General features: G+C 36.5%; 59 protein-coding genes, 1 pseudogene and 3 other annotated features (2 of these 63 only partly in view). Of the genes and pseudogenes, 18 read left to right on the top strand and 42 right to left on the bottom strand.

Going from position 1 to position 57,671, the window contains the following annotated elements:
• From rph to gerE, 4 genes are all read right to left on the bottom strand, one after another.
• Positions 1-6, bottom strand: partial view of a ribonuclease PH gene (gene rph / locus ACIQ7L_RS17875; protein ID WP_097898136.1) — the 5' end (the start) only. The gene continues 732 nt to the left of window position 1, outside the view; 6 of the gene's 738 nt are visible here — the first part of the coding sequence; the start codon lies at positions 4-6; its stop codon lies beyond the left edge, outside the window.
• Between the two features lie 130 nt (positions 7-136).
• Entirely contained in the window at positions 137-1,183 is a 1,047-nt protein-coding gene (locus tag ACIQ7L_RS17880; protein WP_400570808.1) for a GerMN domain-containing protein, read from the bottom strand.
• A gap of 140 nt (positions 1,184-1,323) precedes the next feature.
• Positions 1,324-2,133, bottom strand: a complete 810-nt coding sequence (racE, locus tag ACIQ7L_RS17885; RefSeq protein WP_097898150.1) for a glutamate racemase — start codon at positions 2,131-2,133, stop codon at positions 1,324-1,326.
• A 199-nt stretch (positions 2,134-2,332) separates the two neighbouring features.
• Positions 2,333-2,557: a spore germination transcription factor GerE gene (gene gerE / locus ACIQ7L_RS17890; RefSeq protein ID WP_000659494.1), complete on the bottom strand. Its 225-nt coding sequence runs from the start codon at positions 2,555-2,557 to the stop codon at positions 2,333-2,335.
• A 651-nt stretch (positions 2,558-3,208) separates the two neighbouring features.
• On the opposite strand from gerE, the gene ACIQ7L_RS17895 reads away from it, so the two are divergent.
• From ACIQ7L_RS17895 to ACIQ7L_RS17905, 3 genes and pseudogenes are all read left to right on the top strand, one after another.
• On the top strand, positions 3,209-5,032 hold the full coding sequence (locus ACIQ7L_RS17895) for an APC family permease (RefSeq protein ID WP_400570809.1): 1,824 nt from the start codon (positions 3,209-3,211) through the stop codon (positions 5,030-5,032).
• A 268-nt stretch (positions 5,033-5,300) separates the two neighbouring features.
• Positions 5,301-5,486 (top strand): PspC domain-containing protein, encoded by a 186-nt coding sequence (locus ACIQ7L_RS17900; protein WP_097898139.1) that lies wholly within the window; start codon positions 5,301-5,303, stop codon positions 5,484-5,486.
• Positions 5,487-5,551: 65 nt separating this feature from the next.
• Positions 5,552-5,662: pseudogene (locus tag ACIQ7L_RS17905) on the top strand (multidrug resistance efflux transporter family protein); the annotation flags it as partial.
• Between the two features lie 43 nt (positions 5,663-5,705).
• Here the strand turns inward: ACIQ7L_RS17905 and ACIQ7L_RS17910 are convergent.
• From ACIQ7L_RS17910 to ACIQ7L_RS17920, 3 genes are all read right to left on the bottom strand, one after another.
• A complete protein-coding gene (locus ACIQ7L_RS17910; protein ID WP_141523117.1) occupies positions 5,706-6,137 on the bottom strand; it encodes an Rrf2 family transcriptional regulator in 432 nt (143 codons plus the stop codon).
• 117 nt (positions 6,138-6,254) lie between these two features.
• Positions 6,255-7,475 (bottom strand): ABC transporter permease, encoded by a 1,221-nt coding sequence (locus ACIQ7L_RS17915; RefSeq protein WP_400570810.1) that lies wholly within the window; start codon positions 7,473-7,475, stop codon positions 6,255-6,257.
• 2 nt (positions 7,476-7,477) lie between these two features.
• Positions 7,478-8,362: an ABC transporter ATP-binding protein gene (locus tag ACIQ7L_RS17920; protein WP_400570811.1), complete on the bottom strand. Its 885-nt coding sequence runs from the start codon at positions 8,360-8,362 to the stop codon at positions 7,478-7,480.
• A gap of 377 nt (positions 8,363-8,739) precedes the next feature.
• On the opposite strand from ACIQ7L_RS17920, the gene ACIQ7L_RS17925 reads away from it, so the two are divergent.
• Positions 8,740-9,567 carry a 5'-nucleotidase, lipoprotein e(P4) family gene (locus tag ACIQ7L_RS17925; RefSeq protein ID WP_400570812.1) on the top strand — a complete coding sequence of 276 codons (828 nt, stop codon included), beginning with the start codon at positions 8,740-8,742 and terminating at the stop codon, positions 9,565-9,567.
• Between the two features lie 28 nt (positions 9,568-9,595).
• Here the strand turns inward: ACIQ7L_RS17925 and motB are convergent, their stop codons facing one another.
• On the bottom strand, positions 9,596-10,381 hold the full coding sequence (gene motB / locus ACIQ7L_RS17930) for a flagellar motor protein MotB (protein WP_400570813.1): 786 nt from the start codon (positions 10,379-10,381) through the stop codon (positions 9,596-9,598).
• Complete coding sequence (motA, locus tag ACIQ7L_RS17935) at positions 10,371-11,165, bottom strand: flagellar motor stator protein MotA (RefSeq protein WP_097898145.1); 795 nt, start codon at positions 11,163-11,165, stop codon at positions 10,371-10,373. Before motA ends, motB begins: the two co-directional genes overlap by 11 nt.
• Before the next feature lie 303 nt (positions 11,166-11,468).
• Here motA and ACIQ7L_RS17940 point away from each other — a divergent pair, with 303 nt between their 5' ends.
• A complete protein-coding gene (locus tag ACIQ7L_RS17940) occupies positions 11,469-12,248 on the top strand; it encodes a M15 family metallopeptidase (protein ID WP_400570814.1) in 780 nt (259 codons plus the stop codon).
• Positions 12,249-12,282: 34 nt separating this feature from the next.
• Here ACIQ7L_RS17940 and ACIQ7L_RS17945 read toward each other — a convergent pair whose 3' ends face one another.
• The 4 genes from ACIQ7L_RS17945 to ACIQ7L_RS17960 all read right to left on the bottom strand — a co-directional run bounded on the left by ACIQ7L_RS17945 (position 12,283) and on the right by ACIQ7L_RS17960 (position 16,409).
• Positions 12,283-12,729, bottom strand: coding sequence for an acyl-CoA thioesterase (locus tag ACIQ7L_RS17945; protein WP_400570815.1), 447 nt, complete (start codon positions 12,727-12,729; stop codon positions 12,283-12,285).
• Between the two features lie 492 nt (positions 12,730-13,221).
• Positions 13,222-13,983, bottom strand: a complete 762-nt coding sequence (sdhB, locus tag ACIQ7L_RS17950; protein WP_097898327.1) for a succinate dehydrogenase iron-sulfur subunit — start codon at positions 13,981-13,983, stop codon at positions 13,222-13,224.
• On the bottom strand, positions 13,976-15,769 hold the full coding sequence (gene sdhA, locus ACIQ7L_RS17955; protein ID WP_400570816.1) for a succinate dehydrogenase flavoprotein subunit: 1,794 nt from the start codon (positions 15,767-15,769) through the stop codon (positions 13,976-13,978). The genes sdhB and sdhA overlap by 8 nt, the downstream gene beginning before the upstream one ends.
• A gap of 13 nt (positions 15,770-15,782) precedes the next feature.
• A complete protein-coding gene (locus ACIQ7L_RS17960; RefSeq protein ID WP_097898329.1) occupies positions 15,783-16,409 on the bottom strand; it encodes a succinate dehydrogenase cytochrome b558 subunit in 627 nt (208 codons plus the stop codon).
• 300 nt (positions 16,410-16,709) lie between these two features.
• On the opposite strand from ACIQ7L_RS17960, the gene ACIQ7L_RS17965 reads away from it, so the two are divergent.
• Complete coding sequence (locus ACIQ7L_RS17965; RefSeq protein WP_400570817.1) at positions 16,710-17,159, top strand: YslB family protein; 450 nt, start codon at positions 16,710-16,712, stop codon at positions 17,157-17,159.
• Between the two features lie 123 nt (positions 17,160-17,282).
• Here ACIQ7L_RS17965 and uvrC read toward each other — a convergent pair whose 3' ends face one another.
• A complete protein-coding gene (uvrC, locus tag ACIQ7L_RS17970; RefSeq protein WP_400570818.1) occupies positions 17,283-19,067 on the bottom strand; it encodes an excinuclease ABC subunit C in 1,785 nt (594 codons plus the stop codon).
• A gap of 272 nt (positions 19,068-19,339) precedes the next feature.
• Between uvrC and ACIQ7L_RS17975 the strand changes: the two genes are divergently transcribed.
• Positions 19,340-19,588 carry a cytoplasmic protein gene (locus tag ACIQ7L_RS17975; RefSeq protein WP_400570819.1) on the top strand — a complete coding sequence of 83 codons (249 nt, stop codon included), beginning with the start codon at positions 19,340-19,342 and terminating at the stop codon, positions 19,586-19,588.
• A 132-nt stretch (positions 19,589-19,720) separates the two neighbouring features.
• On the opposite strand, the gene trxA is transcribed toward ACIQ7L_RS17975, so the two are convergent.
• The 6 genes from trxA to ACIQ7L_RS18005 all read right to left on the bottom strand — a co-directional run bounded on the left by trxA (position 19,721) and on the right by ACIQ7L_RS18005 (position 25,283).
• On the bottom strand, positions 19,721-20,035 hold the full coding sequence (trxA, locus tag ACIQ7L_RS17980; protein ID WP_097898333.1) for a thioredoxin: 315 nt from the start codon (positions 20,033-20,035) through the stop codon (positions 19,721-19,723).
• A gap of 209 nt (positions 20,036-20,244) precedes the next feature.
• Positions 20,245-21,222 carry an electron transfer flavoprotein subunit alpha gene (gene etfA, locus ACIQ7L_RS17985; protein ID WP_400570820.1) on the bottom strand — a complete coding sequence of 326 codons (978 nt, stop codon included), beginning with the start codon at positions 21,220-21,222 and terminating at the stop codon, positions 20,245-20,247.
• 36 nt (positions 21,223-21,258) lie between these two features.
• Positions 21,259-22,032 (bottom strand): electron transfer flavoprotein subunit beta, encoded by a 774-nt coding sequence (etfB, locus tag ACIQ7L_RS17990; RefSeq protein ID WP_097898335.1) that lies wholly within the window; start codon positions 22,030-22,032, stop codon positions 21,259-21,261.
• A 78-nt stretch (positions 22,033-22,110) separates the two neighbouring features.
• The gene (locus ACIQ7L_RS17995; protein ID WP_400570821.1) at positions 22,111-22,887 is read right to left on the bottom strand and encodes an enoyl-CoA hydratase; all 777 of its coding nucleotides are present in this window, start codon (positions 22,885-22,887) and stop codon (positions 22,111-22,113) included.
• Between the two features lie 15 nt (positions 22,888-22,902).
• A complete protein-coding gene (locus tag ACIQ7L_RS18000) occupies positions 22,903-23,487 on the bottom strand; it encodes a TetR/AcrR family transcriptional regulator (RefSeq protein WP_483861809.1) in 585 nt (194 codons plus the stop codon).
• Between the two features lie 110 nt (positions 23,488-23,597).
• Entirely contained in the window at positions 23,598-25,283 is a 1,686-nt protein-coding gene (locus tag ACIQ7L_RS18005) for a long-chain-fatty-acid--CoA ligase (protein ID WP_400570823.1), read from the bottom strand.
• A gap of 226 nt (positions 25,284-25,509) precedes the next feature.
• Between ACIQ7L_RS18005 and ACIQ7L_RS18010 the strand changes: the two genes are divergently transcribed.
• Both ACIQ7L_RS18010 and ACIQ7L_RS18015 read left to right on the top strand, forming a co-directional pair.
• Positions 25,510-26,013 carry a DinB family protein gene (locus tag ACIQ7L_RS18010; protein ID WP_400570824.1) on the top strand — a complete coding sequence of 168 codons (504 nt, stop codon included), beginning with the start codon at positions 25,510-25,512 and terminating at the stop codon, positions 26,011-26,013.
• A gap of 128 nt (positions 26,014-26,141) precedes the next feature.
• Positions 26,142-26,474 (top strand): YfjL-like protein, encoded by a 333-nt coding sequence (locus ACIQ7L_RS18015; RefSeq protein ID WP_400570893.1) that lies wholly within the window; start codon positions 26,142-26,144, stop codon positions 26,472-26,474.
• 65 nt (positions 26,475-26,539) lie between these two features.
• Here ACIQ7L_RS18015 and ACIQ7L_RS18020 read toward each other — a convergent pair whose 3' ends face one another.
• From ACIQ7L_RS18020 to ACIQ7L_RS18055, 8 genes are all read right to left on the bottom strand, one after another.
• Positions 26,540-27,235, bottom strand: a complete 696-nt coding sequence (locus ACIQ7L_RS18020) for an ABC transporter permease (protein WP_400570826.1) — start codon at positions 27,233-27,235, stop codon at positions 26,540-26,542.
• Positions 27,236-27,549: 314 nt separating this feature from the next.
• The gene (locus ACIQ7L_RS18025) at positions 27,550-27,720 is read right to left on the bottom strand and encodes a hypothetical protein (RefSeq protein ID WP_400570827.1); all 171 of its coding nucleotides are present in this window, start codon (positions 27,718-27,720) and stop codon (positions 27,550-27,552) included.
• 268 nt (positions 27,721-27,988) lie between these two features.
• Positions 27,989-28,861 (bottom strand): DUF4097 family beta strand repeat-containing protein, encoded by an 873-nt coding sequence (locus ACIQ7L_RS18030; protein WP_400570828.1) that lies wholly within the window; start codon positions 28,859-28,861, stop codon positions 27,989-27,991.
• A 55-nt stretch (positions 28,862-28,916) separates the two neighbouring features.
• The gene (locus ACIQ7L_RS18035; protein ID WP_400570829.1) at positions 28,917-29,621 is read right to left on the bottom strand and encodes an ABC transporter permease; all 705 of its coding nucleotides are present in this window, start codon (positions 29,619-29,621) and stop codon (positions 28,917-28,919) included.
• A gap of 294 nt (positions 29,622-29,915) precedes the next feature.
• Positions 29,916-30,599, bottom strand: a complete 684-nt coding sequence (locus ACIQ7L_RS18040; RefSeq protein ID WP_400570830.1) for an ABC transporter permease — start codon at positions 30,597-30,599, stop codon at positions 29,916-29,918.
• Complete coding sequence (locus tag ACIQ7L_RS18045) at positions 30,592-31,515, bottom strand: ABC transporter ATP-binding protein (protein ID WP_400570832.1); 924 nt, start codon at positions 31,513-31,515, stop codon at positions 30,592-30,594. Before ACIQ7L_RS18045 ends, ACIQ7L_RS18040 begins: the two co-directional genes overlap by 8 nt.
• A gap of 126 nt (positions 31,516-31,641) precedes the next feature.
• Complete coding sequence (locus ACIQ7L_RS18050; RefSeq protein WP_400570833.1) at positions 31,642-32,577, bottom strand: sensor histidine kinase; 936 nt, start codon at positions 32,575-32,577, stop codon at positions 31,642-31,644.
• Position 32,578: 1 nt separating this feature from the next.
• Positions 32,579-33,271, bottom strand: coding sequence for a response regulator transcription factor (locus tag ACIQ7L_RS18055; protein WP_400570834.1), 693 nt, complete (start codon positions 33,269-33,271; stop codon positions 32,579-32,581).
• 170 nt (positions 33,272-33,441) lie between these two features.
• Here ACIQ7L_RS18055 and ACIQ7L_RS18060 point away from each other — a divergent pair, with 170 nt between their 5' ends.
• Positions 33,442-33,615 carry a hypothetical protein gene (locus tag ACIQ7L_RS18060; protein ID WP_400570835.1) on the top strand — a complete coding sequence of 58 codons (174 nt, stop codon included), beginning with the start codon at positions 33,442-33,444 and terminating at the stop codon, positions 33,613-33,615.
• Positions 33,616-33,810 (top strand): YwbE family protein, encoded by a 195-nt coding sequence (locus tag ACIQ7L_RS18065; protein WP_006096211.1) that lies wholly within the window; start codon positions 33,616-33,618, stop codon positions 33,808-33,810.
• 90 nt (positions 33,811-33,900) lie between these two features.
• On the opposite strand, the gene ACIQ7L_RS18070 is transcribed toward ACIQ7L_RS18065, so the two are convergent.
• The 7 genes from ACIQ7L_RS18070 to zapA form a co-directional block, all read right to left on the bottom strand.
• Complete coding sequence (locus tag ACIQ7L_RS18070; RefSeq protein ID WP_400570836.1) at positions 33,901-35,100, bottom strand: class I SAM-dependent rRNA methyltransferase; 1,200 nt, start codon at positions 35,098-35,100, stop codon at positions 33,901-33,903.
• Between the two features lie 149 nt (positions 35,101-35,249).
• Positions 35,250-36,575: a branched-chain amino acid transport system II carrier protein BrnQ6 gene (gene brnQ6, locus ACIQ7L_RS18075; protein ID WP_400570837.1), complete on the bottom strand. Its 1,326-nt coding sequence runs from the start codon at positions 36,573-36,575 to the stop codon at positions 35,250-35,252.
• Between the two features lie 117 nt (positions 36,576-36,692).
• Positions 36,693-36,944 (bottom strand) — a binding site (T-box leader).
• A gap of 117 nt (positions 36,945-37,061) precedes the next feature.
• Positions 37,062-37,751 carry a pseudouridine synthase gene (locus ACIQ7L_RS18080; RefSeq protein WP_400570838.1) on the bottom strand — a complete coding sequence of 230 codons (690 nt, stop codon included), beginning with the start codon at positions 37,749-37,751 and terminating at the stop codon, positions 37,062-37,064.
• A gap of 207 nt (positions 37,752-37,958) precedes the next feature.
• Positions 37,959-40,319, bottom strand: coding sequence for an endonuclease MutS2 (locus ACIQ7L_RS18085; protein WP_400570840.1), 2,361 nt, complete (start codon positions 40,317-40,319; stop codon positions 37,959-37,961).
• 22 nt (positions 40,320-40,341) lie between these two features.
• Entirely contained in the window at positions 40,342-42,060 is a 1,719-nt protein-coding gene (polX, locus tag ACIQ7L_RS18090; protein WP_400570841.1) for a DNA polymerase/3'-5' exonuclease PolX, read from the bottom strand.
• Between the two features lie 56 nt (positions 42,061-42,116).
• Complete coding sequence (locus ACIQ7L_RS18095) at positions 42,117-42,656, bottom strand: CvpA family protein (protein WP_400570842.1); 540 nt, start codon at positions 42,654-42,656, stop codon at positions 42,117-42,119.
• Between the two features lies 1 nt (position 42,657).
• Positions 42,658-42,927: a cell division protein ZapA gene (gene zapA, locus ACIQ7L_RS18100; RefSeq protein WP_400570843.1), complete on the bottom strand. Its 270-nt coding sequence runs from the start codon at positions 42,925-42,927 to the stop codon at positions 42,658-42,660.
• A 123-nt stretch (positions 42,928-43,050) separates the two neighbouring features.
• Between zapA and rnhC the strand changes: the two genes are divergently transcribed.
• Together rnhC and ACIQ7L_RS18110 are read left to right on the top strand one after the other, a co-directional pair.
• On the top strand, positions 43,051-43,989 hold the full coding sequence (gene rnhC, locus ACIQ7L_RS18105) for a ribonuclease HIII (RefSeq protein WP_400570844.1): 939 nt from the start codon (positions 43,051-43,053) through the stop codon (positions 43,987-43,989).
• Between the two features lie 386 nt (positions 43,990-44,375).
• The gene (locus ACIQ7L_RS18110; protein ID WP_400570845.1) at positions 44,376-44,627 is read left to right on the top strand and encodes a hypothetical protein; all 252 of its coding nucleotides are present in this window, start codon (positions 44,376-44,378) and stop codon (positions 44,625-44,627) included.
• A 37-nt stretch (positions 44,628-44,664) separates the two neighbouring features.
• Here ACIQ7L_RS18110 and ACIQ7L_RS18115 read toward each other — a convergent pair whose 3' ends face one another.
• The 6 genes from ACIQ7L_RS18115 to ACIQ7L_RS18140 form a co-directional block, all read right to left on the bottom strand.
• Positions 44,665-44,799: a YuzL family protein gene (locus ACIQ7L_RS18115; protein ID WP_400570846.1), complete on the bottom strand. Its 135-nt coding sequence runs from the start codon at positions 44,797-44,799 to the stop codon at positions 44,665-44,667.
• Between the two features lie 102 nt (positions 44,800-44,901).
• A complete protein-coding gene (asnS, locus tag ACIQ7L_RS18120; RefSeq protein WP_400570847.1) occupies positions 44,902-46,293 on the bottom strand; it encodes an asparagine--tRNA ligase in 1,392 nt (463 codons plus the stop codon).
• Positions 46,294-46,345: 52 nt separating this feature from the next.
• Positions 46,346-46,597, bottom strand: a binding site (T-box leader).
• Between the two features lie 63 nt (positions 46,598-46,660).
• A complete protein-coding gene (locus tag ACIQ7L_RS18125; protein WP_400570848.1) occupies positions 46,661-48,052 on the bottom strand; it encodes a YcdB/YcdC domain-containing protein in 1,392 nt (463 codons plus the stop codon).
• A 231-nt stretch (positions 48,053-48,283) separates the two neighbouring features.
• Entirely contained in the window at positions 48,284-50,704 is a 2,421-nt protein-coding gene (gene pheT, locus ACIQ7L_RS18130) for a phenylalanine--tRNA ligase subunit beta (protein ID WP_400570849.1), read from the bottom strand.
• An 18-nt stretch (positions 50,705-50,722) separates the two neighbouring features.
• Complete coding sequence (gene pheS / locus ACIQ7L_RS18135) at positions 50,723-51,757, bottom strand: phenylalanine--tRNA ligase subunit alpha (protein WP_400570850.1); 1,035 nt, start codon at positions 51,755-51,757, stop codon at positions 50,723-50,725.
• 44 nt (positions 51,758-51,801) lie between these two features.
• Positions 51,802-52,030 (bottom strand) — a binding site (T-box leader).
• A gap of 92 nt (positions 52,031-52,122) precedes the next feature.
• Positions 52,123-52,920 (bottom strand): TrmH family RNA methyltransferase, encoded by a 798-nt coding sequence (locus ACIQ7L_RS18140; protein ID WP_400570851.1) that lies wholly within the window; start codon positions 52,918-52,920, stop codon positions 52,123-52,125.
• 82 nt (positions 52,921-53,002) lie between these two features.
• Here ACIQ7L_RS18140 and sspI point away from each other — a divergent pair, with 82 nt between their 5' ends.
• The 5 genes from sspI (at position 53,003) to ACIQ7L_RS18165 (ending at position 56,275) form a co-directional block, all read left to right on the top strand.
• Positions 53,003-53,212, top strand: a complete 210-nt coding sequence (gene sspI / locus ACIQ7L_RS18145) for a small acid-soluble spore protein SspI (RefSeq protein ID WP_097898363.1) — start codon at positions 53,003-53,005, stop codon at positions 53,210-53,212.
• Between the two features lie 399 nt (positions 53,213-53,611).
• Positions 53,612-54,184 (top strand): HD domain-containing protein, encoded by a 573-nt coding sequence (locus ACIQ7L_RS18150; protein WP_400570852.1) that lies wholly within the window; start codon positions 53,612-53,614, stop codon positions 54,182-54,184.
• A 206-nt stretch (positions 54,185-54,390) separates the two neighbouring features.
• Positions 54,391-55,104, top strand: a complete 714-nt coding sequence (locus tag ACIQ7L_RS18155; RefSeq protein WP_400570853.1) for a CPBP family intramembrane glutamic endopeptidase — start codon at positions 54,391-54,393, stop codon at positions 55,102-55,104.
• A gap of 146 nt (positions 55,105-55,250) precedes the next feature.
• Positions 55,251-55,964, top strand: a complete 714-nt coding sequence (locus tag ACIQ7L_RS18160) for a CPBP family intramembrane glutamic endopeptidase (RefSeq protein WP_400570854.1) — start codon at positions 55,251-55,253, stop codon at positions 55,962-55,964.
• Between the two features lie 128 nt (positions 55,965-56,092).
• On the top strand, positions 56,093-56,275 hold the full coding sequence (locus tag ACIQ7L_RS18165; protein ID WP_400570855.1) for a hypothetical protein: 183 nt from the start codon (positions 56,093-56,095) through the stop codon (positions 56,273-56,275).
• 29 nt (positions 56,276-56,304) lie between these two features.
• Here ACIQ7L_RS18165 and ACIQ7L_RS18170 read toward each other — a convergent pair whose 3' ends face one another.
• On the bottom strand, positions 56,305-57,671 hold the 3' portion of the coding sequence (locus tag ACIQ7L_RS18170; RefSeq protein ID WP_400570856.1) for a DHA2 family efflux MFS transporter permease subunit. The gene runs 421 nt beyond the window's last position; only the last 1,367 of its 1,788 coding nucleotides appear in the window; the start codon falls outside the window, past its right edge — the gene reads right to left on this strand; the stop codon is at positions 56,305-56,307.

The raw sequence follows: 57,671 nt of genomic DNA on the forward strand, positions 1-57,671 counted from the left end.
TCGCATAAAATAACCCCCTCATAACTACTACTTGTTAGTATAGCCAACTTTAAATATATGATATGTATAACAATAGAAGAAGGGGAACTCAAAAGCAATTCCCCTTTCTTACATAAGTATATCAAATTATTTGCGATTAAAAACTACCTGTATTCACGTTTTGTGGACGATCAACAGGTTTTGTTAGTTTCTCACCCTTCTCATTAACAAGATTTGCTTTTCCATTTACTTCAACAGAAACATTTTTCATCCCTTGTTTTTCTGTTAAAGATAAGACGAGCGCTTGCAATACATAATTTGAAATCATATTTTTATCTTTGTTTGCATATATATTTTCATTAAAATTTAATGTAACCTTTCCATCTTGTACTTTCGGTGTACTGACAAGCTTCACGTCAGGGTTAAAATCATTAAGTAAAGAAGAATGAGACGGCCCTTTTACAAGCTCATTTACAACCGTTTCCACTTCATTTTCTTTTCCCTCTGCAACACGGCGCGTTACCGGTACATAGTACTGTTGTTTATTATTTTGTGCCATGAAATAAAGTGTAACAGGTTTCGTATTTGTTACATCTGCCACTTGTTCATCATCAAAGTTAATACCATCAGCACGGCTCACAGCCTCACCGAGCGGCGTACCTCCAACAGGCATTTTTGCCAATTTCTCACCATTTATTTGAAATTTGACTTGTTTAATATCTTTAAATTGTGTTAACGTCCAAGCGACCGATTCAACGATTTGACGCTCTTCTTCTTTTTTATAGCTTTTCATTTCCTTTGAAAAATCAACAACCGCTGTCCCATCTTTTTTCAAATCAACGGACATCGTTGTATTCGCTGGAAGAACCGCCTGAAATCCATTTGGCAACAAATCCGTTACCGGACCATCCTTCACAAGGTATTCTAATGTTTGTTTCACAACTTCATTCTCTTTTGGCACAGGCATCGCTATTGTTTGTGGTACAACGTAACCATTTTTATCAACAAGGTACAACTCTCTGTTTATCGTTTTTCCTTGTTTTTCCTTCTTTGCAGTGTCTTTCTTTTCACCTTCTGTATACGAAACTTTTTTCGGTGGATCAATTTGTTCTGTTTCTTTCTCCTTATTTAACAAACCGCATCCTGATAATAAAGCTGCGCTTACTGTAACACAAACAAGCCATTTAAAAGCGGATTTAGGCATACCAATTCCCCCTAAAATCTAAGTTTGTACTATATGTATACGAGCTTCTTATCGTTTTAGAACAAGCAATGACAACTTATATTACAATTTATAAAATAAAAACTCCTGAATTCTCAGGAGTTTCTTATACGAATCTACTATTATCTTGTTTCTAAATGAATGTGCTTTACATTTTCTATTGGCTGTCCGAACCATTTAGAAGCAATTTCTTTGAATAAATCTATTTTCCCTGTCGTTAGGAAAAGATGATCACTTTGTTCTTCTCTCTCATTTAACATCTTACTGTGATATAAAATCGTACTTACTTCACGAGCTGTTTCATCCCCCGAACTAATTAACTGCACTTTATCACCCATTACCCGTTTAATAACAGGTCCTAAAATTGGGTAATGTGTACACCCTAAAATCAGTGTATCGATTTCAGTATTTTTTAATGGTTGCAATGTTCCTCTAACAACCTCATATGCCATTTCACTCTCAAAGTTTCCACTCTCTACAAGTTCCACAAATGGTGGACACGCTAAACTCTCTACCATAACGCGGTTATTAATAGATTTTAACGCTTCTTCATACGCACCACTTTTCACTGTCCCGATTGTACCGATAACTCCAACATGGTACGTATTTGTTACTTTTAACGCTGTACGCGAACCAGGGTGAATGACTCCTACCACTGGAATTGGTAACTGTTTTTGCATCTCTTCTAATACAACCGCAGTTGCAGTATTACAAGCAATGACTAGCATTTTAATATTTAACGCTAATAAATGCTCCGTCATTTCCCATGTGAATTGACGCACTTCCTCCCGAGAACGCGGGCCATAAGGACAACGTGCTGTATCTCCTAAATATATAATACGCTCTTTTGGCAGCTGACGAATTAACTCCTTCGCTACTGTTAATCCCCCTACTCCTGAATCAATGACACCAATCGCTCTATTCAACATAATCACCCGTTTTCTCATTCATCATCTTTTTTACTATCAGTATATCTTACATACTTTAAAATGTAATAAATCTAAAGTATCCTGTTAATCATTTTTAAATATGTACCTGTATAGACCAGGACCTTTTTTATTTTGCTCCTTTTCTTCATAATTTGCAAGACAGAAAAATAGCCGACCCTTTATTAAAAGTCGGCTTCCTCTATTATAATTCGAGTTCTCCCATACGAAGAAGTTCAACAACCGCTTGCGAGCGTCCTTTAACCCCTAGCTTTTGCATTGCATTTGATATATGGTTGCGTACGGTCTTTTCACTAATAAAAAGTTCACTTGCAATTTCTTTCGTCGTTTTATCTTGAACCAGTAATTCAAATACTTCTCTCTCTCTCTTTGTGAGTAACGGTTTAGATTGATATGCTTTTTCCTTCAACTGGTATAACCCTCCTTGCTTAAGCCAGAGCTGTATATGTGTAAGTTAGGTGTTTATTTAGTCAAGATATTGTATGAATGAAATGTGCTGGTGGTGAATGAAAACAGGCTACATTTCGTGTGTTATTTCAGATTTACATATACTTTATACATTTCAACTCAAAATGTATGTATAAGATGATCATCGCATATAGAATGAACTATATAAATTCATTTTAATTTTTCGATATCTAAATCCTTGCTATGCAGAATACAAAGTAACCTACACTCGTTTGCTCTTTCTGTTTTCACTTCGCATGTGGCAGAAAAAGGCCCTGACCGTTTCTATGCATGAATAGATACTCTCTCCCACCTAAAAAGAGGGGTTTTATATCGTTTTTTTATTGATGTATAAAAGAACCCTATTTCGATACAGGATCATCTTTTTAGTCAAATAGTTTTATAATTTCTTATCTAAACAGTAACTTTACACCCTATACCTGCTCTAGCAATAGATTAAGGATTGCTCCTACAAACAAACCGTTCCCACATATATATGAAACACTCCATTTATTACCTCTTCATTTTCAGAAACATTTCCCATAAAGTCGTTCATACTACTAGATAGAACCAATTCGCTTTGTACGCAAAATTATATATTGGTGGTGTTATTATGTTTTCAGTCTTCAAACGATTTTTAATTGGTAGACCACTTAAATCAACAGCACTAGGAGAACAAAAATTAAATAAACTTAAAGCACTTGCAATTTTGTCTTCTGATGCTCTTTCTTCTGTTGCTTACGGGACTGAACAAATTTTAATTGTTCTCGCTGCATTTGGAGCGATTGCTTTTTGGTATTCCATTCCGATTGCAGTCGGTGTTTTAATCTTATTAACAGCACTTATTTTATCTTACAGACAAATCATCTATTCTTATCCGCACGGCGGCGGTGCTTACATTGTTTCCAAAAAAAACTTAGGTACGAACGCTGGACTGATTGCTGGGGGATCACTACTTGTAGATTATATTCTGACTGTAGCAGTAAGTGTTTCAGCTGGAACTGACGCCATTACATCAGCCTTTCCAACATTGCATCCTTACACCGTTCCGATTGCAGTTATACTTGTCATGTTTATTACGATTTTGAATTTAAGAGGCGTGACGGAATCGGCTTCCATTTTAGCCTATCCTGTCTATCTTTTTGCATTTGCACTTGTTATTTTAATTATTGTTGGGATTGTAAAAATTACTACCGGACAAGCTCCCGCCAATTTACATACACCAATTGGGACTGTCGTACCAGGCATTACACTATTTTTCTTATTAAAAGCATTTTCATCTGGCTGCTCTGCCTTAACAGGAGTGGAGGCTATTTCAAATGCAATTCCAAACTTCAAAGAACCAGCAGCAAAAAATGCAGCAAAAACATTAGTGATGATGGGAACAATTCTTGCTATTTTATTTACGGGTATCACATTTTTAGCATATTGGTATGGAATTGCTCCAAAACATAACGAAACTGTCGTGTCTCAAATTGCTTCAAGTATATTTGGAAGAAATTTCATATACTACTTTATCCAAGGAACTACGGCGCTTATTTTAGTATTAGCTGCCAACACAGGATTTTCAGCGTTTCCACTTTTAGCATTTAATTTAGCATCAGATAAATATATGCCGCGTATGTATTTAATGCGAGGGGATCGCTTAGGATATTCAAATGGAATTATTACGTTAGGAATCGGTTCTATCCTTTTAATCATAGCTTTTCACGGAAAAACCGAACAACTTATTCCACTGTATGCCGTAGGGGTATTCATTCCTTTTACATTGTCACAAACAGGTATGATTATAAAATGGTTACGAGAAAAACCACAAGGATGGATGCCTAAATTACTAACAAACTTATTAGGTGCTCTTATTTCATTAACTGTTCTTCTCATTTTCTTTATTACAAAATTTGCACAAGTATGGTCCATTTTTATCTTTCTACCTATCATTGTCTTCATTTTTCACCGCATCCACCATCACTATGATGCAGTAGGAGAACAATTACGGGTTAATTTTGATGAAATTACCGAAAAATCAAACGGTAATATCGTAATCGTTCCCATCGCCGGCATTACAAAAGTAGTTGAACAATCCATCAATTATGCGGAAACGATTAGTGATCAAGTTATCGCTGTATATGTAGCCTTTGATAAAGAAAGCGAACTACGTATGCAGAAAAAATGGAAAGAATGGAAACCGGATATTCGCCTTGTTACCTTTATCTCATCTTACCGAAGTTTAATGCGACCTATCGCAAAATTGATTACAATTATTCAGCATAAAGCACAAGAAAAAAACCGCTTTGTTACTGTTTTAATTCCGCAATTCATCACAAAGAAAAGCTGGCATAATATTTTACACAATCAATCAAGTGTATTGCTTCGCGTTTACCTTTTATATAAAAAAAATATCATCGTTACAACTGTACCGTATCGCTTTCGGAAATAAAGTGAAACTTTAATCAGTGGGGGTTTTCTTCATCCCCCACCTAACTTCTTTGCTTTTGCTGAATTTTGAGGTGAGGGTCTTACTACCCGTTAATGCGGGATAAATTCATATATACCTAAAAAACCATTACAAACATGTAATCTTCTTTCAGAAAACTGTAATATTATTCGATAGTTCCCTTGTGCTTTTCCTTATAAAATAAAAGTAGAAGATATCACCGATACATATAAAAATAACTGGTGGTATCCAAAAAGGAGAGGATTTTATAATGGAAAAAAAGTTACGTAGATCTGAGGCCGATAAAGTATTATTTGGTGTATGCGGTGGTTTAGGAGAATATTTCGACATAAGCGCTAGTATGATTCGAATTCTTTGGGTGATTGCAATTCTATGTTTCGGAACAGGCTTTTTAGCTTACCTTGTTTGTTTATTGCTTATGCCACGTTCTTACTAAAAGGCACCGGTACCTACTTGGTGCCTTTTTTGTATCTTTCATTTATCAACTTATTTTCTTATCTATTTCCTGCCGGACTCTCACTTATCGGTATGATTATCATAATGGCTGGAATGGTCGCAAATAGTATTTTACATCGTTCTGCTTCAGTTGCTACACAAAAGAAAACAGCATAGCAATATGTAAAAAAACGAGCCCTCTTATGTGAGACTCGCTTTTTTACTTTTTGATTTTCGATTGTAAATTTGTAACAAGCTGCTGAACTGTTACATTCGCAAGTACATTTTCCATCGCTTCTTGTGCTTGCATTAATATAATCTCTAATACGGATTGAATATTAGCTCCTACTGGACATTCAATGTTGGGATTCTCATGGAAAGAAAATAGATGCCCTTCTTCCACTACTTCCACTGCTTTATATACATCAAGTAATGTAATCTCATCTAAATCACGAGCAAGTGACGTACCGCCTTTTCCAGCTTGGACATCAACAAGACCCGCTCTCTTCAACATTCCTGTAATGCGACGAATCACAACTGGATTTGTATTCACACTACCGGCAATCCATTCAGAGGTACAGCGAGAGTTTCGATCTATTGCAAGTAACGTTAACATATGAACACCTACTGTAAAACGGCTACTAATTCCCATCTGCACACCTTCCTTTACGTTCATTCTATCAAAAGACGATACATATTATTATATACTATTTCTTATTTACACATAAAGAAAAAGCATGATTCCCTTAGAAAATCATGCTTTTTCTTCTTATTGACGTTTTATAAACTTCGCTAAATCTTTAAATTTCACTTTATCAGAGTAGTTCATGACACCGTTTACGTAAATGCGGCTTGTAACGAAATTTAAAATAGCGATTGTTACCAGTAAAATTGCTAAAGTAATACTAATTTCTAATGCACCTGCTTCTCCTGCTATAACACGGGAGAATGTGACCATTGGTGTAAAGAATGGAATATATGAACTAATTACAACAATTGTACTATTCGGATCACTTAGTGATTTAATGCTAATGAAAAGTGCACCCATGATTAACACCATAATCGGTATTGAAACGCCCTGTAAATCTTCTATTTTAGACACAACAGCTCCAGCTGCCGCATACATCACTGCATATAACAAATACCCTGTAATAAAGTATATTAAAAACAAACTTATAACTTTCGCATCTAATTTAGCAAGGTCAATCGGAAGACCAGCTAATGATGCATTATCTAAGCTGACCCACCCAAGTAAATAGGGGATAAAGAAACCACAAGCCGAAATTAATAATTGTAATAAGGCAGTTGAGACAACTGCTAAAATCTTCGCATACATCATCGTAAGTGGTTTTACTTTCGGAAGCATTACTTCCATTACACGCGATGATTTTTCAGATGCAATATTCATGGCAATCATATTTCCAAAAGTCGCAATAAAAATATACAACGCAAGCGTAAAGATGTACGCAATCCCAAAGGAAGACGCACGATCTTTTATCGCTTCTTCTTTCATCGGAATTTCCATTTGCAATTGTTTTGCTACTTCTGGAGACACATTATTTTTTTCAATCATTACCGCTGTATATTGCTCCTTCAAATAACTTGCTATGAGCGTAGATGTTGACTGACTTGGAAAGCCACTATACATATACGTAACTTCTGGAATGCCATTCTTTTCTGTAATACGGAATAGACCGTCTAACTCTCCTTCTTCCACTTGCTTACGTAACGCATTAAATTCTTCTTTTTGCGCCACAGTTACTTTCGCTGATGGGAGTAATTTATTTAAATCACTTTCCTGTACTTTATATGTGGTACTTTCTGTTACCACCGCGATTTTATCTTTCCCTTTATCTTTATCATCAGTAAAGTGGGTAAACGCCATAATCCCAAACACTATTAAAAATAAAATCGCACTTGTAATTAATGATTTTTTTGATAAAAACGATTCCCTAAAATAAAATGAAAATACATGAGGAAATTTACGCATTGTTATTTCGCCCTTTCTACGAATATTTCGTTTAACGTTGGCTCTAGCATTTTAAATTGCCGTAAACTGACATCTTTTTCTTGTAACTTTTGTAAAATCGTTAGGGCTTCTGCGTCATCTTGAACTTTCACATAAAGCAGTCCTTGTTGTTTTTCGTACGGAATATTTAGAGCTTGCAATGCCTGTTCATTTTCTAACGCATCTTCAATTGTTAAATTACGAAAACCGTATTCTTGTTTAATATCACTTAGCTGTCCTTCTACAACTGCTTCTCCTTTTTTCAAAATACATACATATTGGCAAAACGCCTCCACTTGTTCCATTCGATGACTCGATAAAATAATTGTTTTCCCGCTTTGTACTTGTTCTTCAATAATACTCGCTAACATACCAGCATTAACTGGATCTAGCCCGCTAAACGGCTCATCTAAAATAAGAAGCTCTGGATCATGAATAAGCGCCGCAATTAATTGGATTTTTTGCTGATTTCCCTTTGAAAGCTCTCCTGCCGTTTTAAATTTATATTCTGGGATTGCTAATTTCTCCAACCAACGATCAATTGCACGATCCACTTCCTTCTTCGTCATTCCTTCTAATCTGCCAAAATAGCGAAGTTGATCTACCACTCTACTTTTTGTATATAATCCTCTTTCTTCTGGAAGATATCCAATTGTTACACCGCTCTCAGAAATTGCTTTTCCGTCCCATGTAATCGATCCTTCATTAGGAGTTAATAAACCGAGGAGCATTTTAATCGTTGTCGTTTTTCCTGCACCATTTCGGCCAAGTAGTCCTAGTACTTCACCTTTTGGTAATGAAATTTGCAATTGATTGACTGCTTTTGATTCACCAAATATTTTCGTTAAGTTTTGAATTTGTAAACTCAAAGTATAAATCCTCCCCTTCTCTATCATCCTTGCTCTCTTCTAAAGCCTATGATTATGTAAAGCAAAATATCGTAACACATACGACTTTATTTCATCCCATACTTACTCTCCACTTATATACCACTCCCGCTTCCATCCACCATTTGTTTTATTTAGTTAAAATTGTAAATAATAAGTTGTTCTTTGTCAATTATAATTGTCACTTTGACAACTAAATTTGTCAAAGGTAGCAATGAATTTTTACTCATCATACTAATATAGGGCATACTACTATATATACAAAAGACAATATGCAAAAGTTCATAAAAAAAACTACAAAAAACATTACATTTTAATATATAATATTAAATGATTTAGTCACATCAAGGAGGGTACATATGAAGATGAAAAGAGGCATTACCACTTTATTATCTGTAGCAGTTCTTTCTATATCACTTGTAGCATGTTCAGGAACAGCTGAGAAAACAGTGGCAAAAGAAGAAAAAGTAAAGTTAACAGATCAGCAATTGATGGCCGATTTATGGTATCAAAAAGCTGGTGAAGCAAAAGCGTTGTACTATCAAGGATATAACATTGGTCAATTAAAACTTGATGCGGCTCTTGCTAAAGGAACAAACAAAAAACCTGCTATTGTACTTGATTTAGATGAAACTGTTTTAGATAACAGCCCTCATCAAGCAATGACTGTAAAAACAGGAAAAGGCTATCCTTATAAATGGGACGACTGGATTAATAAAGCAGAAGCAGAAGCTCTTCCTGGATCAATTGATTTCTTAAAATATACAGATTCTAAAGGTGTAGACATTTATTACATTTCAAACCGTAAAACAAATCAATTAGATGCAACAATTAAAAACCTTGAACGCGTTGGTGCTCCACAAGCAACGAAAGAACATATCTTGTTGCAAGATCCGAAAGAAAAAGGGAAAGAAAAACGTCGTGAACTTGTTTCACAGTCGCATGATATTGTCCTATTCTTCGGTGACAACTTATCTGACTTCACTGGCTTTGATGGAAAATCAGTAAAAGACCGCAATCAAACAGTTGAAGAAACAAAAGCACAATTCGGTGAGAAATTCATTATTTTCCCTAACCCAATGTACGGTGACTGGGAAGGTGCTTTATATGATTATGACTTCAAAAAATCTGATGCAGAAAAAGATAAAATTCGCCGAGACAATTTAAAATCATTTGATGTGAAATAATAAAGGATGGCTTTCGCCATCCTTTATTTTATTCCATATTTTTTGTTAGAGGTAAAATAAATACTTCTACACGTCTATTCTTCGCTTTTCCTTCTGATGTATCGTTCGGCGCAATCGGACGATATTCTCCGTATCCAATCGCACTAAATTTCCTTGGATCCAATTGATCGTTTTGAAGCAAGGCTTGCATAAAGTTTACAGCACGCTGCGTACTTAATTCCCAGTTTGACGCAAACTGAGCATTTGCAATTGGAACATTATCTGTATGACCAGATACTGTAATCTCACGCGGAGCTGCTGAAACTAATAAATTCGACATTTCTTTGGCAATGTTTAACGATTCTACTTTCACATCAGCTTTTCCTGAATCAAACAATATATTCTCTAATATCGTAATCATCAAGCCACGCTCTGTTAATTCCGTTTTAAAAGAAGATGACAATTGTTTTTCAGAGATATATTGATCAATACTTTTTTGTACCGCTTTTAATTCATTCATTTCTTGCTGTTTCACTTCAGCTTCAGCTTGTTTTTTCATTTTTTCAGATTCAAGACTACTTGCCGATAAATCTTTTTCACTCTTTGGTTTTTGATCACTTAAAAACTCTTTTTTTCCTGTACCACCGGACAATTCACTCTTGAAAGCGACTGCCATTTGTTTAAACTTGGCAGCATCAATACTACTCATCGCAAATAAAACGATAAAAAGTGCAAATAGCAATGTCAGCATATCAGAATATGGAATTAACCATGTTTCATCAATATGCTCTTCATGTTTTTTCTTTTTGCCTCTTCTACTCTTTCTACTCCGCATTTTTTTCCGCTCCCTGTTCTAGCTTTTTACGCTCAGTCGCAGAAAGTGCACCTAAAATACGATTTTTCATGATAAACGGATATGTACCTTCTTGCAGCATTAATAAACAATCAATAATTAGACGTTTCTTTTCTAGTTCTTCTGCAGACTTTTGCTTTAGTTTATTCGCAAATGGATGCCATAACACGTAACCTGAAAAAATACCAAAAATCGTTGCAATAAATGCTCCTGAAATAGCATGTCCTAACTTGTCAATATCAGTTAAATTCCCAAGTGCAGCAACAAGACCGATTACAGCACCTAAAACCCCTAACGTCGGTGCATACATCCCAGCTTGTGAAAAAATAGCTGCACCTTTTGCATGACGTTCTTCCATCGCTTCTAATTCAGCCTCTAAAATTTGCTCTAAATCTTCTGCAGATACACCATCAATAACAAATTTCATACCGCGCAGAAGAAACTCATCTTCGATTTTGTCTAATTGTTGTTCTAGAGACAAAATACCATATTTTCTACTTTCCGATGTCCAATGAACAAATAACTCCAATAATTGTTCATAACTTAAATTCTTTTTATTTGAACCAAAAAGAATTTTAAATAATTTTGGCACCTTTTTTAAGTGATTCATTGGAAACGCAATACATACTGCCGCGGTTGTTCCAACGAAAATAATCATTGCTGCGGCAGGATTTAGTAGTGCGGCTATATCAGCGCCCTTAAGAAACATCCCTACTATTACCGCAACTACACCTAAAATAATTCCAATAATTGTTGCAAAATCCATTCCCACTCACTCCTAGTCTATACAAGAGGTCATTCATTCTTATTAATCGTTACATCTTCTTATATATATATATTACATAAAAAATTACTTTCATGAAAGCTTAGAAATGTATTATTCCGAAAAAAAAATACACATTGACACATTTTTCTACACCAATTGACATTTTTCTACACCAATTGACATTTTCTTACACTTTCTTTGCAATTCTATTACGTTACGACTCTTATATTTCTTTTTCAAACCACTAGATTTATAATGAAACCATAAATAAATTATAAGAAAGGACTGAAATTACACAGCTTTATGAAAAAGATAGTTATTATTTCTGCCGCTACGATTGTAATCGGTATCACATCCTTGGCTTATTTCGGTTCGAAGTCTCTACTACACAATGAAGCGAAAGCTGTCGAAACACAAAAACATGTTGAACAACCAAAAGAAGAGATTCCTGCCTTTCCAAAAGCAGCACATACAGCCAAAAAAATAGATGAAAACTTTTCTCTTGTTACAAATCCAGATTCACCGCTTGTATTAGTAAATAAACATCGTAAATTGCCAGATGGCTATATACCAGAAAATTTAACTAAGCCAAACGTTCCATTTACATCTCCAAAAGATAAAGAAAAAACATTACTTCGTAAAGATGCTGCCACTGCTCTTGAAAAAATGTTCCAAGCTGCAAAAGAGCAAGGTCTAGAGCTTACAGCTGTATCAGGTTATCGTTCATATAAACGACAACAATCCTTACATAATACATACATTAAACGTCAAGGACAAGCTGAGGCTGATTCAGTTAGTGCAGTTCCTGGAACGAGCGAACATCAAACAGGGCTTGCAATGGATATTAGTTCTAAATCTGCAAAATATCAATTAGAACCTATCTTTGGAGAAACTGAAGAAGGAAAATGGGTAGCAGCACACGCACATGAATTTGGCTTCGTTATTCGTTATTTAGAGGACAAAACAGATACGACAGAATACGCATATGAACCATGGCATCTTCGCTACGTTGGCAATCCATATGCTACATACTTACATAAACATCACCTAACATTAGAAGAAGCAATGGGTGAAAAAAAATAAGAGAGCCATTTCGCTCTCTTATTTTTGCATTCTATTATTGTAACAGCTTTTGTTTCCATTCTTCGAGCCAAGGTGCTCCTTTTCCCGTTTTCTTCGATGCTTGCACCATTGCCCCGCGTCCGACTAAGCAAACTTCACCAGCTTCATTCTTCGCCATATAGTGTAAATCTAAAGAAGAGTTTCCAATTGATCCAGCTTTAACATATATCTTTAAGTGTTCATCAAAGAAGGTTTGTTTCAAAAAGTTACATTGAAGATCAGCAACTACAATCATCGTTTCTGACGCTTCATGAGTCCATTCTTGCATAAAACCGAGCTCCTTAAAAAATTCAATACGTGCTTCTTCAAAATATGTAAAAGCAACACCGTTATTCATATGCCCAAACATATCGGTTTCACCAAAACGAACCTTAACAGGAATATAAAATGAAAAATCACTTTCCCATTTCTCAAAGTCTTCAATATATGAAATCCTCTTCATAACTAACTCTCCTTTGTTTCGATCTTATAAAGTGAAACTTCCATCAGCGGAGGTTTTCTTCATCCTCCACTGATGGAAAGCCCTCACCAATCGGGCTTTTACGGGCTGTTTATCCCCCGCCTATCTTCCTCGCTTTTCTCTGAATCTTGAGGTGGGGTATTACTGCCCGTAAATAGTGGGATAAATCATTTCACTCTCAAATATATATTTCAGAATAAAACAAAAATTACAAAAACAAACTTCTTAAGAATATTGACCTATATATACATCAATTAAAAAACCGACATAAAACCCCTCTTTTTAAGTGGGAGAGAGCATCTGGTCATGCACAGAAGCGATCAGGGTCTTTTTCTGCCACATGCGGAGTAAAAACAGAAAGAGCAAACGAGTGTAGGTTACTTTTTATTCTGCATAGCAGGGATTTAAATGTCGAAAAATTAAAATGGATTTATATATAAATATTGCCTCTTCGAATCGAAGAGGCAATATTTATTAATAGTTATTGTCGCTACCAAAGAAGTCTTTGAACGATTGAATCGTTGTATCACGGTTTAATGCCGCAATTGATGTTGTTAACGGAATACCTTTTGGACATGATTGTACGCAGTTTTGTGAGTTACCACAGTTTGCAAGTCCACCATCACCCATAATTGCACGTAAGCGATCTGCTTTATGCATTTCACCAGTTGGATGTGAGTTAAATAAGCGTGCTTGTGAAAGCGGTGCTGGTCCAATGAAATCAGATTTACTATTTACGTTTGGACATGATTCTAAGCAAACACCACATGTCATACATTTTGAAAGTTCATACGCCCATTGACGCTTTTTCTCTGGCATTCTTGGTCCTGGTCCTAAATCATACGTACCATCAATTGGAATCCAAGCCTTCACACGTTTTAATGCATTGAACATGCGACTACGGTCAACTTGTAAATCACGTACAACCGGGAATGTCTTCATCGGCTTTAAGCGAACTGGTTGTTCTAACTTATCAATAAGCGCTGTACACGATTGACGTGGTTTACCGTTAATTACCATAGAACAAGCACCACATACTTCTTCTAAGCAGTTCATATCCCAAGCAACAGGAGTCGTATGAGTTCCTTTTGCATCAACAGGATTACGACGAATTTCCATAAGAGCCGAAATGATATTCATATTTGGACGATATGGAATTTCGAACTCTTGATCATATGGCTGTGCATCTGGTCCATCTTGTCTCGTAATGATAAGGCGGATTGTTTTCTCAGACATGTTGTTTATCCCCCTTCTCTTCACCCTTAGCAGCTACATCATGTTTTGAAGAATAGTCACGTTTACGTGGTTTAATTAATGAAGTATCAACATCTTCATAATGGAATGCTGGTGCATTTCCTTCTCCCTCAAATTTCGCCATAGTAGTTTTTAAGAAGTTCGCATCATCACGATTTGGGAATTCTGGTTTATAATGCGCACCGCGGCTTTCATTACGGTTATATGCACCAATTGTAATAACACGCGCCAATTGAAGCATGTTTGCAAGCTGACGTGTAAATGAAGCACCTTGGTTACTCCATTTTGCTGTATCGTTAATGTTAATACGTCTATAACGCTCCATTAACTCTTGAATTTTATCATCTGTTTCTAGTAATTTTTTATTTTCACGAACTACTGTTACGTTATCTGTCATCCATTCTCCAAGCTCTTTATGAAGAACATACGCATTTTCATTACCATCTAACGTTAAAATATTGTTAAATTTCTCTGTTTCGATTAATTCATTTTGCTCATATACAGCAGATGAAACAGCATCAGATGATTTTGAAAGTCCTTTCATGTATTCAATTGCATTTGGTCCCGCTACCATTCCGCCATAAATCGCTGAAAGTAATGAGTTAGCACCTAGTCTGTTACCGCCATGCATTGAATAATCACACTCACCAGCTGCAAACAATCCTGGAATACTTGTCATTTGCTTATAATCAACCCATAATCCACCCATTGAGTAATGAACAGCTGGGAAGATTTTCATTGGTAGTTTACGAGGATCATCACCTGTGAACTTTTCATAGATTTCAATAATTCCACCAAGTTTAATATCTAGTTCTTTCGGATCTTTATGAGAAAGGTCTAGATATACCATGTTTTCCCCGTTAATACCTAGTTTTTGCTCTACGCAAACATCAAAAATTTCACGTGTTGCGATATCACGAGGTACAAGGTTTCCGTATGCAGGATATTTCTCTTCTAAGAAGTACCATGGTTTACCGTCTTTATACGTCCAAACGCGTCCACCTTCACCACGTGCAGATTCACTCATCAGGCGTAACTTATCGTCCCCAGGAATTGCAGTCGGATGAATTTGAATGAACTCACCATTTGCATAATATGCACCTTGTTGATATACAGCAGATGCTGCTGTACCTGTATTGATAATAGAGTTTGTCGATTTTCCAAAGATGATACCAGGGCCCCCTGTTGCCATAATTACGGCATCCGCTTGGAAACTCTTAATCTCCATAGTTTGCAAGTCTTGCGCAACGATTCCGCGGCATACGCCTTCATCATCGATAACAGCACGTAAGAAATCCCAACCTTCATATTTCGTTACAAGTCCTGCTACTTCATGACGACGTACTTGCTCATCTAATGCGTACAATAATTGTTGACCAGTTGTCGCACCAGCAAATGCTGTACGGTGATGTTGTGTTCCTCCGAAGCGACGGAAGTCAAGAAGTCCTTCTTCTGTACGGTTAAACATCACACCCATACGGTCCATTAAATGAATAATACCAGGCGCTGCTTCACACATTGCTTTAACTGGTGGTTGATTCGCTAAGAAATCGCCACCATAAATTGTATCGTCAAAGTGGATCCATGGAGAATCCCCTTCACCTTTCGTATTTACGGCCCCGTTAATACCACCCTGCGCACAAACAGAATGTGAACGTTTCACTGGTACTAAAGAAAATAGTTCTACATTTACTCCTGCTTCTGCTGCCTTAATCGTTGCCATCAAGCCGGCTAAGCCACCGCCGACTACTATAAGTTTCCCTTTCATGCTCTCCCACTCCTTACTGATTTGCTAGCTGTGGATCGATGAACGCTAATAATGCACTCACACCTACATAAGATAAACCTAAGAAAATAGCCAATGTTACATAAGTAGAGATACGTTGTGAGCGTGGCGATACTGTAATTCCCCAGCTAATGCAGAATGTCCATAATCCATTAGCAAAGTGGAAAATTGTTGATACAACCCCAACTAAATAGAAGCCAAACATAGCTGGATTACTTAAAATACCTGCCATCATATCATAATTTACCTGCTGTCCCATTGCAGCTTGAATGCGTGTTTCCCAAATGTGCCAAGATAAGAAAATAAGCGTGATGACACCTGAAATTCGTTGGAATACGAACATCCAGTTACGGAAATAACTGTAAGATGCCGCATTATTCTTAGCTGTAAATGCAATATATAGTCCATATATAGCATGGTACAGTATTGGTAAAAAGATGATGAAAATTTCTAGCGCATACCGGAATGGAAGGAGCTCCATAAAATGTGCAGCTTTGTTAAAAGCCTCTGCTCCTCTTGTTGCAAAATTGTTTACTACTAAATGTTGCGTCAAAAAGACACCAACCGGAATGACCCCCATTAATGAGTGCCACTTGCGAAATGTATACTCGCGGCCTTTCATGTCCCCATTACCCCCCTTGAGTGTTTAACTGCTGCTTTCAGTATTAGTTTATAGCAATAATATTTTTCACTATTGCTATAAGAAAAACTGAAAAAATTATTCAAAATATTTCAGCATAATCTGATACCAAGTTCATTTTACTCCTATTTTTGTCGAAGCGTCAAGAAAACGTATACATAAATTGCATATAATTTGCTATTTCTTTTTTTCTTCCTATATATTCAGATTTCCCTAAAGAAAGTTCTGTTTTTATAAATGAGAAATGTTATATAATAATCCCTATAGAAAGAGGGGAATATTGTGAGCAAAAATACAGTTGATATAGAATCTTTACAAGATGTTTCATTGAACGCCTTCGCTTATGAATTGCTGCGTGAAGAATTATTACCTGACTTAATTGGTAAAGACTTAGATGACATCTTATACTGGGCTGGCAGAAACTTAGCACGAAAATACCAATTAGAATCAATTGAAGAAGTCATTCACTTTTTTGAAAAAGCAGGCTGGGGCACTTTAAACATTATCGAGCATAAACGCCGCGAAATGCACTTCCAGCTAACAAGCCCGCTTATTAAAGAGCGTCAAAGACAAAAGAGACATTCGTCTTATCAATTAGAAGCCGGCTTTATTGCAGAACAAATTCAAAAACAACGAAACGTTATTGCAGAGTCATACGAAGAACAAAAGAAACGCTCGGATTCTATTACATTTCTTGTCAAATGGGACGTAAAAGATCTCGTTGAAGCGTAGAATCTACAGTAACAGTCAACTATACATATAGGTTTAGTTGACTGTTACATTTATGTATATTCATTCACTTATAATGATTTTTAATCTTCTGAAATTATACTAAAAAACAGAAGACATTGTAAACTACAATGTCTTCTTATTCGTTAGATAGGAATAAATGGTCTCTGCCACATTTTGCGGCATTCCGGCTTCGACAAATTCCGTCACAGAAGCTTCTTTCATTTTTTTTAACGAGCCAAAATGTTTTAACAATACTTTTTTTCGCTTTTCTCCAACTCCAGGAATATCATCTAATGCGGATTGAATCACTGATTTTCCGTGAAGCTGACGATGAAATGTAATTGCAAATCGGTGCACTTCATCTTGAATACGCTGCAATAAGTAAAATTCTTGGCTATTCCTTTCCAGCATCACAGGTTCAGGCGGATCTCCAATGATTAAATGTGATGTCCGGTGTTTATCATCTTTAACAAGTCCGGCCATTGGAATACATAACCCGAGCTCATTTTCAAGGACGTCACTTGCGGCTGCAAGGTGCCCTTTCCCGCCATCAATCACAATTAGATCCGGCAATGGTAAACTTTCTTTTAACGCGCGTGTATAACGGCGCCTTACCACTTCTCGCATCGATTCATAATCATCTGGCCCTTGAACCGTTTTTATTTTATATTTCCGATATTCCTTTTTCGCTGGTTTTCCATCAATAAATACAATCATCGCTGAAACTGGATTCGTCCCTTGAATATTTGAGTTATCAAATGCCTCAATACGATATGGTGTTTCAATATTAAGCTGCTCGCCTAAATTTTCAACAGCCTTAATCGTCCGCTCTTCATCACGTTCAATTAAATAAAACTTCTCTTGTAAAGCAATTTTCGCGTTCTTATTCGCTAACTCAACAAGTTCTTTTTTCTTGCCACGTTTTGGCTGTGTTGCCTCTACTTCTAGAAAACGCTCTACTAATTCAGAATCGATACTTCCTGGTACGACAATTTCTTTCGGCTTAAAGTGACTACTTTTTTCATAAAATTGCCCGATAAAGGTTAAAAATCCTTCTTCAGGCTCATCGTAAATCGGAAACATAGAAACATCCCGTTCAATTAACTTTCCTTTTCGAACAAAGAAAACTTGTACACACATCCATCCTTTATCAACTGCATAACCAAATACATCACGATCAACTAAGTCGCTCATAATCATCTTCTGTTTTTCCATAATCGCATCGATATGAGCAATTTGATCTCGCAGTTCTTTTGCCCGTTCAAACTCTAATTTCTCTGATGCCTCATACATTTTCGTTTCTAATTCTGAGCGAACCTCTTTCTGCCCGCCATTTAAAAACTTGATGATTTCATCAACAATTTCTTTATTTTGATCCTCTGTTACTTCTTTTACACAAGGTGCTAAGCATTGACCCATATGATAATATAAACAAACCTTGTCTGGCATATTTGTACACTTGCGAAGCGGATACATGCGATCTAGCAGCTTTTTTGTTTCATAAGCTGACTGCGCATTTGGATACGGACCAAAATACTTTCCTTTATCCTTCTTTACATTTCTCGTAATAAGCAAGCGAGGCTGTGTCTCAGCTGTAATTTTAATAAATGGATATGTCTTATCATCTTTTAATTGAATATTATATTTTGGATCATATTTTTTTATTAAATTTAATTCTAAAATAAGCGCCTCTAGATTCGATGAGGTCACAATATATTCAAAATCAACAATTTCCCCAACAAGACGGAGTGTTTTTCCATCATGCGAACCGGTAAAATACGAGCGCACACGATTTTTTAACACCTTCGCCTTCCCGACATATATCACTGTCCCTTGCTTATCTTTCATTAAATAACAACCTGGTTGATCTGGTAAAATCGCTAATTTCTCTTTTAAATGCTCGTGCACTCATAACCCCCCGTTTCTACATGTTTATCATTGTTGCTTTCAAACAAAAACATACACTGTTCGAAATACCCAACATACGTTCTTTTATTGTAACGGAAAGCAGAAAAAAAGGAAAACATTATACGTATTTTCAACTTTCAAGTAGATTTTCGCTATCGATTTTCATGTTAAACTAACAAAATAGAATTTTTGATTTATCTTTTTAACCTTTGATCATGTATGTTATGCAAACTATTTGTACATGAAAGAAAAGCAGAAAAAGGAGGTTACCAATGGAGAAATATTTTGAGAACGCACATCGTTTCTGTTCTCGTAATAAAATTTATTTAGAAAAGGACATTATATGCGGTTGTTTTTATTGCTTGAAAATTTTTAATCCAAATACAATTACTGAATGGTGGGATGATAATGATACAGCAGTTTGTCCCTATTGTGGTATCGACTCTGTTATAGGAGAGGGGTCTGGATTTAAAATTACTGAAAACTTTTTAAAAGAAATGCGTCAAAGATGGTTTGATTAACTAAGCGTACTCTCTCCATCTAAACAAACCCATTCACCTTCTACTCATTATTAACCCTTACCAATACGGCTTTTACAGGCATCATTATCGTCTAACAAAGACAAAAAGCTGCCCCGTGGCAGCTTTTTTATTTTAGAAGTGTTTAGAAACTAATTCTACTAAAGCTTCTTTTGGTTTGTAACCTAACGCTTGATCAACCACTTTACCATCTTTTAATACGAAAAGAGATGGAATGCTCATTACTTCAAATTGACGAGCAGTTTCTTGGTTTTCATCAACGTCTACTTTTACTACTTTTACTTTCTCGCCTAATTCTGCATCGATTTCCTCTAATACAGGAGCGATCATTTTACAAGGTCCACACCATGGTGCCCAGAAATCTAATAATACAATACCTTCGCTTGTTTCAGCTGCGAAGTTTTGGTCAGTTGCGTTTACAATTGCCATTTTATTTCCTCCTTCAAGTATATTCTACCAAGAGTATATCATTATCTTATATACGTGGCGAATATTATGTATCGTTATGTATTGTAACAAAAAAATCTTCCTTTATACTATACAAAAATACAGATCACATGCTAAAAGGTGAGAGACAGGGGATCTCTCACCTTTTCTATATATAGGGGTACTTCACTTGGAACTCAAGGGTACTCAAATCATGAATGTACTTTTAACTTTTTAAACTCCTCTGTTAAAAGAGGCACAACTTCAAATAAATCACCGACAATACCATAATCAGCTACTTTGAAGATACTTGCTTCTGGGTCTTTGTTAATTGCAACGATTACTTTAGAGTTAGACATACCTGCTAAATGCTGAATCGCACCAGAAATACCACATGCAATATATAAATCTGGCGTAACAACTTTACCTGTTTGCCCAATTTGTAATGAGTAATCGCAGTATTCTGCGTCACAAGCACCACGGGATGCTCCAATAGCACCGCCTAGCACATCTGCTAGTTCTTGTAACGGTTTAAATCCGTCTTCACTTTTCACTCCACGTCCGCCAGCGATAATGACTTTCGCTTCTGAAAGATCAACACCTGTTGCTGTTTTACGCACAACATCTTGAATGATTGTACGTAAATCTTTTACATCAACTGTAATAGAAGATACATCACCAGTACGGGACTCATCTTTTTCAAGCGGCGCGATGTTATTTGGACGCACTGTCGCAAACAGAATGCCATCTGTTACAATTTTCTTCTCGAATGCTTTACCAGAGTAAATTGGACGAGTGAAGACAACATTATCACCCGCAACTTCTAATGCAGTCACGTCAGAAATAAGACCTGCTTCAAGTTTTGCAGCCAGCTTTGGTGATAAATCTTTACCAAGTGCCGTATGTCCAAATACGATACCTTCTGGCTTTTCTTCACCATACACAGCTAAAAATGCTTGTGCATAACCATCAGATGTATATGATTTTAATTTATCACTTTCAACTGTCACAACGCGATCTGCACCGTAATGAATCAATTCATTTGCAAAAGAAGCAACGCTTTCTCCAACTAGAAGGCCAACCACTTCACCGCCTTCTGCAATTGTTTTTGCTGCTGCTACCGCTTCAAATGAAACGTTACGTAGTGATCCGTCACGAACTTCACCCGTTACTAATACTTTACGAGCCATAGATTTTCCCTCCTGCATATATAATTTCGTATTTTATTAGATTACTTTCGCTTCTGTATGGAGCAACGATACAAGTTCTTTTACTTGATCTTGCAGCTCGCCTTGTAACACTTTTCCTGCATCTTTCTTAGGAGGTAAATAAATTTCAATTGTTTTTGTTTTTGCCTCCACATCATCTTCCTCTAAATCTAGATCATCTAATTCTAATTCTTCAAGCGGTTTTTTCTTCGCTTTCATAATTCCTGGAAGCGATGGATAACGTGGTTCATTTAAGCCTTGCTGCGCTGTTACTAAAAGCGGTAGTGACGTTTCAATCACTTCTGTATCGCCTTCAACATCGCGCTCAATCTTCACGTTTGTACCGTCAATCTCAAGCTTTGTAATTGTTGTTACGTATGGAATATTTAACGCTTCAGCTACACGTGGTCCAACTTGTCCAGATGCACCATCAATCGCTACGTTTCCACCTAAGATTAAATCGACTTCTTTATCTTTTAAATACTCAGCAAGCACTTTTGCTGTTGTAAATTGGTCCCCATTTTCAACATCATCTTCAATATTAATTAATACCGCTTTATCACAGCCCATCGCTAGCGCAGTGCGAAGTTCTTTTTCGCTTTCTTCACCGCCAACTGTTACAACTGTAATTTCACCGCCTTGTGCATCTCTTACTTGAATTGCTTCTTCAATCGCATATTCATCGTAAGGGTTGATGATGAATTCCGCTTCGCCATCATAAATTGCACCGTTTTTAATTACAATTTTTTCTTCTGTATCAAATGTTCGTTTCATGAGTACGTAGATGTTCATTCCATTTACCCCCTTGTTTTTCAGAAAGATTCCGTCAATTTTAATATTCTGTTAATTTATATTAAAAAAATAATTGGACTACCTACCACTAAATGAAGGTTTACGCTTTTCTAAAAAAGCTGCTACACCTTCTCTTCCATCTTCACCTGTAAACACTTCACCAAAGATTTGTGCCTCACGCTGTACACCTTCATAGTAATGAGATGATTTTGTTGTTTGCAGTAACTCTAACACAGCACGAATTGTCGCCGGACTTTTCACGGCGATTTGTTTTGCGATTTGAAGCGTATCCTCTAAAAGCGACTCTTCGGAAAATACACCATTAACAAGTCCCCACTCTAATGCCTGTGTACCTGTAATCGGTGTACTTGTTAGCATCATCTCGCAAGCCTTTGCTTTACCAACATAGCGAGGTAAACGCTGCGTTCCTGCAAAACCAGGAATCAATCCAAGTGTTAACTCTGGCAAACCAAGCTTTGCACTTTCAGTTACAAATCGCATGTGGCAAGACATAGCGAATTCAAGGCCACCGCCAAGTGCCGCTCCATGAATTGCCGCAATGACTGGTTTTGAGCATTTTTCTACACGCTCAAAAGTAACTTGTCCAAGCTGTGCTAACTCGGTTGCTTGCTTCGCTTCCTCAACAGAAGTAAATTCTTTAATATCTGCTCCTGCTGAGAAGAAGCGCCCTTCGCCATGAAGAACGATAACGCGGACATTATCATCCTTTTCGACTTGATCAATTAATTCAGTAACGTCGTGCATAACTTGTGAAGACATAGCGTTAGCTGGCGGATGATTTAATTTCACCACTGCGATATGATCTTCTACTGTTACAGATAGGAACTTCAACATGATCCCTCCCCATTATTAACGATGACCACAAGCTGAAATAAGCAGCCCATGTACCGTTTTTGAAAGTGCGATCAAATCATATTTATGATCGCTCATTACCCAATTGGTCACAACTTCATCTACTGTTCCAAAGATCATTTGTCTTGCCACACGGACATTTAAATCCGCTTGAAATTCGCCTTGCCTTATACCCGTTTCTAAAATCTCATCGATGACTTGTAAGTATCCTTTTAATACTTCATTTATTTTAAGGCGTAGTTCTTGGTTGGATTGCCTGAGCTCTAGTTGTGTAACGATAGCAAGAGGATCATTTTGTGACAACAGCAAGAAGTGCGTTTCTACCAACATAAATAACTTCTCTACAGCGCTCTCAATTCCTGCTGTTTTTTGACGAATTGTTTCAATAAATTCTCCCATCTTCTCTTGGAATAAGGAAATTAATATATCTTCTTTATTTTTAAAATATAAATAAATGGTTCCATCAGCTACCCCAGCTTGCTTCGCAATTTTAGAAACTTGCGCCTGATGATATCCATTCTCTGCGATTACAATAACCGCAGCATCAATAATTTGATTATATTTTGGTCTATTTTTTTTCACTTTACTGTCCCCTTCAAGCAGATGACTGACTGAATGAGTGGTCATTCATATTTTAATAATACTGACTATTTCAATAATTGTCAATCCTATATTTTCAAAAAGAAAGGGCCTTAGCCCGTTTGCTCATCCTCTTTCTTTTTCTGCTCTTCCTCTATAAGGACACGGCGTAAAATCTTCCCAACGGTTGTCTTTGGTAAATCACTCCGGAACTCATATATTTTCGGAACTTTATAAGCTGCTAAATATTTACGAGCAAACTGATCCAACTCTTCTTCAGAACAAACTTCACCTTCTTTTAAAACAACGAAAGCTTTTACAGTCTCACCGCGGTACATATCCGGAATACCAATAACAACCACTTCCTGCACCTTTTCGTGCTCATAAAGTACTTCTTCAACTTCACGCGGATATACATTAAAACCACTAGCAACAATCATATCTTTCTTACGATCTTTTACATAGAAAAATCCATCTTCATCCATATAACCAACATCGCCAGTGTGTAGCCAACCGTCTTGTAATACTGCCGCGGTTTCCTCTGTTTTATTCCAATATCCCTTCATTATTTGAGGACCTTTTACAACGATTTCACCAATTTCACCTGAAGGTAAAGCTTCTCCCGTTTCAAGCGACATAATGCATGCATCTGTGTCTGGCCACGGAACACCAATACTTCCTGGCACACGCTTTTCCCATAAAAAATTACCATGTGTGACTGGAGATGACTCTGTCAATCCATATCCTTCTACTAACTTACCACCTGTAATCTTTTCAAATTGCTCTTGCACCTCTACTGGAAGCGGTGCAGAACCACTAATACAAGCGCGAATGGAAGAAATATCATATTCCTTAAGAAGCGGGCTATTTAAAAGGGCAATATAAATTGTCGGAGCCCCTGGAAATAGTGTAACTTTATGTTTTTTAATTGCTTCAAACACCATTTTCATATCAAACTTCGGAACAAGCACCATTTTATACCCTTGCATAATGGCTAAATTCATTACAGCTGTCATTCCATACACATGGAAAAACGGAAGGACACCAAGAATGACTTCTTCTCCCTCTATACAGTTATATAACCAATGTACGCCCATCAACGTATTCGATACAAGATTTTTATGCGTGAGCATAACTCCTTTTGGAAAACCTGTTGTACCTCCCGTATATTGTAAGAGTGCTAAATCATTTTCAGGGTCACACGGCACTTCTACCATTTCATCACTTTCTTTTTCTACCGATTTCCAAACATGAATCGTATCACTTTCCGTTACTGTTACAACAAGATTACTTTGCTTCTTTTGTACAAATGGATAGAGAAAATTTTTTGGAAATGGCAAAAAGTCAGCAATGCGGGTTACAATAACATGCTCCACCTTTGTAGCAGACTGAATATTAGTGACTTTCGGGAAAACTAGGTCAACACAAAGAATAACTTTCGCCCCAGAATCATGGAGCTGATATTCTAACTCCCTCTCTGTATAAAGGGGATTTGTTTGTACAACTATACCACCTACAAGTAACGTACCATAATATCCAATCACAGCTTGCGGGCAATTAGGTAACATAATCGCCACTCGGTCACCTTTTTTCACACCAAGCCTTTTCAGGTAATTTGCAAATTGTCTCACCTTACGATCTAGCTCTGCAAATGTAATATCTTTCCCTAAAAAATGAAGCGCTTTCTTTTTTGGGTACCGAGAAGACATCTTCTGTAAATATACATGGAGCGGCTGCATCTCATAAGAAATTGTATGTGGAATTTCCTTTGGGTAATTTTTTAGCCAAGGTTTTTCCATCCTTATTCCTCCTTCCTGTTCTTACAAAAATAAAATGAATGTCCATTCATGATGATTGTTTTCATTATATTATAGTCATAACAGTGTTACAATCATAATATTCTGACTTTTGCACAACTATTCATTCATGAACTCACCCTATATGTACTAGCTTAAAAATTCATGAAAGGAAAAACCTCCTCCTTTCACGAATGTACCATATGAATGTAACCATAGGAGGGATAACATGTACCAAACAATTGAGGGGTTTTTAAGAGCATGGAAATATGAGGCTGATTCTACACAAAGAGTGTTAGATGCATTAACTGATGAATCATTATCGCAAGAGATTGCACCTGGCCATTGGGCTTTAGGCAAAGTTGCTTGGCATATCGTCACTGCGATTCCTGTGATGCTATCAGGGACAGGCTTACAATTTGATGTGGAAACAAACGATTCTCCTGTACCAACTTCCGCAAAGACCATTGCAGAAAATTACCGTAAAGTAAATGCATCTTTTGTTGAAGCGATTCAAACGCAGTGGACTGATCAAGATTTAACAACAATTAACGATTTCTTTGGACGTCCCATGCCAAACTCTCTGTTTTTAATGACTCTCATTAACCATCAAAATCACCACCGTGGACAAATGACCGTCTTAATGCGCCAAGCTGGCTTAAAAGTTCCGAGTATTTATGGACCTACAAAAGAAGAATGGGATGCTGCTGATATGGAAGCTCCCAAAATGTAGCAGTATGTTATGATGCTAAAAAAGACAAGGAGACTAAATACCTTGTCTTTTTCTGTAACTTGTTTCATGTGAAACTATTTTCTATACAACGATTAAGTTAAAATAAATTCATACCATTTTACGGAGGAATCACTCAATTGAATAAAAACGTAACTAAAGTAGCCATTCTACTAACTTCTATCATTTGCGTTACCGCTTTATTTCTTCACTTCACATGGAATGGTACTCCATGGAAAAGACAAACCGCCATTTCTGAATCAGAAAATTATATTGTGAAATACTTCGATATAGCTGCGAAAGTCAAAGACACTTCTTACAATCATAAAATGGATAGTTATGAAATCTCATTTGAAACAAATGAAGGTAAGGACTTTATTATCGAATATAAAGGACCAAACCGCTTTGACATTTCTCCAGGAGTTCAGGAGTATTTAAGTCAACACTCTAAAATTACAAAGTAATAAGGCTAAAACATAGAAGTAAAAAAAGAGCTAGCATCGTGCTAACTCTTTTTTACTACTTCTGGTCACGCTGCTAGATCCTCATTCTCAATATTTTTAATTCCATAATAAGCAATTATAATCCCAATAGCTGCAAGCGCGAATTGAAGCGGAAGAAAGGTCGCTAGTGAAAACTCTGGTTGGCTTTGACATGCAATTGCCACAACAACTAAGGAAGAGAGAATTGTTGTTGGTACAGAATATTTACGCATACCAAAGTATAACGGAATTAAACTTGTTCCTGCAGCTGCAATGGCAAAAGGAACCACTTTTATACATTCTTGAATCAACGCATCCATCGTTATTGTATTCGGAATAACTAATATATAGCTATTTAATGTAAAGAAGACACTTACTACAAAAATGTTAGATAATACGACTGTTATAAAGGTTAGCATTGCTGTAATTAATAACTTACTAGCGATGATTTTTTTTCGATTAATCGGATACGAAAACATGAGCAATATTGTTTTGTTTTTATATTCTTCAATTACTAATTTTGCAATTAATACTCCTGCAAAGACAATAAATGTTCCTCTCACCATTGCACTAGCCATTAAAAGCATCATTTGAGGATTTCTTAGTTCTAAATCTCCTTCGATTTGTGACACATAGCCCATAGAAAACAAAAGCGCAACCATCACTATATTTGCGATAATCGCCCCCTTCACATACCACCCAAGCTTACATTTCTTCATTTCTAGCTTCATGAGTTGCAGCATTTCGTTTCCTCCCTAGTTCATCTATATAAATCCATTTTAATTTTTCGACATCTAAATCCCTGTTATACAGAATAAAAAGTAACCTACACTCGTTTGCTCTTTCTGTTTTTACTTCGCATGTGGCAGAAAAAGGCCCTGACCGCTTCTATGCATGGACAGATGCTCTCTCCCACCTAAAAAGAAGGGTTTTATGTCGGTTTTTTAATTGATGTATATATAGTTTATTTAACAAATCTATTCGATCTTTCTTACTGACGTATAAGCAATAAGTAGGCCAATACAAACTAATATAATGGGAATAACAATAAAACTTATCAACTAATCATGTATTTTAAAAACATTCTAATTCCAGTTGTAATTACACTTACTATCCCTATCACCATTAAAACTAAGAAAAACTTCTGCTTTGGATTTCTGTAATATAAGATTCCCCCTATTAAAAGTGCTATAAACCCACCTACTAAATTAAGTACTAATAAATCCATAATCATTCCTCCCTAATTACATTTATTATTAGCTTTTATTATTTTGAATACTGTTGCTATTCCTATCAAAACAACACTTAGTATAGAGTAAATTACTGGTATTCCCATACGTATTGATTCATGGATAAAAAGTAACCTACACTCATTTACTCTTTCTGTTTTCACCTCGCATGTGGCAGAAAAAGGCCCTGACCGCTTCTATGCATGGCCAGATACTCTCTCCCACCTAAAAAGAGGGGTTTTTTGTCGTTTTTTTAATTAATGTATATTATGAGTTTATATTTATAGTTCCTTTTTTACTTAAGAGCTCCACTTTATTTGATGCATCCCCAATCGTGCCTTCTTTTGATTTTTCCGTATTCGTTTTTTTCTTCAATTCGTTTAAATTCACTGTTATATCAGATGAATTACTGTTAGCCGTAAGCATTAATGAAGTCGGAGCTTCTTTATAAGACACTCCAATATCTCCTGATTCTGTTTCTACTAGTAATGATTTTCCTTCTTTTATATCTTTGATTGATACTTCGCCATCTGTTGAGGTAACTTTCATCTTAGGAGTAGTTACATTTGTAATATAGTTATCACCAGTAGTAGAAGATACGGATAGTTCTTTTAATGAACTATCTTTTACACTTAGTTCCCCAGCTTGTGATGTAAATGTACCTTTTTCTGCCGATAATCCTTCAATCTTTTCAGAACCAGATACGTTTGAAAGCACAATATTTTTAGTCGTTACATCGTTCATTTTTATATCACCAGAGCGATTATGCAATATAATCGTATCTACTTCATTCTTTGGAATAGAAATATAGATTGTACCTTTCTTTCCAAAGCTGAATCCTTCAATAAATCCACCTTTTTGATCTTGCTGATTTACTATAATTTTCTTCCCATCATTTTTAACTGTTACAGGATCGTTCTTCTTGTCTTTTTGTTTTCCTTCAGCTGAGATTGTTACTTTTTTTGATTCCGCATTTTTGAACTCAACATTCCAATTTTCATTATTTACTTCTATTTCTTCCACACTATCTACTGTAAAAGAAGTCTCTTTTTCAAAACTCTTTACCCTTACTTCCTTGAGACTAAAAACTACTCCAACAACTACAATTATAAAAATAGATGCTAATATAATTTTCTTCACTTTTTATTCCCCAGTTCATTTTAAGACTACATATCATTCATAATCGTATCTTTCTTTACGCCACATCTATTTTGTCAACTTTATGATAAGAAAGGTAGCCAATTACAAGACCTAATAGACAGAACACAATCGGTATTATAATGAAGTCAAACAAACTAATCTGTCCTCCTCCATTAGAAACAGTTGAATTAATCAATAGCCCAATTAATATAGACGAGGTAATCGTTGTAGGAGTTGATTTTTTTCTCATGCCAAAATATAAAGGAATAAGGCTTACTCCAGCCATCATAAATGCGCTCATAAAAGTAGCTGGAACTGTAGCAATGATTTGCTCCATACTAACAGGTGTTTCAAAGAAACCTATCATTGGATTTAAGAAGAAAATTAACACATTGATGATAAAAGTAGCAATGATTATGCTGAAAAAACAAAATCCAAAGACAATTGCTAACTTCGCTTGCATGAGTTTTTTTCGTTGTAACGGATAGGTAAACAATAATTGCATCGTTTTACTCTTGTATTCATCAATTACTAAACGTGATAAAATAACAGCTGAAAAAATCATAAATGTTGTTCTAATAAAAATATTTGTTAAAGACATAAATCCCGCATAATCTGAAAACATTTGCTCACTCTCAGCTTTAGAACCCCATGCCATAAGAGCAACAGCAACGAAAATTGATACAATACAAATGGCTACTCCTTTAAAATAACGAGATAAGCAATGTTTTTTCCATTCTAGTTTCATAAGTTTAAGCATGTTGTTCTCCTCCATTCATTAGATTTTAAAAATATGTTTCTAATGAGTTATAATTTTCCGTTTCTATCTTCTATATAAATCCATTTTAATTTTTCAACATATAAGTCGCTGCTATGCAGAATAAAACATAACCTGCACTCGCATTCTCCCTCTGTTTTCACCCTTGTATGTGGCAGGCAAAGGCCCTGACCACTTCTGTGCATGGCCAAATGCTCTCGTCCATCTAAAAAGAAAGAGGGTTTTAGATTGGTTTTTCAACTTGTATTTATATATTTCCTACTCTTTAAACTCGCCTTATTTAAACAAATCTACCTGTTCAATCTTTCTTATTGCCATATAAGCGATCAACAAACCAACACAAGCTAATATAATAGGAATAGCAACAAAATCAAATAATGTACCTCCAGCCCCCCTACCTGAATTTAACAATGCTACAATTACTATCGCTGACACAATCGTTGTGCGCACGGAATATTTTTTCATTCCAAAGTATATTGGGATTAAACTAATTCCCGTTGCTGCTAATGCATTCATGAATAGTTTTAATACATTTTGGATTAAAATTGATACGGTTAATGATCCCGTAATGACTGGATGATACAAATTGAATATATAAACAACGCCAAAAATGATAAGATCTGAAATCATAATAAAGCAAAGTGTAAAAAGAATAATAATAAACATTTTTGCAAACATCATTTTTTTACGATTAATTGGATACATAAATAGCACTGTCATCGTCTTTTCTTGAAACTCTTGAATAATAAATTTTGCAATTAGACTTGCTCCGAAAATCATAAACACTCCTCGTGAAAAAGTGTCAATGATTGCAAACGTTTGATTATATCCATTTACTCCTGCTTCATCCCATAATATCAACGGAATACATATAGAAAGAATACATATTGCAATAAGTGCCCCTCTAATAACCGGCCACAACTTAAATTTCATAAGCTCGAGTCTTATTAAATTAAGCATGGATTCCCTCTCCATTCACTAGATTTAAGAAATACTCTTCTAATGAACTATGTTTTTTGTTTATACTTTCAATTTCCACATCATTCATGATTAATGCTTTAGAAATTTCTTGCTGCGTCACTGTCATTTCATACACGCGAATCATACTTTCACTCATTATTTTGTAATTTGTTATGCTAAGTTTATTTTCTAAAATATAAGCCGCACGTTTCACATCTTGAACTTGAATTTCAATATACTCCGTTTGCTTACCATTAATGCTTTTCATAGAAACTTCTTTTATTAATTTTCCATTTTGAATGACCCCAATTGTATCTGCCATCTGCTCCATTTCACCTAAAATATGACTAGAGACTAATAGAGTAATTCCATATTCTTTGCAAAGCATTTTAAATAGGTCGCGCAGTTCTCTAATACCGATTGGATCTAACCCGTTGATTGGTTCATCTAAAATTAATAGCTCCGGTTTTGTCAAAATTGCTCTGGCAATTCCTAACCTTTGCTTCATCCCCAGTGAGAAGTCTTTTACTTTTTTATTCTCCACGTTGTGCAAGTTGACAAGATCTAATGCGTGCTCAATCTCCTTCTTGTCGTAGTAACCCATATATTCACAATGGAGGTGCAAATTTTCTTTAGCTGTTAATTTGTCATAAAAGATTGGATATTCAATAATTGTTCCCATTCGTTTTAACACGTCATAAGATGTATCTGTTAATTTCTCACCGAAAATTTCAATATCCCCACTCGTTGGTTTTATTAAATTTGTAATCATTTTCATAATTGTTGTTTTACCAGCACCATTAGGTCCTAAAAAGCCGTAGATTTCTCCTTTTTTTACATGCATATTAACCCCAGAGATCACTTCTTTCCCCTCAAATACTTTTGTTAACTGATTTGTTTTTAATACATAGGACATATCATTTTCCCCTTTCGCTTCCACTTCATACTCCTATCATAGACAATGAAAGTCTCTTTTTTCTTACCCATTCCTTACAAATTCCTTACGTTCAAAAAAAGCTTGTAGAATACTCTTTTCTACAAGCTAAAACTCTATTTTTTTCAGCATAATTGTAAATACTGTCTTCTCATATGGCATACTGGAAAGATGAATTTCTCCGCCTAAAGCTTCTACCAGTCGTTTTGTAATCGTAAGCCCAAGGCCGCTTCCTTGATACAATCGGTTCCTCGAATCCTCTAACGTATACATACGTTCAAATACTTTATCAATATGAGATTCATCAATTCCTTTCCCGCGGTCCCATACCTCAACATACACGCACCTATCATCTTCTCTTAATGTAATGCCAAGTGTTTTTCCGTCATACCCATACGCAATCGCATTGGATATTAAATTATTTAACACCCTACCTAATACTTCTGCATTTCCAAGTGCATACACATTCTTCTCAGGTATATCAATATGTACCTCAAACCCTTTCGTCGTTACTAAATCATAAAAGGATAAAATTTTCTCTCGGCACACTTCATTCATATTCACCTTTGTCATTTCGATTGCTTTATCTCCAGATTCTAATTTCGCTAAATCAAAAAATTTATGAATGAGTTCCATGACTTCTAGTGTTTTCAAATGCACCTTTTCTAGCAATGTTTGTTGTTCCTCTTTACTCATCGTTTTATCTGCATTTAACATTTCTGCATATCCAAGAATAACAGTGAGCGGCGTTTTTAAGTCATGCGAGATGTTAGAAAGCATCTTTCGCATCGAAATTTCAACCTTTGCATGCTCAGCATTCGTTTTTTGTTTCGCATCTAATAAATGATTAATCGCTACTAATAATTTTTGTAGTTCTTTATCATCTGTCACAACTAATAATTTCTCACCTGTTTGCTGCTTTACAATATCCTGTAACTTTTCATATGTATAACGTACATTGGCACTCTTGCTTTTCTGTGTTCGATATTGAAAATAAATAACACCTAATAATATGAAGATAACGATCGTTAAAAAAGAGAGCATACTACATCACTTCCAACTTATAACCAATGCCCCATAATGTTTTAATATATTCTGGATTAGAAGGATCATCTTCAATCTTTTCACGCAACCGTCTCATATGAACATTAATCACATTATCATCTCCATAATATTCTTCATTCCAAATCAGGTTATAAATTTGTGCTTTTGTAAATACACGATTTTGATTCTTCACAAATAGTTTTAAAATCTCAAATTCTTTCAAAGTCAGTTTTAGCTGTTTTTCTTTTTTTTGCACAGTGAAATTAATCAGATCAATTTTCAAATCACCAATCTCAATCGTTTCTTCTTTCTGCTCCGTGGCTGAATACTTTGTAGATCTTCGAATACTTGCCTTTACCCGAGCTGCCAGTTCAATCATAGAGAATGGTTTACAGATGTAGTCATCTGCTCCGAGGCCTAAACCAATCGCCTTATCAACATCCGTATCTTTTGCGGACATCATTAAAATCGGCACAGCACTTTTTTCACGAATGATTCTCACAACCTCTAAACCATCTAATTTCGGCATCATGATATCAAGAATGATCAAATCAAAAGAGCCTTTTAAAAATTTTATAACTCCTTCTTCTCCATCAGATGCGATTGTGATTCGAAACCCCTCTTTTGTTAAATATGTCTCGACCATTTCTTGAATCGAAATGTCGTCTTCTACTAATAAAATATGATGCGACATGCTTCTATCCCCTTTTTTTACAAACATTAACAATTTAATTGTAACTGAAGTCTATAAATGTGAAAAGAATTATATGAAAATTCAATCTGACTTCATTTCTTTTCATAACAATGTTATGATGGAATTCACGACTATTGTTTATAATTAACCTAATATAAAGGAGTTTTACCATGTCAGAAAATAAAAAAGTAAGCCTAGCTGATTTAATGCGCGAACAACTTGCGAAGAAAAAGCAAGGAAATGGAAATGGTGCAAATGCGACAAACCAAAACCAAGCAACGAAGAAATTACAAAGTCAACAAACGAAGAAAACAAACAACCAACGTAGACGTACAGGTGTGTAAATGAACGGACAAAAACGTGCTAACATTTCACCAGGCCTTGAAGTTGATATTGTGTTAAAGAAAGATCAACGTACTGGTACACTCACTCGAGGAATTGTAAAAGATATTTTGACAAACTCACCGTCTCATCCGCACGGCATTAAAGTACGATTGCAAGATGGACAGGTTGGCAGAGTGCAACATATTGTGCAATAAAAAAAAGAGCTCATGTGAAATTGAGCTCCTTTTCTTACGTCTTTTTTGTCTGTAAGTCGATATATTGGAAAAAACGCTGATATATTGTGATTAACCTTTGATTTTTTCGATGAACACTACTTTTAAATAGTTACCTTCTCTGAATTGATCAATTGTACGGAAATCTTCTGGCAGTGAATGTTCTTCTAATATTTTGTATTTGCCATTCATTTCTTTAAATGCTGTATCGATAAAGCATTTAAATTTTTTCATATCGAATGTACTACAGTTTGTGGAAGCGACGATAATACCGTTGTTTTCTGTAATTGCCATTGTCTCTTTTAATAAGTTTTTGTAGTCCTTCGCCGCACTAAATGTATATTTTTTAGAACGTGCAAAGCTTGGTGGGTCTAATACAACCATGTCAAACTTCATTTGTTTCTTTGCTGCATATTTAAAGTAATGGAATACATCTTCCACAATAATATCTTGTGCTTCATAATCAATTCCGTTTACACTAAATTGCTCAATTGTTTTACTTAAGCTACGGTTAGCAAGGTCAACACTTGTTGTTTTTGTCGCTCCGCCAAGTGCTGCGAATACTGAGAAAGCACCTGTATAAGAGAACATATTTAACACTGTTTTTCCTTTTGCATATGTGTCACGAATTTGTTTTCGAACATTGCGCTGATCTAAAAATACACCAACCATCGCCCCATCGTTTAAATAAACCGCAAAGTTTACACCGTTCTCTTTCACGATGATTGGGAACTCACCGCGTTCTCCTGTAACAAAGTCATCGTCTTCCATATACTTTCCTTTTGTATCAAAACGTTTCTTCTGATAGATGCCTTTGAAGTTTGCTACTTTTTGAAGAGCTCCAATGATTTCATTTTTAAAGGCATAAATCCCTTCGCTATACCAGCTTATTACATAATACCCATCGTAATAATCAATGATTAAGCCGCCAATTCCATCGCCTTCACCGTTTACGACGCGGAATGCAGTCGTATCATTCGATTTATAAAAACCTTTTCGTTTATGTAGCGCCGACTTGATTTTTCTCTCAAAGAAAGATTGGTCAATGTGCTCTTGTTCTTTTCTTGTTAAAATCCAGCCGTATCCTTTATTTTGCTTTCCGTAATAGCCTTTTCCAAGAAATTGATTCTTCTCATCAAGCAGGTTAATAATTGTACCTTCTTCACGAACATCATGTAAATTTTGAATTGCATCTTTTAAAATAAGCGGGTATCCACTTCTAATTTCTTTTATAAATTTTGGTTTTATCTTTACAGTTACTTCTGATCGCATGTAATGTCTTCCCTTCCATCTGAATGCTTTCTACCTATTAGGAAGCATTTAAAAAACGAGGCTTAAAAGTAGCCTCGTTTCACTATACCATATTATTGCTTTGCTAGTACAACCAGCTCATCACCTGGCACAACCGTTATATATTATAACTATTTCTCTATAACAACATCTTCCTTCTGAAAAACAGAAACAACATATCCAACAAACATACCGATTATTCCTGGAATAAGCCATCCAATTCCTACATTATAGAACGGAATTTTTTCTAAAATAGGTGCAAGTGCTGCAATTTGAATATGCGCATTGTGTAAACCATCAAAGAAGCTAATTGCAAATGCTCCTATAATACCACCTACATACATCGCTAACGGAATACGAATATAATTTTCAACTAGTGATAATACAATAAGCACAATCCCAATCGGATAAATTGTAATTAAGATTGGTAATGCCAATGCAATTAGCTGTGTTAAACCAAGGTTTGCTACCATAAATGCTAGTGCGCAGAAAATGAAAACGACTTTTTGATAAGAGAGCTTTGGTAGTAATCCAGAGAAAAACTCTCCGCAAGCTGCAACGATTCCAACAGAAGTTGTTAAACATGCTGCTGTGATTGCTACGCCCAGTAATAAAGTGCCGTAACTACCAAATAAATAATTAACAATGTTTGTTAAAATAACACCGCCGTTTTCTCCCATTCCAAGAGACACACTAGAAGCTCCAAGATAAGCAAGCGCTAAGTAAATAATTAATAAAGCAAATGCAGCAACCATTCCTGCAATAATTGTTACTCTCGCGATACTTTTCTTATCTGTAATTCCTTTTCCTTTTAAAGTATTAACAACTACATTTCCAAAAACAAGCGCTGCTAATCCATCTAATGTTAAATACCCATCGATAAACCCTTTAAAAAGCGGATTTTTATATGTTTCTGTTGGTGCACCAAACTCACCTATTGGTGAAATCAGTGCTTTCACTACAATAACTGCAATAATAGCTAATAAAATTGGAGTTAGTACTTTCCCAATGCGCCCTACTAGTTTCGAAGGGTTTAATGCTAAATAAAAAGTAACTGCAAAGAAAATGAATGTAAACATAACGAGTGGATATGCCTCGCCAACTATTGAACTTGGTAAAAATGGAGTAACCACCATTTCGTAAGCAACAGTTCCTGTACGTGGTACACTTACAAATACACCTAAGCATAAATAAATTGCAACTATGAAAACAAGTGCAAACAACGGGTGCACACGACCTGCTAATTCATTGATATCTCCTTTTAAAGCGATGGCGATGACTCCTAGTAAAGGAAGCCCTACACCTGTAATAACAAAACCAAACAATGCAATCCATACATCTGTTCCAGCCCCTTGTCCTAATGCTGGCGGGAAAATCATATTCCCTGCACCGAAGAAGAGCGCAAATAACATTAAACTGATCGCAAATATTTCAGACAACTTTAAAGATGATTTCATTTTCGTTTACCTCCTAAAAAATAAAATAGACGAAATATTCAGAAATACAAAACCATTACATGTCCTCTTTTCATCCAACTCCCCTTATAAAAGAACGCAAAAAACACTCGTCCCTAACAAAGGGACGAGTGTTGAAATCGTGGTTCCACCCTTATTCTAATAAAATGAGTTTATAACAAAATAAGCCCATTTTATAGCTCGTGTAAATTAATAACGGTTTTATCCGCCAAGAATTACAATGCATCATGCAGTTCACTCTTGAAGTTTAGAGATGGTAAGTATACCTTTTCGTATTAGGAAGCTCACAGCCTAAGGCTTCCCTCTCTGGGAATCGTAAAAAATAACTCGTGTTCTCATCATTACTTTTTAAAATATTTTGTCGAATCTTGTTGTTTTTTATTATATGGGCTATTTTTAAAAAAATCAATAGTTTTATTTTTTCTGACAAAAAAATAAAAAAGAGAACAAGCATAGCCCTTTCTCCCCTTATAGTTGTTCCAGTAGTTCTTGTAATTCTTGCTCTGTGACATTTCGCCACTTTCCGGCCTCTAATCCATCAAGTTTCATATTCATAATTCTTACGCGTTTTAGTTTCGTTACTGTGTATCCAAAAGCCCGGCTCATTCGGCGAATTTGCCTATTCATTCCTTGCGTTAAAATAATTCGAAATGTCGAGTTATCTATTCGCGTCACTTTACATGGCTTTGTCATTCCGTCTTTAATTTTCACGCCCTGTGACATTTCATCAATAAACCAATCTGTAAATGGCTTATCGACTGTTACAATATATTCTTTTTCGTGCTCATGATCCCCGTGTAAAATTTGATTAGCAATTGCTCCATCATTCGTTAATAAAATCAATCCTTCTGATGCTTTATCTAAACGACCAACTGGAAAAATTCTCTCCGGATGATTGATATAATCGATGATGTTTCCTTCAATATGTTCCGCTGCAGTACAAGTAATACCAACTGGCTTGTGAAAGGCAATATAGATTTTTTCTTTGTTCGCTTTTTCAATTTTTTCACCATCAATTGTTACAATATCTTCAGGTGTAACAATCGCACCATGCATACAAACTTCGCCGTTAATTGCCACGCGGCCCGCTTTAATGAGGCGGTCTGTTTCTCGCCTTGAGCAAGACAATGCTTCGCTTATAAATTGGTTAATTTTCATGTCGTATTCCTTTTTCCTATAGATTATCCGAAAAGAAAAAACATCAATCTCAGGCGATATAATCATGCTGAGATTGATGCTTCTTTACTTCGCAAAAACCACTAAATAAATAACCCCAATCACCAAAAATATGCCGCAACAAGCTAACAATACTTTTGCAAGTTTGTCCATAAACATACTGGTTTACCCCTTTTGTTTGGTTGTTTGCTATTTTAATTCGACAACTGTTACGCCGAGGCCTCCCTCGCCCATATCACCATAGCGGAAGTTTTTCACACCGCGATGTTTTTTCAAGTAATCTTGTACACCTTGGCGAAGTGCTCCTGTTCCTTTTCCGTGAATGATAGATACACGCGGATAGTTGGCAAGCTGTGCATCGTCTAAATATTTTTCTACACGCATCATCGCATTTTCAAAGCGTTCACCGCGAAGATCAAGTTCTAAGGAAACATGGTAGTCTCTTCCTTTAACAGTTGCAACTGCTTTTTTCTCTACTGGTTGCGGTGTATTAATGTATTCCATATCAGATTCTTTCACTTTCATCTTCAGAATACCAATTTGAACATTCCACTCATTATCACTTACTTTTTTAAGAAGCTGTCCTTTTTGACCGAACGTTAATACTTTTACTTCATCGCCTGGTCGTAGCTGTTGTTTTGGTGCTGTGTTTTTCACTTTTACTTTTTGTTTTTTCACAAGCTCTGGTGCTGCCCCTTCTAGGCGGCTTTTCGCTTCAATGAGCTCATGATCTTTCACGTTTGCAAGCTGAGCTTTACGCAATTGACGAAGTTCGTGAATGATACCTTCTGCTTCTTTCTTTGCAGCTTCGACTTTTTCTTCGCCTTCTTTTTGCGCTTTTAATAATCTTTCATCGCGCTCATCGTTAAATTCAATAATTTGACGTTGTAATTCATGATGCAGTTTTTCAGATTGCTTACGATGTTCTTCTGCTTCATTCCATTCGCGCTCTGCATTTTTTTGACTTTCTTCTAGCTTCGCAATCATATTTTCGATTTTATTTGTATCCGTACTAATATGATTACGAGCACGATCTATTACACGTTCAGATAGACCAAGGCGTTTTGAAATTTCAAAGGCGTTACTGCGTCCTGGTACACCGATTAATAATTTATACGTTGGGCTTAATGTGTTCACATCAAACTCAACGCTTGCGTTAATAACTTGTTCACGATTGTAACCATATGCTTTTAGCTCTGGATAGTGAGTTGTTGCGACAACACGCGCACCGCGGTTATACACTTCATCTAAGATTGAAATCGCAAGCGCGGCACCTTCTTGCGGGTCTGTTCCAGCACCTAATTCATCGAATAACACTAAGCTTTCAAAATCAGCTTTTTCTAAAATATCGACAATGTTCACCATATGAGAGGAGAACGTACTTAAACTTTGTTCAATCGATTGCTCATCACCGATATCAGCAAAAATATTTTTAAATACACAAATCTCTGATTCGTCTTGTACCGGGATATGAAGACCAGATTGCGCCATTAATACACAGATGCCGACTGTTTTTAATGTAACTGTCTTACCACCTGTATTCGGTCCTGTTATAACGATTGTTGTGAAGTCTTTTCCTAACATAATATCGTTTGGCACAATGACTTTTGGATCGATAAGCGGATGACGCGCTTGTCGTAAATCCATATAGCGTTCATTATTTACAATCGGTTTTGTAGCTTTAATTCTCTTCGCATAAAATGCCTTCGCAAAAATGAAATCAAGATTTGCAATCACTTCAACATTTGCTAATACGGTATCTGCTTCTAATGCTACTTCTTCTGTTAACATCATTAAGATGCGTTCTACTTCTTGTTTTTCTTTCACACGTGCTTCTTGGAGTGCGTTATTTAGTTCTACAATGACTTGTGGCTCGATAAATAACGTTTGTCCAGATGCGGATTGGTCATGAACAATACCGCCATATACACCGCGGTATTCCTGCTTTACAGGAATTACATAGCGATCATTACGAATTGTTACAATTGCGTCTGATAGCATCTTCTGTGCATTGGAAGAGCGTGTCATATTTTCAAGTTTCTCACGAATACGGCTTTCTGCAGTGCGGATTTGGTTACGAATACCACGCAGTTTATCACTTGCGCTATCGACTACTTCGCCGCCATCCCCGATGCAGTTCGTAATTTTTTTTTCTAAATCATATAAAGACACAATTTGTGCGACATGCGTTTCTAAAATGGGTAGCTCTACGCCATTATCAACCATATCTTCAATAAATCGTTTCATTTGGCGGCTACCATACATTGTACTTGCAATATCAAGAAGCTCATGTGGGCTTAGCATACTACCGATTTTCGCACGTTTTACATTTGGGCGAATATCAAAAATCCCGCCAAGCGGTGCTTGTCCTTTTAGGCGAATCACTTTTGCTGCTTCATCCGTTGTTTCTTGCATTTCTACAATTTCTTCAAAATTTGTACTTGGCACAAGACTCTTCGCTTTATCACGACCAAGTGAAGAAGCAGTATGTTCAAGTAATTGTTCTTTTACTTTATTATATTCTAATACACGCAACGTTCTTTCTAACATAGTTGCACACGTCCCCCTTGTGTTACTTATTCCGTTTCATATAGTCTAATAAACGTTCAATATCCCATGTGTTAATCACGGTATCTTTTTGAATCCAGCCTTTGCGTGCTGCCGCTACACCTGTTTCCATATCTTCTAACATTTCCAGTGTATGAGCATCCGTATTTATTGCTACTTTTACGCCAGCATCTTGCGCTTGTTTTAGTAACTTTGCACTTAAATCTAAGCGGTTCGGATTCGCATTTAACTCTAAAACTGTATCTGTTTCTTTCGCGAGTTCAATCAGTAAATCTGTATCTACATCATACCCTTCGCGGCGTCCAAGTAGACGGCCTGTTGGATGAGCAATCATTGTAACATGCTTATTTTCAATTGCTGTACGAAGGCGTTTCATAATCGTTTCACGGTCTTGTGAAAAGCTAGAGTGGATTGCACCAATTACATAATCAAGCTCTGCTAATACTTCATCATCAAAATCTAGCGTTGCATCCGGCAAAATATCCATTTCAATCCCGCGCAGAATTGTAATATCTGGATATTTTTCATTAATGCGCTCAATCTCTTTTCCTTGTTCACGAAGACGCTCTTTCGTTAAACCGTTTGCTACTTTCAAATATTGTGAGTGATCAGTAATTGCCATAAATTTATACCCACGCTCGCGGCATGCTTGTACCATTTCTTCAATCGAAAAAGCACCGTCGCTCCATGTTGTATGCATATGTAAATCACCTTGTATATCAGAGAACTGAATTAAATTCGGATATTCTTTAATTAACTCAATCTCTTTTCCGTCTTCACGTACTTCTGGTGGAATAAACGGCAGACCAAAATGAGCAAAGAATGCTTCTTCTGTTTCAAACGTCTTCACTTCACCTGTTTCTAAGTTTTCCACACCATACTCACTGATTTTCTCACCTTTATCTTTTGCAATTTGGCGCATTCTTACGTTATGATCTTTTGAGCCTGTGAAATGATGAAGCGTTGTAATAAATTCCTCAGGTTTCACAAGACGGAAGTCGATCGAAATATCGTATTCATATTGCAGACGAACCGATACCTTTGTATCACCGCTTGCAATGACTTCAATCATATTGTCAAACTGCAATAAATGTTCACGTACCGCTGCTGGCTCTGTCGTTGCGATGATGAAATCTAAATCTTTCACTGTTTCGCGAACACGGCGTAAACTACCCGCACGAGAGAATCGAACAATTTCCTGGATATTCGACAATTTCTCTTCTATTTCCCCGGCAATAGGTAAGACCATTGCAATCGGTAAACGCTCTGGACGAGAGCCAACTTGAGCGATTGCTTCTAATATTTTCTCTTCCGTTTTTTTACCGAACCCTGCAAGTGCCTGTACTTTATTTTCTTCACAAACCTTTTGTAATGATTCCATATCAATCACGCCAAGCTCTTTGTACAGCTTTGCTACTTTTTTGCCGCCAAGCCCTGGTAATTTTAATAACGGTAATAGACTGCTCGGCACTTCTTTTTCAAGCTCCTGTAATACCTCTGATGTCGCCGATTCAATATATTCTTGAATAACTGCTGCTGTTCCTTTTCCGATGCCTGGAATCTTTGTGAAATCTTCAATTTCAGAAAGACTGCGATCATCACTTTCTAATGCTGCTGCCGCTTTACGAAATGCGGATATTTTAAATGGATTTTCGCCCTTAAGCTCCATAAAAAGGCCGATTGTCTCCAGTAATTTAATCACTTGTTTTTTATTTACTTTCATTCTTGCCCCGCCTTTCTTTCATAGAAAAAAAACTTCTCTTTCCGAAAAAAGAGAAGTTATACTCTGCTACCTGTCTGCCATAGTTCCTTCACCTTTTCAGAAAGAATCGGTGTATCGTCTACAATTATTTTGCTAATTGATGATTTTTGTAATGGTGTTTGTACTTGTTCAATCGGGAGAATTGTTCCAATAATAATTAAGACAAACAAAATAATATACACTTCTAAAAAGCCAAGGATTGCCCCAGCAAGCGCATTTACTTGCTTTAAAACCGGAATTTCTGCAAACATATTCAGCAAATTACCAAGCAATGAAAGTGCAATTTTTGTAATAATAAATAATATAATAAACGCAATTGCTCGATAGAAAACAGTCTCAATATTATTCGCATCAATCCATTCTGGAACAGATACATTCTTACTGAATGGATACGGAATAATTTTCGCAAGCGCTGGCGCTAAATCTTTACAGTACCAGTACGCAACAAGGTATGCGATAATAAAACTTGCTAGCTTTACAAGTTGCAAAATAAATCCTCTTCTTAAACCAAGGAAAAATCCCATAACAAGCAGTAAAATGATAATAATATCAATCATGTTATTCCATTCCTTTGTGTGTCATACTTTCTTTCAATTTTTCATGTACTTCTTTTAATTTTATGTAATCGTGTATGACGTTTACCGCCGTCAATACCGCTAGTCTACTCGTATCAAGCGAAGGATTCCTGGCATTGAGTTCGCGCATTTTATCATCCACAATCGCTGCTACCATGCGGATATGGCTTGTACTTTCATCGCCAACAACTGAATATTGTTGACCATAGATTTCTACATTAATTCGACTTTTATTTCCCTTTTGTTGTGACAACTCATCGGCCTCCAATCACGTACAGAATCCTAAAGTTTATCATACCATGAACCATCATAATATGGAAACAGAAAGAACAATCCGATATGATAAAAATAACTATATAAAAAAGGAGCGACCATCTTGTCAAATTCTATCGTAATACAAACAAGTTCTAAAACAATTGAAGACATGCAGCAGCAGTATAAACAAGCAATTGCCCCAAAAGTTCCGCAAGGCGGTGTCTTTATGGCAAAAGTCCCATCTTGTACCATTACTGCTTATAAATCCGGCAAAGTAATGTTTCAAGGAGGACGTGCTATAGAAGAAGCTGCACGCTGGCAAAATGTTTCTCAAACACCGAAATCTTCTGTTAAAAAAACAGCGGATTCACATCGTTATGCCCCGCCCTCTTCTATTGGAACAATGTCTATCATTGGCTCTGACGAAGTAGGTACTGGAGATTACTTTGGACCGATGACAGTTGTTGCTGTATATGTCGATGCAAAACAAATTCCACTCTTAAAAGAACTTGGGGTAAAAGACTCTAAAAACTTAAATGATGCTCAAATTGCTGAAATTGCAAAACAACTCCTTGCCGTTGTTCCTTACAGCTCGCTCGTTTTACATAATGAAAAATATAACGAACTGTTCGACAAAGGAAACAATCAAGGTAAACTAAAGGCACTCTTACACAATAAGGCTATTACAAACTTACTAGCAAAGATCGCGCCGACAAAACCAGAAGGCATCTTAATCGACCAATTCACGCAGCCAGATACATACTATAAATACTTGGCAAAACAAAAAGAAGTGCAGCGCGAAAACGTCTATTTCGCTACAAAAGGTGAAAGCGTCCATTTAGCAGTTGCAGCAGCCTCTATTCTAGCTCGGTACTCATTTGTAAAACAGTTTGATGAGCTAAGCAAAAAAGCTGGTATGTCACTTCCAAAAGGTGCAGGCAAACAAGTTGATATTGCCGCAGCAAAATTGATTCAAAAGCTAGGAAAAGAACGTCTTCCTGAATTTGTGAAACTTCACTTTGCAAATACAGAAAAGGCATTTTGCTTATTGAAAAAATAGTTATTTTCAGTATGGACAGGATATAAATGAACTAAACAAGACGAAAAGAATTGTGTTCTTTTCGCCTTGTTTTTCGTTCTATATAAATACAAATTGAAAAACCGAGATAAAACCTTTCTTTTTAGATGGGAAAGAGCATCCGTCCATGCATAGAAACGGTCAGACACTCTTCCTGCCCCATGCCAAGTTAAAAACAAAGAGAGAGAACGAGCGCAGGTCACTTTTTGTTCTTCATAGCCGTGACTTATATATTGGAAAATCAAAGTGGATATATTATTTATATGCATTATCAACTACATAATAAATCCACTTTATAATATCTTTAGTGATGCTAATTATATACTGAAGCTAGCATATCTCATCTGAAATGAAAGGAGGCGCACCAAATGACTCACACCAAAATCAAAAAATCACTATACATACTCGTCCATTTAATCGCTCCTCTTACTTACTTTATTGTCTCTCTTATTTTTGGAGCCCTTTTCACTTCTAAATCTCTCATGGAAAATATCACAGATAACCTTTGCATCATGGCAATCTATTATGTGTTCATTAGCTTACTATGGTTTTTCTATTTCGATCGCTTAGACAAAGACTTAGATAAAGTTGTACAGGAAATTCAAGATAAAAACATATAAAGAAGAGTAGTCGACATGACTACTCTTCTTTATATGTTTAGCTTTGGTTTTGTTTCTTATTTGAGGAAGGTACTTTATAAGAACCCGTTTCATGTATCGTCGTTCCTTGCCCCTCGACTTGTGAAGAGCCAAGGCTTGCTCTAGAAGGATCTTTTTTAACTTTTCTGCCCATTTTATTCACCCCCAATGTTACTTTTTACTTCAGGGTGAGAAACTATACAGGAGAAAAAATAACAAAAAAGCGAGAAGATCTCCTTCTCGCTTTTTGCATATCTTAAAACTCCGCAGAACCTGGAGTTCTTGGGAATGGAATTACGTCACGGATGTTTGCCATACCAGTGATATACATTAGGAAACGTTCGAAACCTAGACCGAATCCAGCGTGTTTTGTACCGCCGTATTTTCTAAGCTCTAAGTACCACCAGTAGTCTTCTTCGTTCATGCCTAATTCTTTAATTCTGTCGACTAAAACGTCCATTCTTTCTTCACGTTGACTTCCGCCGATTAATTCGCCGATACCAGGAACTAGAAGGTCAGTAGCAGCTACTGTTTTACCGTCATCATTTAAGCGCATGTAGAATGCTTTAATATCTTTTGGATAGTCAGTTACGAATACAGGGCGTTTGAAGATTTCTTCTGATAAGTATCTTTCGTGCTCTGTTTGTAAGTCAATACCCCATTCTACTGGATATTTGAAGTCTGCACCTGATTCTTGAAGCACTTTAATTGCTTCTGTATATGTGATGCGACCAAAGTCAGAGTTGATTACGTTATTCATGCGCTCAAGAACTGTTTTATCAACGAAGCTGTTGAAGAATTCCATTTCTTCTGGTGCATGCTCTAGTACGTATTTCATTGCATATTTCAGCATATCTTCTGTAAGGTTCATTACATCACCTAATTCAGCAAATGCAATCTCAGGCTCAACCATCCAGAACTCAGCTGCGTGACGAGTTGTGTTTGAGTTTTCTGCACGGAATGTAGGTCCGAATGTGTACACATCACGGAACGCTAATGCATAAGCTTCAGCATTCAGCTGTCCACTTACTGTTAAGTTTGTTTCTTTACCGAAGAAGTCTTTTGATTCGTCAACTTGTCCGTCTTCACCTTTTGGTACGTTGTTTAAATCTTGCGTTGTTACGCGGAACATTTCGCCAGCACCTTCTGTATCACTACCAGTGATAATTGGTGTGTGAACATGTACGAAGCCGCGCTCTTGGAAGAACTGGTGAATTGCAAATGCTGCGATAGAACGTACGCGGAACGTTGCTGAGAATGCATTTGTTCTTGGACGTAGGTGAGCAATTGTACGTAAGTATTCAAACGTGTGACGCTTCTTTTGAAGTGGGTAATCAGAATCTGATAAGCCCTCGATATCAATTTTGTCTGCTTTAATTTCAAATGGTTGCTTCGCTCCAGGTGTTGCAATTATTTTACCTTCTACTTTAACTGAAGAGCTAAGTGGAAGCTTTGCAATTTCTTTGAAGTTCTCTAATTCTGTATCGAAAACGATTTGAACGCTTTTGAAGAAGCTACCATCGTTTAATTCGATGAAACCAAATGCTTTTGAATCACGTAAGTTACGAATCCAACCTGATACTTGTACTGTTTGATCTGCGTATTTATCTGTATCTCTATACAGACTTTTTACTAATGTGTTTTCCATAATGAAATTCTCCTTTGCTGATATATTTGAATACAAAAAAACCTTTCATCCATAAAGGGACGAAAGGTTAAACTTCGCGGTACCACCCAATTTGTCATAAAGACCAACTTTAACTCGTATGTAATCCATACTTCCCGGTTTGTAACAGGCCGGATTCCCGTCTAAGTCTACTCTTGAATACAAGCTTCAATTTCGGTTAGCAACTCCAAGGTGTTCTTCACATATACCGCCTCATCAGGCTCTCACCGTCCCTGACTCGCTTTGGATTATAATATATACTACTTTTCCTTATCATCGTCTTTCATTTTGTTAAACTAAAATTAATGTACTACATTCCTTTGAAAGATGCAAGTTGTCTTTAAAAGACTTACACTTTCAAAGGAAATGTCGTCCCCGTATGCGCTTCAACCATACGAACATGTCTGTCTGTTTTTAGGAACGACGGCGCGTAGCAAAGCTCGTAAGGTAATAGATTCTGCGCCTTCGTCCACACAAGTTCCATCTCTAAATCCCGAGCGTAAATAAATTTTGCTTCTTTTTCAAAGATTGTTGGTTCATCATTTAGCTCATCTAGTTCTTTATCAAAACCATTAACCGCTTGAAACTCTAAAATCTTCCCAGATTGCTGACCGACTTGAATCACTGTACTGTATGTATCTACTCTTTTACCACGATGCAGAGGATGGAACCAAAACCCGTACTGCGACTCACAATTTTCATCTTCCCATACACAATGATGCGATGGATGGCTTCTCTCTATCAGAAATTGTTCGTCAGCTTTAGAATAACATGCAAATAAAAATTGAAGTGCACACTCTCTTGCTTCTTCTTCTGTTATGGCTTCTTTCTTTCCATCTTTCCGTTCATTATTAATTACACTTATACACTGAAATGTTTCTTGATGAAAACGTACTTGAATGGTATGAAACGGCGCTCCTTCTTCCAATTCGATATCATTAGCGTAATCTTGCTTCGTCCAAAGTTCCGTTACTTTATCCTCTGTACGGTTCGTATCAATTTTTACATATGTATCATCTAACCCAATTAATTTTAAAATCTCTCCATTTTGTACAGTGCGTTTCTCTATGTTATGAAACTGCTGAACGAATCCATTATAATTCTCATATGTATGTAGTTCTCCGCTTACACCTATATCCATAACGTGATCTTTCGGTGCATAAACGAGGTGGTATGCATCATCTCCATTTGCAAACATTTCCGTATCGGCCTTCGCAAATAGCAATTCAAATCGAAGCGCTTCAATGTATTTTTCTTTCGCTTCTTCTTTTGTAATAAGCTCTTTCGGATACCGCACTTCACACGCTTCTCCTTCAAAAAGGAAATATTGAAAACGCCCGTCCTTTGCAATCTCAAGCATGACACTAGAATCCGGAAAAGATAAGTGGTAGCGTTCATCTCGTAGTTCATAGGAAAGTTGGAATATGTTATCCATTTCAATCATTCTTATAAAATAAACGGATTTAACGATATTAGGAGCAAATACTTGTAAAAAAGATTGTGCAATCTCATAAACTTCATCATGCGATAATTGTACACATCGTACTTTCTCTAAATCTCGGCACGCTTGAAAATGCTTTAATCCACCTTTTCCATCAGTTTCATAACAGGCTACTAATTCTCCTGTTCGCTGCTCAAACACATTAAACTCATTCGCACTCTCTTCTGAGGTGACCGCAAATAATTGTATGTTCTCATTCATTTTTAAAAATAATTTTATTTGTTCAAGTATATTCGTCATTTGAAATCCACACACCCTTTCTCCTATAACTTCATTATAAATAAAAGAATACCTTTCATCTACTCAAGAACCCCCTTGCTAATTAATTTCAATATACGATTGTTTTCATGTTCTTTACACCCTATTAGATACAGAAAACCAGGATTTGGTTGCATTCATTTTTTCTTTTCATAAAAAAAGAGGATCATCACTCTTACCATGAGTGACGATCCTCTCTTTCACATGTAAAAATTATTTACGTAACTCCGCACCAAATTTCTCTTCTACCGCTGCTAATACACGGCTATGTGCTTCTGTTACTTCTTCGTCTGTTAATGTACGTTCTGAATCGAAGTAGTTCATAGAGAATGCAAGTGATTTCTTGCCCTCTTCCATTTTTTCACCTTCGTATAAGTCGAATAATGTTACTTCTTTTAGAAGTTCTCCGCCTGCTTCAGCAATCACTTGCTTCATTTCGCCAGCTTTTACTTCCTTAGTCACTACAACTGCCATATCACGTGTCATAGATGGGAAACGTGGAATTGCTGAGTAGTACGTATCTTCTGTATCAGTAGCAAATACTTTTACTAGAGACAATTCGAATACAAATGTATCTTTCACATCTAATTGTTTTTGCGCTTCTGGGTGTAATTGACCGATGAAACCAATTACTTCTCCATCGAGTAAGATGTCCGCTGTACGTCCTGGATGCATGCCTTCACGTTTTGCAGGAGCATATGTGATATTACTTGCAACACCAAGTACATCGAATAATCCTTCTAACACACCTTTTGCAACGAAGAAGTCTACAACTTTCTTCTCACCTTGCCATGCGTGATGAAGTGCAAGACCTGTCATAACACCAGCAAGATGCTGCTCTTCTTTCGGAAGCTCGCCTTCTGCTGTCGGTAAGAAGATAGAACCTACTTCATATAAAGCAACGCTGTCGTTTTTACGAGCAACATTATAAGAAACTGCTTCTAACAATTGTGGTACTAAACTTAAACGAAGCTGACTGCGCTCTTCACTCATTGGAAGTGCAAGATTCACAGGAGCTTTTTCGTTTAACTCAACCATGTATTGTTTCGCTTTTTCAGCACTTGTTAATGAATACGTAATTGCTTCATATAAGCCAGCGCCTTCTAAGTAACGACGTACTTTACGACGTTTCGCTTGGGCTACTGTTAATTTACCACGCGTCATTGTGCCAGTTGGTAATGTAACTGGAATATGATCGTAGCCATACAGACGACCTACTTCTTCTACTAAGTCTTCTGCAATTGTAATATCAGGACGACGTACTGGTACGTTCACATGGAATGTTCCTTCTACTTCTGTGAATGGGAATTTCAAGTTTGTGAAGATTGTACTCATTTCACTTGCAGAGATTTCTGTACCTAATACACGGTTTACTTTTTCAGCTGTAACAGATACTGTACGCTCTTGTACTTGTAAGTTATCAACTTCTACTACACCTTCAAGCGCTTCTCCACCAGCGTATTTTGCCATTAAAGCAGCTGCATGTTGAATGGCTTCGAATGTACGTGTTGGGTCGATTCCTTTTTCAAAGCGTGCACTTGATTCACTGCGAAGACCTAAGTCTTTTGATGTGCGGCGCACTGTTTGACCTTCGAAGTATGCAGATTCGATTAGAACGTTTACTGTATCGTTATCAACTTCAGATTCAGCTCCGCCCATTACACCAGCAACAGCTAATGCTTTTGTGCCGTTTGTAATCACAAGGTGATGCGCTTGTAACGTACGCTCTTGATCGTCTAATGTTTGAATTTTTTCGCCTTCTTTTGCAAGACGAACAACGATTTCTTTTGAACCTAATTTATCATAATCGAATGCATGTAATGGTTGACCGTATTCAATTAGAATGTAGTTTGTAATATCTACTACGTTGCTAATTGGACGAATACCAGCTGCCATAAGACGCGTTTGCATCCACATTGGTGATGGACCAACTTTTACGTTTTTTACCATTTTTGCGATGTATAATGGGTTTTGCTCCGTTGCTTCTATACTTACAGAAATGTGGTCAGAAGTTTTTTCTGCTGTTTCTTGTAAGTCAGCAACTGGAAGTTTTACTTCACGACCGTAAATAGCTGCCACTTCGTATGCAACACCTAACATATTTAAACAATCTGCACGGTTTGGTGTTAAACCAAGCTCAAGTACTTCGTCGTTTAAATTTAAGATTTCAAGTGCATCTGCACCAACTTCTGCATCACTTGGGAAGATGAAGATACCGTCTGCATATTCTTTCGCAACTAGTTTTCCGTCAATGCCAAGCTCTTGCAGGGCACAAACCATACCGTGAGAAGCTTCGCCACGTAGTTTGGCTTTTTTAATTTTGAAGTTGCCAGGAAGAACAGCGCCAACTTTTGCAACTGGTACTTTTAAACCTTTTGCAATGTTAGGAGCACCGCAAATAATTTGTACTGGCTCTTCTTCACCGATGTCGATAAGACATTTACTTAATTTATCAGCTTCTGGGTGTTTTTCACATTCTAATACGTGACCAACGACAACACCTTTTACACCTTTATTTAATACTTCAACGCCCTCTACTTCAATACCACTTTTCGTAATTTTGTCTGCTAATTCTTGTGCCGTTACATCTTTAATATCTACATACTCTTGTAACCAACGATATGATACGAACATATTTATCCTCTCCTTCCCTTACGCTCGTTTGAATTGTTGTAAGAAACGTACGTCATTTGTATAGAAATGACGAATGTCATCAACGCCGTATTTCAACATTGCGATACGCTCTGCACCGATACCGAATGCGAAACCTTGATATTCTTTTGAATCATAACCAGCCATTTCAAGTACATTTGGATGAACCATACCCGCACCTAAAATTTCAATCCAGCCTGTTCCTTTACATGTTCCGCAACCTTTGCCGTGACACATCATACAAGAAATATCCATCTCAACAGATGGTTCTGTGAATGGGAAGAAACTTGGACGAAGACGGATTTCACGATCTTCACCAAACATCTTTTTCACGAATACTTCTAGTGTGCCTTTTAAGTCACTCATACGAATGTTTTTATCAATTACAAGGCCTTCAATTTGCATGAACTGGTGTGAATGTGTCGCATCGTCATCATCACGGCGATATACTTTACCAGGGCAAATAATTTTAATTGGACCTTTTTCTGTATTCTTTTCCATTGTTCTTGCTTGCACAGAAGATGTGTGTGTACGTAGTAATGTTTCTTCTGTAATGTAGAAAGTGTCTTGCATATCACGCGCTGGGTGATTTTTCGGTAAGTTTAGTGCTTCAAAGTTGTAGTAATCCTGCTCTACTTCTGTTCCTTCAGCAACTTCATACCCCATACCAATAAATACATCTTCAACTTGCTCAAGTACTGCCGTTAAAGGATGGTGGCAACCTGTTTCTACAGGACGGCCTGGTAATGTAACATCAATTGTTTCAGAAGCTAATTTCGCTTCAATTACTGCTTTTTCTAAGTGGTTAATTTTGTCTTCTAAACGCGTTTGAATTGCTTCACGTACTTCATTTACTAATGCTCCCATACGTGGACGCTCTTCGGCTGATAATTTCCCCATGCCGCGTAATACTTCTGTAATTGGGCCTTTTTTTCCTAAATACGCAACGCGTACATCGTTTAAGCCCTTTAGCTCTTTCGCTTTTTCAATCAGCTCTAACGCTTCTTGCTTTAGCTCTTTTAAACGTGCTTCCATTTGGAACCCTCCTAATTTTAAAAATAAAAAAACCTCGCTCCCTAAAAAGGGACGAGGTAAATTCGCGGTACCACCCTAAATTGACAGAACAAGTCTGCCCACTCAATTCGTTATAACGGTTTGTTAAACCGGAACGCCTTTACATAACAATGGTCCTGGCGTCAACTCCAGAGGTGAATTCACTTCCGTCTACCATAAGAGTGCTTTCAGTCTATGGCACTCTCTCCCTATATGGCGATTTTGTAAGCTACTCTTCTCTATCAACGTTTTTCATTATTTTACTTTCATTATATGTTCTAAAGAGTTGACTACGCATGTAACCACTTCTTTATGAACATGTACTTCAATTTATTATAAGAAGTTTTTTATCGATTCGCAACTGGGCTTTGTAAATAATACGTTAAAATCCCAGCAGCAACCGCAACATTTAATGATTCTGCCCCGCCGTAAATTGGAATATATAAGTTTTGATCACATTTTGTAAGAATTTCTTGGCGTACACCGTTTCCCTCGTTTCCTACAATTAATGCAAAACTTCCCGCCGGTGTTACTTCACCATATGGAACTCCGTTTTCAAGAGCTGTTCCGTATACAGGAACGTTTTTTTCTTTTAACTTGTCTACCCATTCCTCTAAGTTTCCTTTTACAATCGGTAAATGGAAAATAGAACCTTGTGTAGAGCGAAGTACCTTACTATTGTAAGCATCCACGCATCCTTCTCCAAGTACAACGGCATGAATACCAGCTGCATCAGCTGTGCGAATGATTGTCCCTAAATTACCTGGGTCTTGCAAACCATCTAATAACAGAAACTTACCATCTGTAAGAGCTATTTCTTTCTCATGCCTCTCACAAACAGCAAATACTCCTTGTGTTGTTTCTGTTTCACGAAGTACCTTTACAATTACTTCAGGCACAATATACATTTCAACATCAGCAACCGTCCAATCTTTTGGGAGATCTGTTTGATCTGAAACGATAAGTTCTGTTACAACTCCTGCCTTTAAAGCTTCCTCCACTAAATGGAATCCTTCTACAAAGAATAAACCTTTTTTATCGCGCTCTTTTTTCGTTTGTAGCTTTTTCCACTGCTTTACGCGCGGATTTTGTACTGAATCAATGTTTTTCATAATATGTATTTCCCTCTCTTCTTGTCTTCTCATTATAGCCTATTTTTCATACATATTTACATGAAAAAGAACAAAAACTAACGTCAGTTTCAATTCAGAAAAAGAGGTGAAAGTGATGAACTTTAATTTGCGCGGGGCTGTATTAGCAAATGTATCTGGAAACACACAAGACCAATTACAAGAAACAATTGTCGATGCGATTCAAAGCGGTGAGGAAAAAATGCTTCCAGGGCTTGGCGTTTTATTTGAAGTCATTTGGAAAAATGCTGATGAAAATGAAAAGCATGAAATGTTAGAAACACTTGAGCAAGGATTAAAAAAATAAGCAGTAGGAAGTCACCTTGGCATGAGCTAGGGTGATTTTTACGTTATAAAAAAGACATAAAAAACCCTTTCTTTTTAGCGGAGGACGAGAGCACCTGGCCATGCATAGAAACGGTCAGGGCCTTTTCCTGCCACGTGCAAGGTTTAAAACAAAGAGAGCAAGTGAGAGCAGGTCACGTTTTGTTTGCATAGCAGCGACTTATTTGTTGAAAAATTCAAGTGGATTTATATAGCAATGAAAAGGAATCCCCATTCTTAGAAACTGTTACTTCCTTAACCGCCTCTTCTCCTAAACATTTCTACTTTACTAATACAACATGATGGAGTAAAATGTTCAAAATATACCTAAATCTATTGGTTTCCATCATATACACCAATGAATAAAAGGAGTGAATGTTTTATGCGCCGTATTACACTTGAACAAATTTTCAAACATCATATTACACAAAAGTATGTAAATCGTTCTGGAATGGTCCATGCGATTGCCGTCGCTTACCATGCGTTTCACTTAGCCAAAAAGCATCACGCCTCAGTCGATGCGGCAACAAAGGCTGGTTTTCTTCATGATATAGGACATCATACATGGTATCGTAATGGCGAATGGGACTATGAATTGTATAAAGAAAATGATATACATGCTATTAAAGGAGCAGAAAGAGCACATAAATTGCTAATCCGATTAGGAGAACACCCTGATCAAGCAAAAGAAATTTCTGTTGCAATTCTCCTGCATACGGATTCCTTTTTGCTAGAACAAACACTTGAAAGAACGACTCTACAAAATATTATTAAGTGGGCAGATGAAGCGGATGAAGAGCCAGGAGGAGCACATCACTACCGAACAATTTCTTATGAAAAAGCATTGCAAGCAATTAAGCAATTAGACCGAATGGTAGAACATGAATTACAAACACAACAATCGACATCCTCTGCTCATATTTCTGTAAATAAAAGAACGGAGCAAATTTGTTAACAAGTAACATATTTTCAGTATCCTAGATTAGAAACACTTGAGCAAGGATACTGAAAATATGTAATAAAAAATCACCTTAACTTGGATTAAGGTGATTTTTTATCGTGCATGCTATGTAAGATTACATAATGACTTTCTCCTTTTAATATTTTATAATCTATATATTGTATTTAATTACAAAATATTTTTAAAATAGGTGATTCATTATGCAACAAGCTATACAACTAACTTACGACCAAAGGCGAACGATGTCATTATCACAATTTCTATGTTCTATCATTTTTGCAATGTGGGGAACAAATCTTCTAGCCGATCTTTTCATAAGTCTCCCTACTGTTATTTATACAGAAGGGCTTACAGATCAAAAACAAATTGCCCTCGCTACATCCCTTACAACTTCCGGGAGAGAATTATTTGTATTATCTATTTTATTAATTTTCATCTATACATACAAACCATTAAAAAATTTAATTGTCCCAACACTAAACTTTACACCACTGAAAAAATTAAGTACATATATATACTTATTCCTTTTCTATGGATTATATCTTATTATTAGTGCATTTATACTTGCTCATCTCTTTCCTGATGCAACAAAGGAACAATCTTCTGCTTTAAACTTAGAAATGTTAAAACAATATAAACTTTTATTACTGTTAGGCAGCGCTGTCTTTGTACCTATTTTCGAAGAACTTATCGTTCGCGGTATTATTCTTCACTTCTTACAACAACGTTTTTCATTTTGGATCGCAGCACTTGGATCTAGTTTCTTATTCGGAATAGCTCATACGTATTCAGCTGGTGTTATGGTTTCTATGTTCATCCTGGGGATGTTTATGGCCATATTATGTAAAAAAACAAATTCTATTATCCCGGCTATTTTACTTCATATGATGAACAACACAATTGCGCTGATGTAAAGTGAAACTTTCATTAGCCTTCACTTATCTGATTTTCAGCAGACATAGAAAGTTAACTTTCTAACTATTATGCAATATTAGAAAATGACATTCCTAAACTAAATATATATAATTTTATATACAAATACGAAGAAAGGATTCTATATATGCACTCAAATACACAACTTACATACGCCCAGAAACACTCCATGTCATGGGGACAATTTATCGGTTCCGCTTTATTTGCCTTTTTTGGAACAGGACTCATAAGCGGCTTATTTATATTACTTCCGCTTATGATTTACAGTGAAGGCGTTACGGATAAAAAAACAATTGCTCTATATGAATCACTTGGAAATACTGCAAGTACTTTATTACAACTACTCGTTTTATTGTTATTCGTCTACAAGTATCAACCAGTGAAAAGGCTATTGTCATCCGCTTTTAATTTCCAGGCACTAAAAAAAGTGAGCACCTACGTATACTTACTTATTTTCTTTGCCTTAAATATTATCCTAAATTCACTTATCATGACACATCTATTTCCAGATGCAACAACGCAGCAAGCATCTGCCTTAAACTTAGATGTTCTCAAACAATATAAATTTTTGTTAATTATTGGATTCGCAATATTCACACCTATCTTTGAAGAAATTATTTTCCGCGGCATTATCCTTCGTTTCTTCTCAGGGCGTTTTCCATTTTGGATCGCAGCAATTGGAACGAGCTTAATCTTTGGTATTGCTCATACATACTCACTCGGTGTAATGGTTATAACTTTCCTTATGGGGCTATTGATGGCTGTGTTGTGCAAAAGAACAAATTCTATTATCCCAGCAATGTTATTTCATATTATGAATAATACGCTTGCGTTTTTATAAAACGAAACATCCATCAGAGTTGGGTGAAGTCCTACCTCCTACAAATAGCCAGGAGAAGTTAAGAATTAAATCTATGAAATAAAAAAGGAGCATTTATACCTTTTATTCTCTGGGGAATGGGGATTGATATGGAGCGACTTATTCCTATCCCAACTACTATGTACTGGAGCATCTTTCCTTTAGCTGGCGCGTTAGCTAGCATAAGCGGAATTCATAATAAAATCATGAGTATCCTTATTATGGGGATTATCATGATTTCTGTTGGCGTCCTTGGGGTAACTTTCTATCAAATCATGTCTAGTCCTCTTTAAGCTGAGTCTCAAACAAAAAAGCAGAGAAATTAATTCTCTGCTTTTCGATTGGGCTTATTGCCTGATGGTAAGAATAATGATAATACCCAGGCAATACCCGCTAATATTGTTGCAATTAAGAAAGCGTCATTAATACCGTTAATCGCAGACAGCTTCGAAATTTGTCCGAATAATAGTTGCGAGCTCATCGCATCTCCAGCTTGTGCTGATCCGGCAACCCCCGCTAAACTTTGCCCCATTCCATGTACTTTATCAACTAAAATTGGGTTTGTCTTTGTTAGCATATTTCCGTAATCTGCTACGTGAGCTGTTGTTTGCTGCGTCATAATTGTAATTAAGATCGCCGTACCAATTGAACCCGCTACTTGTCTTGATGTATTTTGCGTTGCTGTACCGTGAGAAATTAATTTCATCGGCAAAGCGTTCATACCAGCTGTCATAATTGGCATCATAATAAATGACATACCAAATGAACGTATAATATAATCCGTCATAATGACGCTATATGGTGTATCCATTGTTAACTTAGTAAATTCATATGTTGCAAATGTTGTAATAGCTAATCCAAATATTGCTAACGGACGAATGCCATACTTATCAAATAACTTCCCTGCAATTGGTCCCATGATTCCCATAATTAATGATCCTGGAAGGAGCAATAAACCTGATTCAATTGGCGTAAAGCCGCGAATATTTTGCAAATATACAGGAAGTAATAACATACCTCCAAAGAGTGCCATCGTTACAATTGCATTAATTAATAATGTGAAAGTAAACGTTGGATATTTAAATACTTGTAAATCAAGCATCTTATTATCCGTCGTCAGCTCTCTCCAAATAAATAACGCTATACCAATTACACCAATGATAATTGAAATCACAACTTCTGCACTGCTCCAGCCCTTATTTCCGGCTTCACTAAATCCATACAGTAAGCTGCCAAGCCCAATACTTGAACTAATAACGCCAAATATATCTAACTTTGTTTTAGAAACTGGCTGAGCTAGTGTAAAGAATTTTACAGATAGCAATGTGACAAATAAACCAATGACAAACATCGCATAGAAAATTAAGTTCCAATTGTAATTTTGAATAATCCAACCTGTTACAGTTGGCCCGATAGCTGGCGCTAAAATCATTGCTACCCCAAGTAACCCCATCGCTGCTCCGCGCTTATGAGGCGGGAATAAAGTCATGAAAATATTCATACCAACTGGCATTAAAATCCCTGCGCCAACTGCTTGAGTCACGCGTCCTGCCATCATCATCGTGAAGCTTCCAGATACAGCACAAATAATAGAACCTACTGTAAAGAACAACATCGCTGCTACAAATAGTTTACGATACGTAAACCGTGAAACTAAAAACGCACTAATTGGCACTAAAATACCATTTA

It is taken from the genome of Bacillus sp. NPDC094106, from assembly GCF_044764345.1.
GTDB lineage: Bacteria > Bacillota > Bacilli > Bacillales > Bacillaceae_G > Bacillus_A.

Coding starts and splice junctions, on each gene's coding strand:
- ACIQ7L_RS17880 (WP_400570808.1), bottom strand. CDS start 1,183: ATGCCTAAATCCGCTTTTAAATGGCTTGTTTGTGTTACAGTAAGCGCA.
- ACIQ7L_RS17895 (WP_400570809.1), top strand. CDS start 3,209: ATGTTTTCAGTCTTCAAACGATTTTTAATTGGTAGACCACTTAAATCA.
- ACIQ7L_RS17900 (WP_097898139.1), top strand. CDS start 5,301: ATGGAAAAAAAGTTACGTAGATCTGAGGCCGATAAAGTATTATTTGGT.
- ACIQ7L_RS17910 (WP_141523117.1), bottom strand. CDS start 6,137: ATGGGAATTAGTAGCCGTTTTACAGTAGGTGTTCATATGTTAACGTTA.
- ACIQ7L_RS17915 (WP_400570810.1), bottom strand. CDS start 7,475: ATGCGTAAATTTCCTCATGTATTTTCATTTTATTTTAGGGAATCGTTT.
- ACIQ7L_RS17925 (WP_400570812.1), top strand. CDS start 8,740: ATGAAGATGAAAAGAGGCATTACCACTTTATTATCTGTAGCAGTTCTT.
- motB (WP_400570813.1), bottom strand. CDS start 10,381: ATGCGGAGTAGAAAGAGTAGAAGAGGCAAAAAGAAAAAACATGAAGAG.
- motA (WP_097898145.1), bottom strand. CDS start 11,165: ATGGATTTTGCAACAATTATTGGAATTATTTTAGGTGTAGTTGCGGTA.
- ACIQ7L_RS17940 (WP_400570814.1), top strand. CDS start 11,469: ATGAAAAAGATAGTTATTATTTCTGCCGCTACGATTGTAATCGGTATC.
- ACIQ7L_RS17945 (WP_400570815.1), bottom strand. CDS start 12,729: ATGAAGAGGATTTCATATATTGAAGACTTTGAGAAATGGGAAAGTGAT.
- sdhB (WP_097898327.1), bottom strand. CDS start 13,983: ATGTCTGAGAAAACAATCCGCCTTATCATTACGAGACAAGATGGACCA.
- sdhA (WP_400570816.1), bottom strand. CDS start 15,769: ATGAAAGGGAAACTTATAGTAGTCGGCGGTGGCTTAGCCGGCTTGATG.
- ACIQ7L_RS17960 (WP_097898329.1), bottom strand. CDS start 16,409: ATGAAAGGCCGCGAGTATACATTTCGCAAGTGGCACTCATTAATGGGG.
- ACIQ7L_RS17975 (WP_400570819.1), top strand. CDS start 19,340: ATGGAGAAATATTTTGAGAACGCACATCGTTTCTGTTCTCGTAATAAA.
- trxA (WP_097898333.1), bottom strand. CDS start 20,035: ATGGCAATTGTAAACGCAACTGACCAAAACTTCGCAGCTGAAACAAGC.
- etfA (WP_400570820.1), bottom strand. CDS start 21,222: ATGGCTCGTAAAGTATTAGTAACGGGTGAAGTTCGTGACGGATCACTA.
- etfB (WP_097898335.1), bottom strand. CDS start 22,032: ATGAACATCTACGTACTCATGAAACGAACATTTGATACAGAAGAAAAA.
- ACIQ7L_RS17995 (WP_400570821.1), bottom strand. CDS start 22,887: ATGTTGAAGTTCCTATCTGTAACAGTAGAAGATCATATCGCAGTGGTG.
- ACIQ7L_RS18005 (WP_400570823.1), bottom strand. CDS start 25,283: ATGGAAAAACCTTGGCTAAAAAATTACCCAAAGGAAATTCCACATACA.
- ACIQ7L_RS18010 (WP_400570824.1), top strand. CDS start 25,510: ATGTACCAAACAATTGAGGGGTTTTTAAGAGCATGGAAATATGAGGCT.
- ACIQ7L_RS18020 (WP_400570826.1), bottom strand. CDS start 27,235: ATGCTGCAACTCATGAAGCTAGAAATGAAGAAATGTAAGCTTGGGTGG.
- ACIQ7L_RS18025 (WP_400570827.1), bottom strand. CDS start 27,720: ATGGATTTATTAGTACTTAATTTAGTAGGTGGGTTTATAGCACTTTTA.
- ACIQ7L_RS18035 (WP_400570829.1), bottom strand. CDS start 29,621: ATGCTTAAACTTATGAAACTAGAATGGAAAAAACATTGCTTATCTCGT.
- ACIQ7L_RS18040 (WP_400570830.1), bottom strand. CDS start 30,599: ATGCTTAATTTAATAAGACTCGAGCTTATGAAATTTAAGTTGTGGCCG.
- ACIQ7L_RS18045 (WP_400570832.1), bottom strand. CDS start 31,515: ATGTCCTATGTATTAAAAACAAATCAGTTAACAAAAGTATTTGAGGGG.
- ACIQ7L_RS18050 (WP_400570833.1), bottom strand. CDS start 32,577: ATGCTCTCTTTTTTAACGATCGTTATCTTCATATTATTAGGTGTTATT.
- ACIQ7L_RS18055 (WP_400570834.1), bottom strand. CDS start 33,271: ATGTCGCATCATATTTTATTAGTAGAAGACGACATTTCGATTCAAGAA.
- ACIQ7L_RS18060 (WP_400570835.1), top strand. CDS start 33,442: ATGTCAGAAAATAAAAAAGTAAGCCTAGCTGATTTAATGCGCGAACAA.
- ACIQ7L_RS18065 (WP_006096211.1), top strand. CDS start 33,616: ATGAACGGACAAAAACGTGCTAACATTTCACCAGGCCTTGAAGTTGAT.
- ACIQ7L_RS18070 (WP_400570836.1), bottom strand. CDS start 35,100: ATGCGATCAGAAGTAACTGTAAAGATAAAACCAAAATTTATAAAAGAA.
- brnQ6 (WP_400570837.1), bottom strand. CDS start 36,575: ATGAAATCATCTTTAAAGTTGTCTGAAATATTTGCGATCAGTTTAATG.
- ACIQ7L_RS18080 (WP_400570838.1), bottom strand. CDS start 37,751: ATGAAAATTAACCAATTTATAAGCGAAGCATTGTCTTGCTCAAGGCGA.
- ACIQ7L_RS18085 (WP_400570840.1), bottom strand. CDS start 40,319: ATGTTAGAAAGAACGTTGCGTGTATTAGAATATAATAAAGTAAAAGAA.
- polX (WP_400570841.1), bottom strand. CDS start 42,060: ATGAAAGTAAATAAAAAACAAGTGATTAAATTACTGGAGACAATCGGC.
- ACIQ7L_RS18095 (WP_400570842.1), bottom strand. CDS start 42,656: ATGATTGATATTATTATCATTTTACTGCTTGTTATGGGATTTTTCCTT.
- ACIQ7L_RS18110 (WP_400570845.1), top strand. CDS start 44,376: ATGACTCACACCAAAATCAAAAAATCACTATACATACTCGTCCATTTA.
- ACIQ7L_RS18115 (WP_400570846.1), bottom strand. CDS start 44,799: ATGGGCAGAAAAGTTAAAAAAGATCCTTCTAGAGCAAGCCTTGGCTCT.
- asnS (WP_400570847.1), bottom strand. CDS start 46,293: ATGGAAAACACATTAGTAAAAAGTCTGTATAGAGATACAGATAAATAC.
- ACIQ7L_RS18125 (WP_400570848.1), bottom strand. CDS start 48,052: ATGACGAATATACTTGAACAAATAAAATTATTTTTAAAAATGAATGAG.
- pheT (WP_400570849.1), bottom strand. CDS start 50,704: ATGTTCGTATCATATCGTTGGTTACAAGAGTATGTAGATATTAAAGAT.
- pheS (WP_400570850.1), bottom strand. CDS start 51,757: ATGGAAGCACGTTTAAAAGAGCTAAAGCAAGAAGCGTTAGAGCTGATT.
- ACIQ7L_RS18140 (WP_400570851.1), bottom strand. CDS start 52,920: ATGAGAAGACAAGAAGAGAGGGAAATACATATTATGAAAAACATTGAT.
- sspI (WP_097898363.1), top strand. CDS start 53,003: ATGAACTTTAATTTGCGCGGGGCTGTATTAGCAAATGTATCTGGAAAC.
- ACIQ7L_RS18150 (WP_400570852.1), top strand. CDS start 53,612: ATGCGCCGTATTACACTTGAACAAATTTTCAAACATCATATTACACAA.
- ACIQ7L_RS18155 (WP_400570853.1), top strand. CDS start 54,391: ATGCAACAAGCTATACAACTAACTTACGACCAAAGGCGAACGATGTCA.
- ACIQ7L_RS18160 (WP_400570854.1), top strand. CDS start 55,251: ATGCACTCAAATACACAACTTACATACGCCCAGAAACACTCCATGTCA.
- ACIQ7L_RS18165 (WP_400570855.1), top strand. CDS start 56,093: ATGGAGCGACTTATTCCTATCCCAACTACTATGTACTGGAGCATCTTT.